Genomic DNA, 56,700 nt, shown 5'->3' on the forward strand with positions numbered 1-56,700 from the left:
GATTGCGCTAACACTCTCGCCATGACGGCATTGGCAATAGTTCCATGATACCGTTTCGTGGTCAGCACCTCGTGGAGATTGCTTCCGCCATGTTGGCAACCGCGAGTCTCGCGCGACAGCTGTTCGTGCTCGGTCAGCTCCAAGCGGGCCCAGATCCTGCTCGCTGCCAATGCCGGCCTGGGCGACGAGGCCATCGCCGCCACGGTGGTGGTCGGCGGCTCCACGGTCTACCGCACCAAGCGCTTCGTGGAGATAGGCCTGGAGGCGGCGCTCAGCGGATTGATCCGCAGGCAATCCGGCCTCGCGCGCAATATCGAACTGCTCGTCGAACCCGAAAGCCTACCCAGAGCTCAGCTAACCCATCAAATCCTCTGTGCAGAGGTACCAGGGCAATAAAACTCTCTGTCGCGAACTGGCAGCCCCGCCAACGGAAGGCGGGGCTGGTAAGTTGATTGTCCCGGCAAGCTTTTTTGCCAGGGCGATTGGCCTAGGCAGGCACAAAGCCAAAATAGGCTTTGTAGGAAGCCCCCTCGCCGGAAATCAGGGGTGTTTCCACCTTGAACCCAATCCCGCTGAAGGTGGTATTGTTCGTGCGTGCAGCGAGCAACACCATCTGCTTTGCGGAGATGGTTACTGTCGCGCTCCCGATCCTGTCATCGCCCCAATCGAAGAGATCGCTGATGGCGCCGCCGATCGATGGCATCAAGGATCCCAGGGCCGGGCCGGCTATCGCGGCAATGATAGGTCCTGCCACCGGAATGAGGCCCAAAGCGAGCGTGCCCGCCGTATGGACGCCCATGACGATCTTCTGCACCTCGTCCTTGTATTTGTTGGGGTCGCCAAAATCGTTTTCCATCAGCACCGTGCCGATATTGATGCCGTAAGGCTTGCCTCGATAGATTTCCATAAGGTCGGGTCTTGTATCTCCGGCATCGACGTCGCCATAGACCTGGCTGCGCTTGGTGTCGGCGATCTGCGGCGTTGTCACGCTGACGATGACATAGGGTTCGTCCGCACTCGATCCCTGATCCCAGTCGGTCTCGCCGAAGCAATGGAGGCCGGTATAGTGGACGACGACATCTCGAAGGTCGATCGCGTCGGTGTCGGGCCACCAGTATATGCCGCCGTTTTCAAACAGATTGGCACGGCCACCATCGGCAAATTCGGTCTCGTCGGTCGTGGGATATCCCAGATATGACTGTTCCCAGCCCAGGCTCTCCCACTTCTTGCGGATGTCACCGTACACCACGTTGGCTCCTGTGTTCGGTGTCCAGTAGATCGAGCCGGCATTGGCAAAATGGTTGTAGCGCCCGACGCCGTCGGGAGTTCCGGTTTCGTCGGTGACCGGATAGCCGAGAACCGAGCGCTCCCAGCCCATTGCTGCCCATTTGCCGCGAATTGCCCCCCAAATCGCTTGAGCACCGGTATTCGGTGTCCAGTAGATCGAAGCGGTATTGTTGTTGAAGTGATTGTATCGGCCGACGCCGTCGGGAGTTCCGGTTTCGTCGGTGCAGGGAATGCCCCACGCGAGACCGCCAAGCGCAATCCACTTCCTGTAGATTTCGCCATGGATCTCAAAGGCGTCGTGCATGGCATCGTTGTAACAAATGCATGAGCCGTTCTTGAGATACCAGGCTTTTCCAGTGTCCTTCCTGTCGATCTCGGCGAAGCCGGCGCCTCCAAGGGAGTTGTACTTTTGCTGTATGACAGCTTCGGGCGAGAGGAGCGACCAAGGCCCGATCCTGAGCTGGTCGGAAAGTCTTGTGGCTCCAGCCCGGATGGTGCCGCCACGCACTCTCGAAGTTGCTCTGGCAGTATACGGCATGACCTTTTCCTTCCTGTGAGTGTTGGTGTCGGGGGCTTCAGGCCTCCGGCGATCGGTTTTGATCGACGGGCCGAGGTTCCCAGACCGCGACTTACGGACGGCTTACGGAGTTCCGAGCTGCGCCAGAGCAATTCCAGGAAAAGTGTGGAACGGTTTTCCGTCCGGAATTGCGCAAAAATAAAGAGATAGAGCGGTTCGGCGTTTCCGTGAAACGATGAACCGGTCTAGAGAAACGGGCGCACGAGCGAACGCAGCAAAGGCGAGGGCTCGTCATCGCCGGTCGAAGCGAGCGCGCGTTCATAGCGCCGGTAATCCTCGATGGCGCCGGCATGGTCGTTTCTGGAGAGGCTCTCCTGGATGAGCGCGCCATGGAGTTTGGCCGATTCCGGGTAGAAATCGAGCGCACGCCGGCACGCCTGGCGTGCCCGATCCGCGTTGCCTTGGCTCTGCCAGTGTTTGGCGATCCGCACGGCAAGCTCCACCAACCCGTCCCGCACCCGGTCGGCCGCGGCGTTCGACCAGGCGGGCATCGGGCCATTCGAGAAAAGCGGGCCGACAAAGCCTTCCAGCAGCGCTTCCTTCTCCTCGATCGTGCTGTCTCTTTGGCCCGACAGCACGCGTTTCAGCCGGTCTTCCCAATCCTGCAGATCGACCCAGACCTTGTCGGCCGCGAGTCGCAAACGGCCTTCTCTCAGCGTTACGAGATCGCCTTGCCCGAGCAATTTGCGCAAACGATGCAGCGCCTGCTCCAAGGCCGCCTTGGCCTGGTCGCCGTCGAGGTCGGGCCAGAGCCAATCTTGCAGGGTTTCCACCGAACAGACCTGGTCCCTCGACAGGCAGATAATGCGCAATATGTCGAGCGCGCGGGTCGGTTTGGCGCCGGGCGCAACCTCGGCGCCGTCGATCTCAAGCCGGAAACCTCCCATGAGGTGGATCCTGAGCGGCCAAGGCCATTGGGCGGGTCGGCCGACGGGCGGGACCAGATATCGCGCCCGAACGACGCGGCGGCAGAGATCGACATCGATCTTTCGCTCCAGCGCATCGGCGATCAGCTCGGCTAGCAAGTCCGGCAGGTTGAGCAGGATCGCGGAGGGATTGACCTCGCGCAACGCCTCCATGAATTCAGCCAGACGAGTGCCATGGGACGCGCCGCCTTTCCACTTCTGCTCCAGGGCCTGAGCGGCCAGAATGTTGAGTTCGACGCGCTGGCGAGGGCCGCCGCTCAGCCTTTCGGCGATCTCCTGGAGTAGCGCAATCGCCTCCGCCGGACGCCGGTCGGCCAGCAGGACCTGGTATTTGGTGACGTAATGCGGCCAGCGTTCGATCATCGGCTCATTCGCCCGCTCGATCGCATCCATGAAGGCATCGCAGTCGAGATAAGCCTTGACGAAGTCGCCGTTGCGCGTGTGCATCGCCGCGTGGCAGTCGGCGACTACAGCGACCTGGGTTGTGAACCTGCTGTCCGCGATCTCGCCCAGCCGGGAGACGAGCGCATTGAATTCCGAGAACCTGTTGTGAAGCTTCATCAGCAATTGAAGCTGATAGAGGGCGCTGAACTCGACGCCCCGTAAGGCGTGCTGCTCGCCTATCGCCGTTGCGCGTCGCAACGCATCCTCGGCCGAGGCATAGACAAAACCGCGCCGCGAATAGGGGAAGTAACGGCCGCTGGCCGAGCCAAAGGACACCAGCCACATGCCGAGCACCAGCGGCGGGATATCCGGATGTTCGAGATCGGCGGCAACGCTGTCCACGGCATTGGCAAAAATGTCGCGCTGCCCCGACGAGGTCGCGTAGTCGATGAGCGCTTCGCTTGCCAGCAGGCGCAACTCGACCGAATCCTCGATCGGCAGATGTGTCAGGCGCTGCTGGATATCATTCACGAGGCGCTTCGCGTCATGGGCGTCGAATTCGCCAGGTTCGGCGAAATCGACGGCCCGCAGGATGCCGAGCCTGACCATCATGAGTTCCTCCGGATCCAACTCCGGCAATCCCTTGGCAAGAACCTGTGAGGCTCGGCGCGTCCAATCCGCCAGCCCCTCATGCGTACGCCAGCTGGCGGTCTTGACTACGACCGCCCGCGCGACCGTCAGGCATTGGCCGCGCATGTCGGTGTTCTCGAATGCTTGCCAGGCCTTGGAGAAGTGCGGTTCGGCCTTCGCATCGTCCGATGCGAAGGCGACGCCCAGCCAATAATGGACCCACCCGTCCATCTGGTCGGGGGGCAGCCTGTTGCACCATTCGACGAAGCTGGCCCTGCGCCCTTGCGAGAGAACGCCGTTAGCGCACTCCAGAATGAGCTGGCGTGCCAGCGGCCAGGCGCCCGCCTGCAACGCCAGCACGATTGCCGCATCGGTTTTGTCTGCCTCGTGCAGGACCTTTGCTGCCTGCTCGCGCAGCCTGGAACGGTCCGCTTCCGTCACGCGCCGGTCCAGTAGGCCGGCAAGGTATTCGCGCAACAAGTCATGCAGCTGGAAGGCGGCGCCGCCCGGACCGTCGCGCGTGATCAGCAGCTGGCGATGCTGCAGCCGCACCAGCAGGCGAGCAGCCTGCGGCGAGCCCAGGAACGCATCGGCAAGCTCCGTGCTGATCTCCGGCAGAACGTTGAGCCTGATAAGCAGATCCTGGTCCTCCGGCGCGATGTCGCGCAGGAAATAACGTCCGACAATCTCCCGAAGGCCGGCGCCTCCGGCAAGGCCGGTCTGCGAAAGCGGGTAGTACATTCCGGCGTTGGCCAGCAGGAGAAGCCCCACCGCCCAGCCGCGCGCCTCCGAAATGTCGCCGACCTCGGACGGCGATTGCGAGCGGGCGGCGACGAGGTTGCGAGCCTCCGCAGGCGAAAACTCCAGCAGCGTTTGGTTGAGCACCGGCAACTGTCCCGACAGCACGAGGTCGGCGACATCGCCCTCGGGCAGCATCCGCGATGTGCAGATGCAGCGGACGGTGTTGGGGCGTTCGCGCAACAGGATCGCCAGCGTCCGGCGAAAGCCTGGCGCATCGGCACGATGCAGATCGTCGAGGACCAGGATCGTGCCCGGATCAAGCCGCGAGAAATAGGTGCGGAAGAACAGCCGCGCGAAATCGTCGGAATTGTCGGCATATTCCGGACCAAAGACCGGCATGCCGGCATGCCTGCCGTCGAGCGACAGCGTCAGATAGTGGAAAAGGCGCGCAACGTCCTGGTCCTCGGTGTCGACCCGATACCAGTTGTACGCCGATTCGCCTTGCTTCAGCCCGCCTTGTTCCAGCCCGCCGTGTTCCAGAAAGTCGATCACCGCGGTGGTCTTGCCGTATCCACCAGGCGCAGCCAGCCAGCATGCACCGCTGTCGAGGGCCTGCGAAAGCAGCGCCACTACGCGCGGACGGCTGACAATTCCCACTGGCCGGGGTGCCGAGAGCTTTGCTATCTCGCGCGGCGCGTCCCGGAAGGATTTATCCATTGTGAGGACTCTCGCAGCGCAGTCGCCTCGCGAAAACAGGCAATCGGTTCGCCCGCAACAACAAATCGCCGGCCGGCGTTGTGCTCGCCTGACGTGCCGTGCTCGCCGGCAAGGTCGCGCCTATCCCTTGTGCGACATGATATGCGAAACCCCGACACTCACGTCGGCGGTGTGTCTTGCCATCACTGCGTTCATTCGCATTGCAATCGTCGCATAGCCGTTTCGTTCGTGGTCGGTAACTTCCGAGGGCTTGAAGAGCCAAGGAAGGGGTGCAACCTGCGCGTCCTCGAAATTGGCCGGCAGCTTCGATGGCAAGGCCTTTTTTCCTAAAGGCAGCTCTAGCCCAAGGTCACTAAATTCGTCCTCGAGGCTGGCGTGCAGATGAGAAAGCACCACATAGATCGCCAGCTTTGATCTAGTCCTTTCTGTGTTGTTTTGATTGTACTCTTGAAGAACCTCATCGAACGATGGCGATACGTCGGTTTCAGCAGCGGTAGCTCGTGTTGCAACAGCACTGGCCAGGGCAGTCGCCGCCACTCCTGTAAGACCTACAAAATCACGTCTTGTCGTGCTGGTCATAGTGAATTCCCCTCGGTTTTGAAGACGGGCCAAGTCTGGCAAGGACGAGGCGCAGTAGCAATAGGCCGCATACGCTACTGGTGTAGAAGGCCTTTACGTCGCCGATGTGAATCCACCCGGCGATGACAGTGCCAAGCCGGCAGAGGCTCGCGATGCATTCGGTTGCTTCAGCTGAGGATAGCCATGGACTCCAAGCGGGTCTTCGGCATGCAACCAGGCAAGGGATTCTAAAAATCCGCTGGTGGAGCTGAGGAGGATCGAACTCCTGACCTCGTCATTGCGAACGACGCGCTCTCCCAGCTGAGCTACAGCCCCGTCCAGCGGATGGGGCTTTTATCGGCCGCTGCGGTTTCCTGTCAAGGCTGCGCTTGCTGCCGAAATGCCGTTCGGCCGTTCGGCCGGCTTCGCCATGCGGCGTAAGGCGGCTCTTGCCGCTTTCACCTACAGTGGCTACATGTCGGCAACAATCGGAGACCGGCATGATCGCCCTCATTCAGACCATTGTCATGGCGCTTGACCTTTACTGGTGGATCATCATCGCCTCGGCGATATTTTCCTGGCTCTACGCCTTCAACGTCGTCAACTCGCGCAACCAGTTCGTCGACACCATCAGCAACATGCTCTATCGGCTGACCGAGCCGGCGCTGCGGCCGATCCGCCGCTTCATGCCAGATCTCGGCGGCATCGACATCTCGCCGATCATCCTGCTGCTGATCCTGTTCTTCATCCGGCAGTTCCTGCTCACCACCGTGCTTTCGCTGGTCGTCTGAGTGCAGGCGTCCCATGAGCGCGCCGTTCCGCACGCGCGCCGACGGCATCGACCTGTTCGTCCGGCTGACGCCGAAATCAGCGATGGACAGGCTCGAGGGGCCCGAAACGACCGCGGATGGGCGAAGCCATCTGAAGGCTCGCGTCCGCGCCGTGCCGGAAAACGGCGCCGCCAATCGAGCGCTGGAAAGGCTGGTCGCCAAGGCGCTTGGCGTGGCCGCTTCGGCCGTCTCGATCGTCGCCGGCGGCACCGCTCGGCTGAAGACGGTCCGTGTGCTTGGCGATCCCGCGGCGCTGGCGAAACGCATCGATACGCTGGGCACGCCTGCGCCATGATCTCGGCTCGCTCACCAACCCCGTAGAAAAAAGGCCGGGCTGCAAAGCCCGGCCAGATGTGAAGGTCGAAAACCTTCAGAGGGGAACGCGCCGGACGAATGGGAGGAAACATCCGACGCGCATTGCATATGGGTTGGTGTCGACGACGTTTCAATGAGGTCGGGGGAACCACCTTCGCGATCAGGCTTTACTATCTGATCAGCAGCTCGACGAAGTCGATTCGTCCTATCGCGACCGATGCGGGGCAGGACACGCACCGCAACCCGACCGGAAAGCTCAATATGACCGCCACTCGAGTCCTATTCTTCGATGTCCTGGGAACCGTCGTTGATTGGCGCAGCGGTATCGCAAGGGAGGCCGGAGCCTTCCTCGCGCGAGTTGGTGCAGAGCAGGTCGATCCCGGTGAATTCGCCGATGCGTGGGCGTCGCGCTATGACGCCTCGACCGAGGCGGTGCGGACGGGGCACCGGCCTTTCGTTTCACTTGACGTGATCAACAGGGAGAATCTGGACGCCACCCTCGTCCAGTTCGGGCTGGCCCCATCCGAGCTGCCGACCACCGAACTTGAGGAACTCAACCTCGCCTGGCACCGGCTGGAGCCGTGGCCCGATTCGCTGAAAGGCCTTGCGAGGCTAAAGGAACGCTTCATCATCGTGCCCTTGTCAGGGGCCAATACCCGGCTGTTGCTGGATATGGCCAAGCGCGCCGGCCTGCCTTGGGACACCGTCCTTGGCTCGGATGTGTTCGGCACCTACAAGCCTGCGCCGCAGGCTTATCTCCGCGCAGTGGAGATCCTGGTGGTGCGACCTTCGGAGGCCGTGTTAGTCGCCGCGCATAATGACGACCTGGCTGCGGCACGAAAATGCGGTATCGGAACCGCCTTTGTTGCTCGGCCAAAAGAGCATGGCCCGGCGCAGACGACCGATCTCTCGCCTCTTGAGAGCTGGGACTTTGTGGCCGACGACCTTGTCCATCTCGCCCAAGTTCTCCCGTAGGCACAGGGCAAAAAACCTAAGCGATGTCGTCGCGGATGCAGGCCTTCAGATGGCCCTCGGCTGTCGCCCTCAGCGGCGGCACAGCCCCGGCGCAAGCCTCCAGCGCGAACGGGCAACGGGTTCGGAAAACGCAGCCCGACGGCGGGTTTGCCGGGCTTGGAATATCGCCCTTGAGCACCTGCCGGCCTTGCCTGGCCAGCGGATCGAGCGATGGAATGGCTGACAGCAGCGCGCGCGTGTAGGGATGCTGCGGCCGGGCATAAAGCTCGGCCGCCGGCGCAACTTCCATGATGCGCCCGAGATAGAGCACGATGACCGTGTCGCAGATGTACTCGACGACGGCCAGATCGTGCGAAATGAACAGCATGGTCAGGCCGAGCCGGAGCTGCAGGTCGCGCAACAGATTGATGATTTGCGCCTGGATCGAGACGTCGAGTGCCGAGACCGGCTCGTCGGCAACGATGAATTCCGGCTCGAGCGTCAGCGCCCGGGCGATGCCGATGCGCTGGCGCTGGCCGCCCGAAAATTCATGGGCGTAGCGGTCATAGGCGTCGACCGGCAACTCGACCGCGGCAAGTGCCTTCTCGGCCTTCGCCCGCCGCTCGGACTTCTTGCCGATGCCTTGAATGTCCAGGCCTTCGGTGAGGATCTGCCCAATCGTCATGCGCGGCGACAGGCTGGCGAAGGGATCCTGGAAAATATACTGCATCTTGCGGCGCTGGCGGCGCAACTGGGCGGCACCCAGCCTGGTGATGTCGGTGCCGTCATATTTGATTTGGCCGGATGTCGGCTCGATCAGACGCAGCACCGAGCGGCCGATCGTCGTCTTGCCGGAGCCGGATTCGCCGACCAGGCCGACCACCTGGCCACGCCCGATATCGAAAGAAATATCCTCCAACGCCCTTACGACGGGTCCGCGCGAGAACGCTGTCGGCGCAAAATGCTTGGTCAGGTTTTTGACCGAAAGGAAAGGGGCGTCGGCCATCAGAGCTCCTCCCAGCGCAGGCAGCGGCTTTGCTGGGTCGGCGTCGCCCCAAACAATGGAGGGACCGCGGCGCGGCAGGCAGCGATAGCCATCGGGCAACGCGGCGCGAAGGAACAGCCTTTGGGCAGCAAGGCGAGCGACGGAACATTTCCGGCAATGGTCGGCAGCGGCGTTCCCGCCGCCTTCAGCGCCGTGGCCTGTCCGAGCCGCGGCACCGAGCGCATCAACCCGGCGGTGTAGGGATGACGCGGACGGGTGAACACTTCGCTCACCGGACCTGTTTCGACGATACGCCCCGCATACATCACCGCTACCCGGTCGGCGATTTCGGCGACGACGCCGAGATTGTGGGTGACGAACAGGATGCCCATGCCGCGCTGCGCCTGCAGTTCGGCCAAAAGATCGAGGATCTGGGCCTGTATGGTGACGTCCAGCGCGGTCGTCGGCTCGTCGGCGATCAGCAAGCCTGGATCGCAGGACAGCGCCATGGCGATGGTGGCGCGCTGGCGCATCCCGCCCGAAAGTTCGTGTGGATATTGCCGCGCCCGCTGCTTCGGATCGGGAATGCCGACCTGTTCCAGCAGCCGCACCGCGTCCGCTGCTGCCTCGCGGTGCGATTTGCCGAGATGGATGCGGATCGGTTCGGCGATCTGCTCGCCGATCGTGTAGACCGGGTTGAGGCTGGTCATCGGCTCCTGGAACACCATGCCGATCTCATTGCCGCGTATCTTGCGCAGCGACTCGGCATCGAGGCTGGTCAGCTCGGTGACCGTGCCGTTCTTGCGCCGCAGCGCGATCGATCCCTCGGCAATATGTCCGACCCTTTTCGGCAACAGGCCGATGATCGACAGGCTGGTGACGGATTTGCCGGATCCGGATTCGCCGACGAGCGCCACCGTCTCGCCGGAGCCGATCGTCAGGTCGACATCCGTTACCGCCGCGATGTCGCGCCCCGCGATGCGGAACACCGAGCGGAGGCCGGAAATCGAGAGGATCGGCGCGGCACTCAGCGGAGCAGCCCCACATCGCGAAGGATCATGTCGATCTTTGCGGTTTCCTCGTCGTTCAGGCTGCGCTGCGGCCGCGCCATGGTGTTCGAGGCGATGATGCCGAGGCTCTTCATCGCCGCCTTGAAGGCGCCGACGCCGGCCGAGCCGGCGCTGGTCCTGCCGAGCGAGATCCAGACGATCTCGAACAGTTTCAACAACCGCTCCTGCTCCAGGCGGGCTTCGGCATGCTGGCCCGCCTGCGTCAGCTTCCACAGCCTGACATAACCATGCGGGTCGACATTGGCGAGCCCCGGCACGACGCCATGCGCACCCATCGCCAGCACGCTATCGACCAGTATCTCGGAGCCGGTCATGCCGAAGAAGCCGGGGTCGTCGGCCATGTCCTTGAGCACGTAACGCAGATTGCCGTCATCGCCGCTGGAATCCTTGATGCCCGCGATGGCGCCTTCCCTGGCGAGGCCGACCGTGGTCTTGCGCTCCAGCTTGACGTGGACGCAGACCGGGATGTCGTAGGCGATGACCGGAATGTCGATCGCATCCTTGATATAGCGGAAGTGGTCGCCGATCTCCGGCTGGCTGGTGCGGGTATAAAACGGCGCGGTGACGACGATGGCGTCGGCGCCGGCCGATCTGGCGATCCGGGCGTGGTTGATGACGCGGTCGGTCGTCGGGTCGATGACCCCGGCGAAGATCGGAACCCGGCCGTTATTGACCTTGACCGCGTGCTCGAGGACGGCCCTGCGGCCCGCCTCGTCGTGGAAGACCACCTCGCTGGTCGAGCCGAGCACGAACAGCCCGTGAACGCCGCCGTCGAGCAGGTTCTCGATGGTGCGGGTGAACGACGGAAAGTCGATGCTGAAATCGGCATTGAGCGGGGTGACGACAGGTGGCACGACGCCGGTAAACAGGGGCATTTTGATGAACCTTTGAGGTCAGTTGAGATCGGAGCGGGGGTCGAATGCGTCGCGCAAGCCGTCGCCGATGAAGTTGATGGCGAGCACGGTGAGCACCAGTGCGGCGCCCGGGAACATCCATTGCCAGGGGTAATTTTCAAGCACGACGGTGGAGCGGGCGAGATTGAGCATGTTGCCCCAGCTGGCTTCGGGCGGTGCGATGCCGAGGCCGAGGAAGGACAGGCCGGCCTCGAGCAGGATGGCGTTGGCGATCTGCAAGGTGGCGTAGACGACCAGGATATCGATGCAATTGGGCAGGCCGTGCCGGAACAGCAGATGCGGCAGCCCTGCCCCCATGCCGCGGGCGGCAACGACGAAATCGCGCTCGCGCAGTTCGAGCAGCCGGGCGCGCACCATGCGCGACAGCACCGGCCAGGAGAGCAGCGAGATCACCAGTATGGTCGGCGCGATGCCGGTGCCGGCGATCGAAGCCAGCACCAGCAGGAAGATCACCGGCGGCAGCGTCATCGCCAGATCGACCAGGCGCATCACCGTGCCGTCGACGAGGCGCCCGCCAAAGCTGGCGACGGCGCCGACCAGGAAGCCGATGACGGTGGAGATGGCGACCGAGCTGACGGCAACCAGCAATGAGATCCGCCCGCCTTGCAGCAACCGGGCCATGACGTCGCGCCCGACGCCGTCGCTGCCCAGCCAATGAATGGCCGACGGCGCCTTGTTCATTGCTCGGAGGTCGATGGTGTTAGGACCGAACGGCCACCACAAAGGATACGTCGAAACCGCCAGCAGGATCGGGATGACGATCAAAAGCCCGGCACGCGCCGCGCGGTTTTCAAAAAAGCGGTCGAGCGCGCGGCGAAGCGGGCCTTTGGTTTGCGGCACGGCTGTCGGGTCAACTGTAGGATCTGGCGCCGTGATTGCCATCATGCCACCTGAATGCGCGGGTCGACGACGGCATAGACGACGTCGGTCAAGAGGTTGACCAGGATGACGCAAACGCCGATCACCAGGGTAGCGCCCATGATCACCGGGTAATCGCGGGTGCCGACGGCGTTGACCAGAAGCAGTCCCATGCCCGGCCAGTTGAACACGCTTTCCAGGAAGATGGCGCCGCCGATGGCGATGCCGACAGTCGAGCCGATCAAGGTAATGACCGGCAAGAGCGCATTGCGGGTCGCGTGCTTGATGATAACCCAGAACTCGCGCACGCCCTTGGCACGCGCCGTCCGCACGTAATCCTGGTTGAGCACTTCCAGCAGCGAGGCGCGCATGTAACGCATGATCAGCGCGGCATGGCCGACGGACAGCAGGCAGGCGGGCAGGACGAGGTGCGCAAGCACATCCGTCGCCGAGAACGGCGCACCCGCGGTCTGCATGCCGCCGGACGGCGCCCAGCGCAGCAGCACCGAGAAGAAATAGAGACCGAGCAGCGCTGTCAGAAAAGCCGGGCTGGAGATACCGATAAACGACAGCACCGACAGCGCGATGTCGGATGGTTCGTTACGGCGCACCGCGCTGAAAATGCCGGCGGAAATGCCGAGCACGATGGCGATCGCCAGGCCCGTACCCATCAGCAGCGCCGTCGGGCCGATGCGTTCCATGACCAGTGGCAGCACGGCAACGCCGCTGCGCTGGATCGAATAGCCGAAGTCACCGCTCAGCGCCGCGCGCAGCCAGGCGAGATATTGCACGGGAAGCGGCCGATCGAGCCCGAGCCGTTCGCGCAGGCCCTCGAGGTCGGAAGCCGACATGGGGACCGATGGGTTGATATAGGCGTCGATCGGATCGCCCGGCGCCAGCCGCAACAGGATGAAGATGAGGACGCTGAGCGCGACCAGCATCAGCAATCCTGTGGCGCTGCGGCGGGCGATGAAGCTCAACATGGGCTTTCCGTGGCGGTGGCAGGCGGCGCCAAAGTGGTCCCGCCTGCTCGCTTGGTTGCGGGTTTCTTACTGGATGTCCCAGCGCTCGGGGTGAGCTGCGTAGGGGCCGCCGCCCGGCGCCGGCGTCCAGACGAAGTCATGCAGCTTGTTGGAGGCTACGCCATAGCGGTTGGCCACCCACAACGTCGCCCAGGGTAGCTCCTTGTTCATCACCTTGCAGACCCCCTGCCAGGATTGATCGAGCTTGGCCGGATCGGTTTGGCCTAGCGCGGCGTCCAATGCGGTGCTCAGATCGTCGAACTCGATGCGCATGGTGTTGAAGCCTGCCGGCGGGATCTGCGACTTGTTGAGGCCGGGATTGAGGCCGGCCGGGTTGGGGCCGTTCTGCAGGCCGGCATAGACCATCGGAAAGGCGTTCCAGTCCGGCGTGCCTTGCTTGTAGACGATGCCGTTGTAGGTCGGCGTATCGACGACCCGCGGCACCACATTGATGCCGACCTCGGCCAGCATCGACTGGACAGCGGCCATCACATTGGCCGCTTGCGGCGAGCCGTAATAGGTCAGCAAGGTGATCGGCTTGTCGCCGTTGATCTTGTCCCAGCCGGCCTCGCTCAGCAGCGCCTTGGCCTTTGCCGGATCGTAGGCATAGGGTTCGAGGCCTGCGGGAACGAGATGCGGCGCGACATAGCCGCAATTGGCTGGCTCGGCGGCACCGCCGTAGAGGCTGTCGATGATGGCGTTGCGATCGATCGCGTACATGATCGCCTGGCGGACACGGATATCCCTAAACAGGTCGACCTTCTGGTTCAGGCCGATATAGTTGACCACGTACGAGGCACCTTCGATCACCTTGAAATTGCTGTCGCTCTTGAACGATGCCGCATCGTCGGGCTCGACATAGGTGAACTGGATTTCGCCGGCACGGAGTGCGGCAACGGCCGCCGCCGGCGACTCGAAATAGCGGTTGATGAGCACGTCTACCTTCGGCTTGCCGCCGCGATAATCGTCATCGGCTGCCAGTTCGACATATTGGTCGGTCACGTAGCGCTTGAACTTGAACGGGCCGGTGCCGACCGGTGTGGTCGACCACCAGGTGCTTGTCGCCAGCGATTCCGGCGGCAGAGCGGCCAGGGCATGCTCCGGCAGGATCATCAGCTGCGAGAGGATGGATAGAAACGAGCCGTTCGGTTTCGATAGCTTCACCACTGCGGTGTGGTCATCCGGGGCATCGACCGAGGCGATGTTGGCGAGGCGGGCGGCAAACAGGCTGCCGGAGGCCTTGTTCTTGGCAAGCTCGAGGGTGAACTTGACGTCCTTCGAGGTGAACGGTTTGCCGTCATGCCAGGTCTCGTTGACCAGGTTGAACGTATAGCTCAGCTGGTCGTCGCTGATCTTGTAGTCCTTGGCGAGGTCGCCTTCGATATCGGCCAGCCCGGCATTGTAGATGACCAGCGGTTCAAAATAGGTGCTGAGCCAGGTGTAGCCGCCGGTCGCCACCAGCGGGTTGAAGTTCTTGGGAAAACCGCCGGGGCCGACGTCGAAGCCGCCCGCAATGGTCTTGGCGCTTTGTGCCTGGACACTGGTCAATGGGGCAATGCTGGCGAGCAGCAGCCCGGCGACTGAGAATGCGATGGTCCTGATACGCATGGTTTCCTCCCTTGGCATAGTCAGGTTGTTCTTCAGCTTGTTCGGTTTTTTGCGATAACCTGCTGGATCCCCCGGTAATGGTCGTCGAGTCGCCGACGCGCCTGGCCGACGTCCTTGGCGGCGACAGCCTCGACGATCTCGTGATGGTCGCGCCATGTCGCCAGCGGCGTCGGATTATCGAGATTGGTGAAATTCGAGGCCTTGTTGAACGCCGTCCAGAAGATGTCGATCAGCGCGCTCAGCATGTGATTGTTCTGGCAGCGGAACAGCAGCTGATGGAATTGCTGGTCCTCTTCGGCGAAGCTCTCATGGCGCTCGGCACGTTGCCGCATGCGCTCGGTCAACTGGCGCAGCGCCTCGATGTCCTCGGCACTGATCATCTCGATCGTCTTGGCGATGAGGCCGGTTTCCAGCACCCGACGGATTTCGCGCAGCTCTTCGACATCGCGCAGCGAATCCTGCAAACCGTAGGCCAGGTTATCCAGCAGCGGCTTGAACGAGAACTCCTTGACGAACACGCCGATGCCGCGTCGTGTCTCCAGGATGCCGATCGATTCCAGCGCCTTGATGGCTTCCCGCACGGAGTTGCGGCCGACGCCGAGCCGCTGCGCCAGGAACGTCTCCGGCGGCAGGGGATCGCCTGCCTTGAGCTGGTTGCTTTCGATATAGGCCCTGAGGCTTTCCTGCACGGTGACGTGAAGCAGCGGCGGTCTGCTCAACGGTTCGATCGACTTCAGTTCCGCCATCCCACTGCCTTCATCATCCGCTGAAGCTTGCCCGCCGCTTGTCGTATAGCCACTTGTAGGATATCCTGCAAGCCCATAACAAAGCTGCTGCCTCCGAATGAAGATTACCCTCGCCGGCTCGAGCCACTGGCACGCCGAAATACACCTCGACGCCGCACGCTTTTACGGCACGGAGATCACCGGTATCTGGGACGAGGATCCTGGCCAAGCGCAAGCGTTCGCCGCGCATCACGACCTGCCGTTTATCGAAGATTTCAAGGAGATACTCTCCAGCCCGCCGGATGTGATCCTGTTGATGGGGCACCCTTCGATGGTGCCGGCGCGGGCACGTGCGATCATCGCGGCAAGGATACCGCTGATCCTGGAGAAGCCGGCGGCCAGCCATACGAGGGAACTGATGGCGCTGCGCGACCTTGCCAGGCAGCACCAGGCTTTTGTCGCTGTTCCCCTGCCCAACCGTTTCGGGCCGGCCGTTGCCGGCCTTGAACGGCTGCGCCGGCAAGGTCGCGCCGGCCCCGTGGCGCATTGCCAGTTCCGGCTGGTCAACGGCCCGCCGCAACGCTACATCGCCGACGGTGTCGCCTGGGTGCTCGACCCGGCGGTTGGTGGCGGGGGTGCGTTGAGGAATCTCGGCATACACGGCGTCGACGCGGCACTCAGCCTCGCAACCGGCAAGCTCGGCCTGAAAAGCGTTTCGATCGCGAACCGCATCCATCCCGGCCCGGTCGAGGATCACGCACTTCTGGTGCTGGAAGACGAGGCCGGCGCGCTGTTCATCGTCGAGGCCGGTTACACCTTTGCTTCGATGCGCCCCGGCGGTGACTTCGAGTGGCGCATCGTCAGTGCCAATGCCACCCTCATCGATCATGGCGACCATGTTATCTGCGCAACGCTCGACGACGCGGCAATCGTCGACTTGCCGGTCGAACTGCCGGCGACGCGCTATCGTCTGTTCATGCGCGATACGCTTGACCGGCTGGCCAGAAAGGCGCCTCCGCCGGTGTCCATCGAAGATTATGTTGCGGCGATGTCGCTGATCGACGCCGCCTATCAAAAGGCAGGACCATGATTGGAATAGGAATTATCGGCGCCGGCGATTTCGGCGCAGGCCATGCGCGGGCAATCCCTGAGGCTGGCGGCATTCGCCTCGTCGCCGCCTCTCGAGGAAATGCCGACGCACTGCAGCAATTCACCGCTGAACATGGCGGCCGCGGCTACGCGGACTGGCGAAGGCTGCTGGACGACAAGGAGGTCGATGCGGTCCTCATTGCCAGCCCGCACCATCTCCATGCCGAAATGGCCATCGGCGCGGCAAAGGCCGGCAAGCATATCCTGCTCGAAAAACCGATGGCGCCGACGGTGGCTGCCTGCGATGCGATCAACGCCGCCGTGGCCAAGGGTGGCGTCAAGCTGATGGTCGCCCACCTCATGCATTTCGCCCTGCCCTGCATAGCGGCCAGGCAAATTCTGGAGGAAGGCGAGCTCGGCCGGCCGCTCGCCGGATCGAGCTGGATCATCAAGCTGTGGATGGAGCACAATCGCCGCGACTGGCATCTGCGCAAGGCGACCGGCGGCGGCATGCTGTTGACGGCCGGCATCCACGCGGTCGATCGCCTGGTCTGGCTGATGGATGACGATGTCGTGTCGGTGAGCGGCATGCTCGGCGCCAAGTTCCATGACCAGGAAGCAGACGACAGCGCTCTGCTCGGATTGCGCTTCGCCGGCGGCGGCATCGGCCAGGTGCAGAGCGTCGGCTATCGCACCGGCGCCACCACCTACGCCATGGATCTGGTCTGCGAGCGGGGAACGCTGCGCATCGACATGGACCGCGGCACCATGCTTGGCCGCGAGACGGTCTGGACCGAGCTGCCCGGTTCCTTTGAGCCGAACTGGATGCATAACGCTCTGGTGCGCGAATGGAGCGCAATGCGCGATGCCATTGCCGATGACACGCCGGTGCCGGTCGACGGCATCTATGCGCGCAAGATCATCGCCATTATCGAGGCTGCCTTCGCGTCGAACGAAACCCGCCGCGAACACGAGATCGCCGGTGGACGCTGACCTCGACGACCATCTGGCCCGCTTGCCCGCACACGCACCGCGCGGCATCTGGGGCGCGGTGATGCTGGCCATCGACGATCGCGGAGCGATCGACTGGCAGGCGACGGAAGAGACGATCGCCCGGCTCTGCGCCTCAGGCGTCGACGGCGTCTATTCCAATGGCACGGCCTGCGAATTCCATTGCCAGACCGAGCCCGAATTCGACCGGCTTTGTGAGTTGGTCGCAACCATAGCCGGCCGCGCGCGCCTTCCTTTCCAGATCGGCATCAGCCAGTCCAATCCGCGCGTCGCGCTGGAGCGACTGGCGCGGGTCGCCGGACTTCGCCCGGCGGCGGTGCAGTTCACGCTGCCCGACTGGTGGCCGCCCAGCGACGACGAGGTCATGCGCTTTGCCGGCGGCATGTGCGACGCCGCGCCCGAAACGCCGCTGGTGCTCTACAATCCGCCGCACGCCAAGCGCCACCTGACGCTCGACGGCATCGCCAGTCTGCGTGCGGCCGTGCCATCGCTGGTCGGCGCCAAGCTGCCGGGCGGCGACGCCGGCTGGTATGCCGACATGCGCCGCAAACTGGACGGATTTTCCGTCTTCGTCCCCGGCCACACGCTGGCAACAGGCTATGCTGGAGGGGCCCATGGCAGCTATTCCAACGTTGCCTGCCTCAACCCGAAGGGCGCGATGATGTGGTGGCAGATAATCCGCACCGACATGGCCGCCGCTGCCGAGGTCGAGGCCCGCATACAGGCCTTCCTCGCCGCACATGTCCTACCGTTTCGCACCCGTTACAATGTCGGTGATGCAGCACTCGATAAGGCGATGGCGGCGGCCGGCGGCTGGGCGCCGCTCGGCCCGCGACTGCTCTGGCCCTACAGCTCCGTTCCCGATCAGGAAATACCGACGCTGGCCAGGGCGGCTCACGCGGCTTTCCCGGAATGGTGGTAGACCCGTCACCAAGGCGCGGACGACGGAGGCGCTTCAGCAGCCGGCGCGTGCTCCCTGTATCGAGCGTGACGCAAACGCCCCCGGCTGAGGGACATCGGCCTCGCGCCGTGCCAGCGAATTGCGCAAGAGCGCGATCGCCTCGCGGCCGGCGGTCGCAATCTCGCGTGGCCTGTCGACGCCGACGATCATGAACTCCTTGATCCCCAAAGCGGCGTAAGAAAGCAGCGAAAGCGCGACCTGCGCCGGCGGCCCGGCAAGTTCGAGCGCCTTCTGGCAGGAAGCGGCCGGTTTGTCTTCCGTACGGATTTGGACCGGAAGCGCGAAACGCAGCTTGCCGGCCCGGCCGTGTTCGGCAGCAGCGCCGCGTACGCGCTCCATTGACTGGCGGATTTCTGCAAGCGAGCCCGGCGCCAGCTCGAACACATCCGCATGCCTGCCCGCGACCCTGAGCGCCGTGCCCGACTGTCCGCCCATGCGGATGGTCACATCGGCACCATGCGGCCCCTTGCGCGGCACATAGCCGCCTTTGATGCTGTAAAAGGTGCCTTCATGGTCGAACGGCCTGTCGTTCGACCACAACCGCTTCAGCAGCACCAGATATTCATCGATGCGTTGCCAGACCACTGTGTGGCCGGCCGGACGTGCCTCGGCATCGTCGTCGCTCAGCGGCTCGCTGAGCATCCTGAGCGACAGCCGGCCACCGCTTCTCGCGTCGAGGGCAGCGAGCTGCCGCGCCGCCACGGTTGGTTCGATCACGCCTGCCCAATGCGTGAGCACGACCTCGAGGGAGGAGGTCCGGTCCAGCGTCTGGGCGGCAAGGTCCATATTGGTCAGCAGCCCGGCCTGGTCGTCGATGACGATCTTCCGGAATCCGGCATCCTCGATCAGTGACAGCTTCGTCGCGGTCTCGACAAAGTCGTAGAAAAAGCTGGCGTTGGTGGCGTGGATCTTACCGGGAACATGCGTGAACTCGATTGGCATTGCCATCTCCTCCATCACGTTGGAATCAGGGCGCGCAAAAGCGCACCGGCATTCGGTTCATCAACTCCGGAATTTCTGCAAACGGCAGGCCGCTATCCCGAGGAAGCCTCGATGATCAGAGCCTTGACAATCAGGGGATCAGCCCCAGTACCACTGCCCCGGTGAATACAAACGCAAGGGCAAAGACGAGATAGGCGAAAGCGCCGGCATAGGCCGGCCGCCACACCTGGTCGGAACCCAGCCTTTGGCCTTTGCGGGCAGTCTGAGCGTTCTGGCTATAGGACATATCGACCTCCGTCTCGGCGCTTAATCTATAAAATCAGTAGACTTTGTCGAGTGCTATTTTCGCGCGATCCTTAGAACAATTTTCTCCAAATAATAGACACATTAGTGCTTTTATTGCTTAGCGCTGCCTTTTGCGGCATGCCGGGGTGACGGCAGGAAACGTCAGGTCCATGTGTCTGTGGCTTCTTGGCCATCCAATGGATGAGGGATAGCATCGCTTCAGCGGAAAGCCGCGACGTCACGGCAAGGCTGCAGGGAGCAAACCATGGGGACAAGACTGGCCGGCAAGGTCGCCATCATTTCGGGCGGCGCGACGGGAATGGGCGGTGCGGCCTCGGAGCTTTTCGCGGCCGAGGGCGCCAAGGTGGCGATCGTCGACCGCAACGGCGAAGCAGCCGCCGCCACCGCAGCGGCAATCAGGCAACGCGGCCATGTCGCCGAGCACTGGGTCGCCGACGTATCGGATGAGGCGCAGGTCGAAGCGGCGGTGAAGGGCGCGACGGAAAAATTCGGCCCGGTCACGGTTCTGTTCAACCACGCCGGCACCCTCGTCATCAAACCCTTCCTGGAGACCACGCTGCAGGAATGGGACTGGCTGCATGCCGTCAATGTGCGTTCGATGTTCCTGATGACGCGTGCCGTGGTGCCCGGCATGATCGCCGCCGGCGGCGGTTCCATCGTCTGCACCTCGTCGATCTCGGCGGTGGCGGCGACGCCGATGGAGGTGCTTTACGACACCACCAAGGGCGCCTGCCATATGTTCGCGCGTGCCATCGCCGTCGAGTTCCGCGACCGCAACATCCGCTGCAATGCGGTCTGTCCAGGCTTCATCAGGACACCGCATGGCCTGCGTGAGGTCGCCGATCTCGACAAACTCGGCGTCGATGTCTCCGACGCGGCAATGGCGGCGCAACAAGGGCGGATTGGCGAGCCGGAAGAGGTCGCGAAGGCAGCCCTGTTCCTGGCCAGCGACGAGGCCAGCTTCGTCAACGGCGCCCATCTGTTCGTCGATAACGGCTTTACCGCGATGTGAAGGGCGAAGCGCCGCTACCGCTCTTCGCGCCGGAACGGCTTGAGCAGCGCCGACGGGGCTACCGCATTGCGCGACATCACCGCCATAGCGACGATGGTGAAGATGAACGGCAGCATCAGGAAGGCCTCGTAGGGGATATGGCCAAGCCCGCTCGCCTGCATGCGCAACTGCAGGGCATCGACGAAGGCAAACAGCAGTGCCGCGCCTGCCGATCGCCACGGATCCCAGCGGCCGAAAACGACGAGCGCGATTGCCACCCAGCCACGCCCCGAAACCACGCCGAAGGTGAAGGCGTTGAATTGCGCCATCGACAGGAAGGCACCGGCCAACCCCATCAAGGCACCGCCGAGGATCACCGCCTGGAAGCGTGTTGCAATGACGCTGACGCCGGCAGAATCGGCGGCACGCGGGTTTTCGCCGACCATGCGCACCGACAGGCCCCAAGGCGTGCGGTAGAGCACGAAGGCGGCCAGCGGTATGGCCAGCATCGCCATGTAGACCAGCGAGAACTGGTTGAACACCGCCGGCCCAAGCACCGGAATGCCGGACAGGATCGGGATCGGCAGCGTCTCGAATCCCTTGATGTTCGGCGGTACCGATTGCTGGCCGAAGATCAGCCGGTAGAGGAAATAGGCAAGGCCGGAGCTAAACAGCGTCACGCCGATGCCGCAGACATGCTGGCTGAGGCCGAGCGCTACAGTGAACAGCGCGTGCACGGCGCCCATCAGCGCCCCGGTCAGCACCGCCGCTAGCACGCCAAGCCAGAGGCTGCCGCTGAGGCTCGCCGCGGTGAAGCCGGTCATCGCCGACAAAAGCATGATGCCTTCGATGCCGAGATTGAGCACCCCGGCGCGCTCGGAGAACATCTCGCCCAGCGTCGCGAAGGCTAGCGGCGTGGCGATGCGGATGATCGCGGCAAGGAAGCCGACCTGGAAGATCTGTTCCAGCACCACGCTCATTTGGCTATTCCCACGCGACGGATGCGATAGGCGGTGAACAGCAGCGCCACCAGCATGGCGAGCAGCGCAGTTCCCTGGATGACATCGCTGAGGAAGGCCGGAACGCCGGTCGCCCGCGACATCGCCTCGGCGCCGGTCATGACGGCGGCAAGGAAGATCGCCGCCGGCACCACGCCGAGCGGATTGAGCCTCGCCAGCATGGCGACGACGATGCCGGAATAGCCATAGCCCGGCGAGATGTCGCTCATCACCTGGAAATGCACGCCGCCGACCTCGCCGACGCCCGCAAGGCCGGCCAATGCGCCAGACAGCAGCGCCGTCGAAATCAGCACCCGCTCGACATTGATGCCGCCATAGCGCGCCGCCTCGGGGTTTTCGCCGGTGACCCTGATGCGGAAGCCGAGCGTGGTGCGCGCGACCACGAACCAGATGACCGGTGCGGCGACCAGCGCCGCGACGACCCCGAGATGCAGCCGCGTGCCTTCGAGCAGCACTGGAAAATTGGCCGTATCCTCGATCGGCGGCGAGATCGGGTAGCCGCTGAAACTGTCCTTCCATGGCCCTTCGATCAGCGCCATCAGTGCGTAGAAAATGACCGAGTTGAGCAGCAGCGAGCTGACCACGTCATCGACCCTGAATTTTACCCGCAGCGTGGCGGGGATCAGGGCGACGGCCGCGCCGGCGGCGGCACCCGCCAGCGCCATCAGCAGCATGGCGAGCGGCCCCGGCATCTGGATTGCACCGACGGCACAGCTCGCCACCGCACCAGCCAGCAATTGCCCTTCGGCGCCGATATTCCAGAATTTGGCGCGGAAGGCGACTGCCACGGCAAGTCCCGTGAAGATCATCGGGGTGGCACGCACCAGCGTTTCGGTGACGGCGTAGCTGTCGCCCAGCGACGCCGAAAACATAACGCCATAAGCCTCGACGACGCCGGCGCCAGCCAGTGCAATGAGGCCGCTGCACAGGATCAGCGTCGCGCCGATGGCGAGCAGCGGCAGCGCCAGATTGAACCAGGCGGGCGTTGAGGTGCGGGCCTCGAGACGGAACATCAGGCATGGCCCTCCGCTCCGGTCATCATCAACCCGAGTCTGGCGATGCTGGCGTCGGCGCTGTTCAGCGTGCCGACGATGCGGCCCTCATACATCACCGCGATACGATCCGAGAGCATCAGCAACTCTTCCAGATCCTCGCTGATGACGACGATGCCGCAGCCCTTGGCGCGCATGTCGAGGAATTTTTCGTGGATGAAGCGCGCGGCGCCGATGTCGAGGCCGCGAGTCGGCTGCGAAACGATCAGCACCTTCGGATCGAAGGCGAGTTCGCGCGCCAAAAGCGCCTTCTGCAGATTGCCGCCGGAAAGCGCCCCGGCGCGCGTCATCGGCCCCGGGCAACGTATATCGTAGGCTTTGATCTGTGCCTCGGCGAAGGCGCGGATCGCATCCGGCTTGAGCAGGCCGTTGCGGCTGAACGCCGCCGTGCCGATGCGCGGCAGCACCATCGAATCGGCGAGCGGCAGATTGGTGACCAGCCCTGTCGTCATACGGTCTTCCGGGATGCGGCCGAGGCCGAGCGCCTGCACTGTGCTCGGCGAGAACCGCGAAACCGTTTTGCCGGCTATGGTCATCTTCCCGGCATCGGGCGCACGCACGCCGGAGATGACCTCGGCAAGCGCGCGCTGGCCATTGCCGGAGACGCCGGCGATGCCAAGGATCTCGCCGCCACGAACCGACAGCGAAACATCGCGCAGCGCCATGCCGGAATGATGAGATGTCGAGATACCGTCGAGGGTCAGCACGGCCGCACCGGGCATCGACGGTCCTCTGGCCGGAGGCACGATCTCGTGGCCGCACATCAGTCGCGCCATCTCCGAGGACGTGGTGCTGGCCGGCGCATCGACGCGGCCGGCAACGCGCCCATGCCGGAGCACGACGCAGCGATGCGTCAGCGCTCGCACCTCGTTGAGCTTATGCGAGATGAAGATGATGCCGAGCCCTTGTGCCGCCATCGAGCGCAGCGCCGAAAACAGCCCGTCGACCTCGGTTGGTGCCAACACCGCCGTCGGCTCGTCGAGGATCAGCAGCCTTGCGCCGCGAAACAGCGCCTTGACGATTTCGAGCCGCTGTTGCTCGCCGACCGACAGCGCCGAGACGGGGAGGTCCGGGTCGAGCGTCAGCCCGTGCTGGCGGCCGATCTCGGCGAGCCGCGCCAGCCCGCCGGCGCGGTCGATCCGGCCCGATCTGCCGGGAATGCCGATCAAGAGGTTCTCCAGCACCGAAAGCCGCGGTGCGAGATGAAAATGCTGGTGCACCATGCCGATGCCGGCGGCCAGCGCATCGGCCGAACTGTTGATCGCCACCGACCGGCCCTGCACCAGGATCTCGCCGGCATCGGGCGCATAGGCGCCGAACAGCACGTTCATCAGCGTCGTCTTGCCGGCGCCGTTTTCGCCGAGCAGCCCGAGGATTTCACCCGGCGCGACGCTGAGATCGACGGCCTCGTTCGCCTTGACGGCGCCAAAGCTCTTGGAGATGCCGCGCATTTCGATGAGAGGGGCAGGCGTTGACAAGGGTGCTCCCGATCGGAATTGGCTTTACGATTTGGCTTTGGCCGGGATGCGCTGCACCCCCCTCTGGCCTGCCGGCCATCTCCCCCTCAAGGGGGAGATCGGATGTCACTTCTGCTTTCGCAAATCGTCAACGCTGAAGAGGAGGGCGCTGTCGGCGAAGCTGCTAATCTCCCCCCTTGAGGGGGAGATGGCCGGCCATAGGGGGGTGCGACAAGCACCAACCCCAAAAGACAGAGCGCTAGTCCGAAACCGGCGTATTCTCATCGACGTCGACGCGGAAATTGCCGTCGAGGATCTCTGCCTTCTTCTTCTCGACCAGTTCCTTGACCTCGGCCGGCAGCGTCTTGTCGAACTTGTGGTAGGGCGCGAGGTAGGAGCCGCCCTTGGCCATGCGCGAGAAATCGCCGTAATCCTGCGCGGTGAACACGCCGGCCTTGACCAGCTTGATCGCCTGCTCGACGGTCGGATACATGTCCCAGACCGGCCCGGTGATCACGGTGTCGGGGCCGAGGCTCGACTGGTCCGACATGTTGGAGATGGCGAGGATCTTCTTCTCCGCCGCCGCTTCGATGACGCCGAAGCGCTCGGCATAGATGACGTCGACGCCGGCATCGATCTGGGCGACGGCCGCTTCCTTTGCTTTTGGCGGATCGAAGAACGAGCCGATGAAGGCGACCTTCTTCTTGATGTTGGGATTGACCTCCCTGGCGCCGGCAAAGAAAGCGTTGACCAGCCGGTTCACTTCCGGAATGCCCATCGCCGCGACGGCGCCGACCGTGCCTGACTTCGACATCTTTCCGGCGATCATCCCGGACAGATAGGCCGGCTCGTGGATCCAGTTGTCGAAGACGCCGAAATTCGGCTCGGCCGGCCCGGCGCCGGAGCCGAACAGGAAGGCGGTCTTCGGGAACTGCTTGGCGGTCCTGCGCGATTCGCGCTCGGCGGCGAAGGCATCGCCCAGCACCAGCTCATAGCCGCCCTGCGCATATTCGCGCATGACGCGGCTGAAATCGGCCGTCTGCACCTTCTCCGACCATTTGTATTCGATGCCGAGTTCCTTCTCGGCCTTCTGCAGGGCAACGTGGATCTGGTTGTCCCACGGCTCCTCGATCGGCGTGGCGAAGATCGCCGCCACTTTCAGCTTCTTGGTCTTGGCAAAGGCGCTGCCCGGCAGCATCGCCGCCAGGCCGAGCGCGCCCAGCTCCAGCACGTTGCGGCGCGAAAGCCCTTCGCGTTTCGATTGGATTCTGCTCTTCCCGTTGTCCATTGCATGCCCCTCTGATTGGCGCCGTGTCGAGCCGGCTCTCTTCTCCGGAATATCGGCGAAGGAACTATGGAGCGGTCCCCGGCTTTTGTCCACATGGTCAAATTTGAGTGGGCGGAACGCGCCATTAAATGGCCCGGCAAATCGACGCTTGCTCACAATCTCTCCAGCGCCACCGCAATGCCCTGGCCGACGCCGATGCACATGGTGGCGAGGCCGTAGCGGCCGCCGCGTTCGCGCAGCTCCAATGCCGCCGTGCCGGTGATGCGCGCCCCGGACATGCCGAGCGGATGACCGAGCGCGATGGCGCCGCCATTCGGGTTGACGTGCTCCGCATCCTCGGCAATGCCGAGTTGGCGTAGCACGGCGATGCCTTGCGAGGCAAAGGCCTCATTGAGCTCGATAACGTCGAACTGTTGCGGCGTCAGGCCGAGCCGGGCGCATAGCTTTTGCGTGGCCGGCACCGGGCCGATGCCCATGATGCGCGGCGCCACGCCGGCGCTGGCACCGCCGAGAATACGGGCGATCGGCGTTAACCCGTATTTTTTCACGGTTGCTTCCGAGGCGACGATCAGCGCCGCCGCGCCGTCATTGACGCCCGACGCATTGCCGGCCGTGACCGTACCGCCTTGCCTGAACGGCGTCGGCAATTTGGCCAGCCCTTCGACGGTCGTACCCGCGCGCGGATGCTCATCTCTGTCGACAACGACCGGCTCGCCCTTGCGCTGCGGAATCGTCACCGGCGTGATCTCCTTTGCCAGCCGGCCATTGGCCTGCGCCGCCACCGCCTTGTCCTGGCTGCGTGCGGCAAACGCATCCTGGTCCGCGCGGGAGACGGCAAACTCTTCCGCCACGTTCTCGCCGGTCTCCGGCATCGAATCGACGCCGTATTGCTTCTTCATCAGCGGATTGATGAAGCGCCAGCCGATCGTGGTGTCGTAAATCTCGGCATTGCGCGAAAAGGCGGTCTCTGCCTTGGGCAGCACGAACGGAGCGCGGCTCATCGATTCGACGCCGCCTGATATCATCAGCTCCGCCTCGCCGGCCTTGATGGCGCGGGCAGCAATTATCACCGCATCCATGCCCGAACCGCAGAGACGGTTGACGGTCGAGCCCGAAACCTCCTTGGGCAGGCCGGCCAGCAGCAGCGCCATGCGCGCCACATTACGATTGTCCTCGCCGGCCTGGTTGGCGCAGCCATAGACGACATCGTCGATGGCGGCCCAGTCGATGCCCGAATTACGCTCGACCAGCGCCCTCAGAGGTATCGCGCCGAGATCGTCGGCACGGACCGCCGACAACGAACCGCCGAAGCGTCCGATCGGCGTGCGGATGTAGTCGCAGATATAGGCCTCGGCCATTATGCAGCCTTCCCGTTTGCGCTGATGATTTCTGCTCCCGACCCAGCCATGTTGGCCGCATTCTCCTTGAGACGAAAGCACATCTCGCCGCCGGCCGTTAGGCCAAAGAGAATTTCAGCTGCCGCCCGCCGGGAGCGGCGGATCAGCCGATGCTTTCTCCACCGTCGATAACCAGCGCCTGACCGGTCATGAAGGACGAGCGGTCGGAGACGAGGAAAAGGATCGCTTCGGCGATTTCCTCCGCGCTGGCCCAGCGCTGCATGGGAATCTTGGTGCGGACATAGTTCTCGATCGCCGCCCGCCCGCCCATCTGCGCGATGAACGGCTCGTTGAAGGGCGTATTGACCCAGCCGGGGCACAGCGCGTTGATGCGGACATTGTGTTTGGCATAGTCGAGCGACATCTGCCGGGTCATCGCTACCACTGCATGTTTTGACGTTGCGTAGGCGATCATTTCGCGGTCGTAGAACACACCCGAATTCGAGGCGGTATTCAGGATCACCCCGCCGCCTTGCGCGATCATCGACGGCATGACCAGCCTGGCCGCGAGGAACTGCGCCCGCACATTGATCTGCCAGGAGGCATCCATGCCGTCGGCGCCGACTTCGGTCAGCGTGCCGCCGACCTGGATCCCGGCATGATTGTGCAGGATGTCGATCCGCCGATGCCGGCCCAGCGTTCCCGCAATGAGCTGCTCGACCGCCGCATCCTCGCCGACGTCGGTGGCGACGGCCTCGGCCCGACCGCCGGCCGCACGAATGTCGGAAGCGGTTGCTTCCCCCGCCGCCTGGTCCCTGTCGGCGATCACCACGAGCGCGCCTTCCCTGGCCATCATCATGGCGCCGGCACGCCCGATCCCCGACCCGGCACCCGTCACCACGGCGATGCGATCTCTCAGAATCATGTTTTTGTCTTTCAGTGTGATGGTTTTCGTTGGCGCAGTTGCCATTGGGCAAGCACCACGAGCAGAACGGAGGCGACGAGCACGATCGTCGCGATGGCATTGATCTCCGGCGTGACCCCGCGCCGGATCGAGGCGAAGACATAGATCGGCAATGTCGTCTGTGCGCCGGCGACGAAGAAAGCGACAATGAAATCGTCGAAGGAGAATGTGAAGGCGAGCAGGAAGCCGGCGATCACCGCCGGCATGATCTGCGGCAACACGATGCTGCGGAACGTCGTCAGCGGGGTGGCGTAAAGATCGCTCGAGGCCTCGACCAGATTGCGGTCGAGGCTGCCGAGGCGCGTGCTGACAATCATCGCCACCAGCGCCATCGAAAACAGCCCGTGCGCGGCGATGATCGAGCCATAGCCGAGCGCCAGGCGCGGTGGCTGGTCGTTCGGCCACAGCGAAGCGACAAACGGGTTGACCACCCCGAATAGCTGGACCAGCGCGACCAGCGTCGAGATGCCGATGACGACGCCAGGAACGACGATCGCAGCACCCAGGAGGGCATCGAAGACGGCCCGCGTCCGGGCCCCGACACGCGCCAGGCCAAGCGCGGCGGCCGTGCCGCACAGCGCCGCCAGCAAGGCGCTGGTCGTGGCGATGAACAGGCTGTTCTTCAGCGCTTCGACCAGGAACGGGTTTGCCAGGGCCTTGCCGTACCATTGCATCGAGAAGCCAGTGAACTCGCTGGCGTGGTGGCCGGCGTTGAACGAAAACAGCACCACCAGCGTGATCGGCAGGTAGAGAAAGGCAAAGACCGCAACGACGAAGGCACGCATCAGATCAGATCCACCCGGCGGGCACCCGAAAGCCGGGTCGAAATGCGGTTCGCGGCAAGCAGCACGACCACTGAAACCGCCACAAGTGTGATGGCGATTGCCGATCCAAATGGCCAGTTGCGCGATTGCAGGAACAGATCGACCAGCGCGTTGCCGATGAAGAAGACCTTGCCGCCGCCGAGTAGCGTCGGGATCAGATATTCGCCGAGCAGCAGGATCATGACCAGCGAGAAGCCGGTCATCACACCTGGCAGCGACAGCCGCAGCGTCACGCCGAGGAATGTCGAAATCGGCGTCGCGCCGAGATCGGCGGAGGCCTCCAGCAGCCGGCGGTCGAGCCGCTCGAGGCTGACATAGATCGGCAGGATCATCAGCGGCAGATAACCATAGACGATGCCGAGCAGAACCGCTCCCGGCGTGTTGATCAGCCGCACGTCCTCCATCCCGACATACGCCAGCAGAGCTGGGATGCCGCGCCCGCCAAGCACATACATCCAGGCATAGGTTCGCATCAGCAGGCTGGTCCAGAACGGGATGACGACAAGCGCCAGCAGGATCAGCCGCCACCGTTCCGGCGCGCGCAAAGCGAGGTAATAGGCGACCGGATAGGCAACGAGAAGACAGGCCAGTGCGCCCGCCGGCGCCAGCACCATGGTGTTCCAGAAGGCGGTCGCCCGCGCCGGAAGATTGGCATACTGCGCCAAGGTGACAGCGGCCTGATAGCCGCCTTCCGGCGCCCGCTCGCCGACGCTGAAAACGGCGATCGCCACGAACGGCAAAACTAAAAACACCACCAGCCACGCCGTTGCTGGACCGAGCAGCAGGGCGGTCAGGAGATTGTGACGGAGGACATTGCTGCGCATTGAAAAAACCGCCCCGGTGCCGGCGGACATCTGTCCGCCGGGGAGTTGCCTGCATCGAGCCTGTGGCCTGCCCGGTTCAAGCCGACTTGAAGCGTGCCATCAATTCGGCCCGACCCGGATCGGTTAGCGTTGCAGCCGCACCGAATTCGAGCGGCTTCAGCAGATCCGCCGCCGGATAGAGGATCGGATTGTCCAGCACCTCCTTGGGCAGCAGCGCATTGACCCGCGCATCGGTGGAAGGCGCACCGTTGGCCAGGTGCTCCTTGACCGCGACTTTCGGGTTCATCAAATAGTTGAGCAAGGCATAGCCGGCAGGCTTGTTCGGCGCATCCTTGGGTATTGCGTAGAAGTCGGTCCAGATCTCGCCGCCTTCCTTGCCAAGCACGTAGGCGATTTCGGGGATGTCGCGGTGGAGCTGCGCCCCGTCATTGGTCCAGCACATCGTCATCCAGGCGTCGCCGGCACGCATCGACGGCTGGTAGTCGCTAGAGACCGCGAACAGATGCGGCTTGACCTTCAGCAGCAATTCCTCCGCCTTGGCGAGTTCGTCCGGCTTCAGCGAGTTGAACGAGAAGCCGAAATATTTCAGCGCGTTGCCGATCGTGGTCAGCTGGTAATCATGAACCATGGTCCGGCCGTCGCCCTCCGCCATGGCCGTGTCCCAGAATTCCTTCCAGCTCGTCATCGGCTTGGTCAGTTTCTTGGTGTTGACGGCAAAGCCGGTGGTGCCCCAATTCTTCGGCACCGCGTAGGTCACGCCATCGATCGTGCCTTCCCCAGTGAAGCGCGGGTCTTCTTGCGAGCCGTCATAATTGGCAAGCTTGGCCAAATCCAGCGCCTCGATGATGCCAAGCTTCTTGTAAGTCGAGATCGTGTAGTTGGTCGGAACGAAAAGGCTCCAGCCCGAGGCGCCGGCCTGCAGCTTGGCCAGCATCTCCTCGTTTGACCCGAACACGTTCACCTCGACGGCAACGCCGGTTTCGGCCTTGAAATTCTCGAACGTCGCCGGGTCGTGATAATTGGGCCAGGTGGCAATCGACATGCGGGCGCCAAGCCCCTCCTGGGCGAAGGCTGGCGACGGCATGATGCCGAGTTCGCGGGCCATTACTGCCGTTGCGATGCCTAGGCCGGTGAGGCCAAGGAACTCGCGGCGGCCGATGGAACCGCGCTTGAGGCGCATCAACTGGTCGACGAATTTTTCAGGGCTTATCGGCAGTCCGTCACGATACGATTTCGACATTTTTGTTTTCCCTCTGGTTGGTCCCGTTATTCTCCGGAAACGCCAGCGGCGTTCCGGCTGTAAAGCCGACGGCGACGGGTTCACCCGGCTTGAAGAGATTTCCACCGCCAACCAGATGATCGGCCTTGGCGAGCAGTGTCCCGATGCCTTGGACCTCGATTGCATATTCCGCGGTGGAACCGAGAAAGATCCGGTTGCGGACAAGCCCGTCCAGCCGGCCGCTTCCGGGCGCGCCGAGACTTAAGGATTCAGGACGAAGGCTGACCGAGACGGCTTCGCCCTGGGCTAGCGAAGTGCGCTTGCGCGCGGCGATGACGGTGCCGTCGGCAAGCGCTACCTCGACGAGCTTGCCCGAGAGCCCGACGACCTTGCCGCTCAAGAGATTGGTCTTGCCGACGAAATCGGCGACGAAGAGGTCGGCGGGTTCGTCGTAGATTTCGCTCGGCTGCCCAAGCTGGACGATGCGCCCGCCATTCATGACGCAGACGAAATCGCTCATCGACAGTGCCTCTTCCTGATCGTGGGTGACCAGGACGAAGGTGATGCCGATCTCGCGCTGCAGGTTCTGCAGCTCTATCTGCATGTCGGTGCGCAGCTTCTTGTCGAGCGCCGCCAGGGGCTCGTCGAGCAGCAGCACCGCCGGCTTGTTGACCAGCGCCCGCGCCAGGGCGACACGCTGCTGCTGGCCGCCGGAAAGCTCATGGATCTTGCGGCGTCCATAGCCGGCAAGCCGAACCATGGCGAGCGCCTCGCCTGCCTTCAGGCTGATCTCCCGCGACGACAGGCGCGGCCGCGCCTGGCGTAGGCCATAGGCGACGTTGTCCGCCACATCCAGATGCGGAAACAACGCATATTGCTGGAACACCATGTTGACCGGCCGCCGATAGGGCGGCGTGCCGGCCATGTCGCGGCCACGGATGAATACCACACCTTCGCTTGGCTGTTCGAAACCGCCGATCATGCGCAAACAGGTTGTCTTGCCGCAGCCGGACGGCCCGAGCAACGCGACAAAGGCAGACGGCGGGATGGCAAGATCGATGCCGCTGACCGCGATCACGCTGCCGTAGCGTTTGGTGACCCCGCGAAACTCGATGTCGGGCACTGCGGTCAAAGCTGCGGGCTCCAGCGGCTAGTTGGTCTCGAAACGCTATCAGAGCCAATGGCGGCTAGTATATACCTCCCAGGTGGTATATTTCGTCTATTTTCTCGTCTGGAGGGGTATGAATTGGGCGTTTCACGCAGCGATGAATACAGCCGGCTCGCTGCGCTCATCGCAGCGACGCGGGAGACGAGCGGCGAGCTTTTCGGCAAGGCGATGGTCGCCTGGCTCCGCCAGCATGTCAGCTTCGATCATTGCGTGATCTTCGGCTATCGCGGCGCCTCACGCCCGCCGCTGCTGTTCGAGACATTCTCGCCGGCCGAAAGCCACGTCTTCGTCGCGCTCTATCAGGAAGGGCCTTATCTGCTCGATCCGTTCCACCATGCGGCAGTCGAGCGCAAGGAAGGCTTTTGGCGCATGCGCGAATTGGCGCCGGATCGCTTCTATGCCAGCGAATATTACCGCTCCTATTACAGCCAGACCAGGCTTGCGGAGGAGGTCGGCTTTTTCGTGCCGCTGCCGGGAAAGGACGCGCTGGTGGTCTCGCTAATGCGATTGCGCGCTTCGGGGCCGTTCGGAACCGCCGATGCCAGGTTGCTGCGCGACATGGCGCCTGCGGTGATCAGCCTCGTCAGGCTGCGCTGGCCTACCCTTCCGGCTGACGGACCGGTTGGGACGAAGCAAGACGAGGCGATTGCTCCGGTCAGTGAGTTCGAACGTGCTCACATCTGGAAGAGCCTTTCGCTCACGCCGCGCGAACAGCATGTCGTCGATCTGGTGCTTCAGGGCCATTCCACGGAATCGATTGCCAGGGCGATGCGCATCGTGCCGGGAACCGTAAAAGTTCATCGCCGCAACATTTACCGCAAGCTCAAGATAAAGTCGCAGGCGGGTCTGTTTGCGCGTTTTGTCGAGATCATGGACGCACGGATTCGGTAGTCCCAAGTTCAGCCGGCAGCGCCGTCCCAGGAACCGGTTTCGGCCATCTGCCTGAGCCGGGGTGCCACTCGAAAGACATCCTTGCCGGTCTGCTGGTGCCAGTGATCCAGCCGCCGGATGATCTTGTCCACGCCTTCGAGGCTCGCCCAGAACATCGGCCCGCCCTTGCCGATCGGGAAGCCGTAGCCGTTGACCCAGACGACGTCGATATCGGAGGCGCGGGCGGCAATCTTTTCCTTGAGGATTTTGGCGCCCTCGTTGATCATCGGATAGAGCGTCCGCTCGATGATCTCCTCGGCGCCGGTCGCGCGCGGTGCAATACCGCGCTCGGCAGCCTTGTTGCGGATCAGCGCCTCGACATCGGGATCGGGCAGCGGCGTGCGCGAACCGCCGTCATAGCGATAGAAGCCGCTGCCGGTCTTCTGGCCGAAATGTCCCTGTTCGCACAACGCATCGGCGATCACGGCCGTCTGGCCACGCGCCTTGCGGTTGCGCCAGCCTATGTCGAGGCCGGCGAGATCGCTCATCTCGAACGGCCCCATCGGCCAGCCGAAATCGGTGAACACCTGGTCGACCTGGCGCGGCATTGCGCCTTCCAGCAGAAGCGTCTCCAGTTCCGCACCGCGCGCCGCCAGCATGCGGTTGCCGACGAAGCCGTGGCAGACGCCGACAACGACCGGCACCTTGCCGATCCGCCGTGCCAGATCGACGATGGTCGCCAGCACGTCGGGCGAAGTCTTGTCGGCGCGGACGATTTCCAAAAGCTTCATGACGTTAGCCGGCGAAAAGAAATGCATGCCGAGGAGATCCTGCGGCCGCGACGTCGAAGCGGCGATTTCGTTGACGTCGAGATAGGAGGTATTGGTGGCGAGGATCGCGCCCGGTTTGGCCACGGCATCCAGCCTGCCGAATACCTCCTTCTTGACCGCCATTTCCTCGAACACGGCCTCGACGATCAGGTCGCAATCGGCGAGGTCGGCATAGTCGGTGCTGCCCCTGAACAAATCCAGCCGCTCGCGCTTGGCGTCTTCGCTCAGCGAGCCGCGGATAACGGAAACGGCATAATTCTTGTCGATCGTCGTCAGTCCGCGTTGCAATGCCTCCTGCGTTGTTTCCAGCAAGGTCACGGGAAGACCGCCGTTGGCGAACGCCATGGCGATGCCGCCGCCCATCGTGCCGGCACCGATGACGCCGACCCGGGCGATCTTGCGCCTGACGACGTCCTTGCCGGCAATCTTTGCCGCCTCACGTTCAGCGAAGAACAAATGCCGCTGCGCGCGTGATTGGTCCCCGGCGACAAGCTTGACGAACAGGTCGCGCTCCGCCGCCAGCGCTTCGTCGAAGGGCAGCGTCAGGGCGTTGCGGACCGACTGCGCACAGGCGATCGGCGCCTCGAGGCCGCGTGCTTTGCCGGCAAGCACTGCCGCTTCCTTGTCGAACGCCGGCAAGTCGGCCTGGTCGAGGCGATCATTGCGGTCGCGCACCGGCGTGAACGGACCGCCTTTCGCGGCCGTTTCGTTGGCGAAACTCACCGCTTGCGCGGTCAGGTCGCCATCGAAGACGGCATCCACCAGGCCGGCGGCGAGCGCCTCGGCCGCACCGATCGGCGTTCCCGAAACGATCATGTTGAGTGCCTTCAGCGGACCAACCAAGCGCGGCAGGCGAACCGTGCCGCCGCCGCCGGGCAGCAGGCCGAGCTTGACTTCCGGCAGGCCGAGCCTTGCCGTTCGGTCGGCAACACGGAAATGGCAGCCGAGCGCCAGTTCCAGGCCGCCGCCGAGCGCAGTGCCGTGAATGGCCGCGACCGTCGGCTTGGCGATGGTTTCCAGCATGGCGACTAGGGCGCCCAGGTCCGGTTGCCGCGCCGGCCTGCCGAATTCGGTGATGTCGGCGCCGGCGACGAAGGTCCGCCCGGCGCATGCTATCACGATTGCTCCGACCGACGGCTCGTCGCGCAGGGAAACGAGCGCCTGCATCAGCGGCTCGCGCACATGGAAGCTCAGCGCGTTGACCGGCGGATTGTCGATGCTCACCACCGCGACGTTGCCGTGCCTTGTAGTGCTGACGAAATCGAACACGCAAACCTCACGCAATGATGTTGGCCAATAGCGCGACGGGATTTACAGCGCTGGCATGCGGATGGGAACCACGTGTTTTGCGGGCCGGATCGATATCCCCTCGCCGCCGGGTGGCCTTGCCTTAGCGCAGCGCCTTCTGCCCACCGGCGGCGGTGATGACGCCGACGATGATCAGCCCTGTCAGCACCAGGCGGACGCCGACGCTGACGCCGAATGTGTTGAGCATGGTCAACAGCAGCACCAGGAACAGCGCCGCGCCCCAGACCCCCGGCACATTGGCCTTGCCGCCCGCCACCGACGTGCCGCCGATGACGACGACAGCGATCGAGGCCAGCAGATACTCATTGCCGATATCGACATTGGCGCCGCGGAAATAGCCGGCGAGCAGTGCGCCGTCGAGGCCGCCGAGCGCGCCCGACAGCGTGTAGGTGAGGAAGCGGGTGCGGCCGACATTGACGCCGGCCAGCCAGGCAGCGCGGATGTTTTGGCCGATCGCCAGCACCGAGCGTCCGTAGATCATGCGCTGCAAAACGATGCCGGCGCCGATGGTGAACAGCACGGTGAGGATCGCCAGCACCGGGATGCCGAAGATCTGCCAGTTGGTGAAATCGGCAAAGCCCGGCGGCGGCTTGATCTGCAGGCCCCGCCCATAGCTGATATCGACCGACTGGATGACGAAGCTGGCCGACAGCGTCGCGATGATCGGCGGAATGCGCAGCGCCCAGATCAGCAGATAGTTGACGGCGCCGATCGCCATGCCGCAGGCAAGCGCTGCCAGCAGGCCGACCGCGATCATCGCATCATTGCCGTCCATGACCTTCATGGCGACGGCGCTGGCAAGGCCGATATTGGCCGGCAGCGACAGGTCGACATTGCCCGGCCCGAGCGTGATGACGAACATCTGCCCGACGCCGACGATGACCGTGAAGACGGCGAGCGACAGCGCCGCCGTGATCATGCCGCCGCCGCCGTAGCCGCCGGTGAAGGCGATGGTCGCCAGCCACACCAGCAGCGCCCCGAAGAACGACCAGATCCAGGGTCTGGCGAGCAGTGTCCGCAGCGATGCCATGCTCACCTCTCCCTGCGGCTGATCAGCACCCGCGCCGCCAGCACGATGATCAGGATGGCGCCATTGGCGGCGACCTGCCAGTCGGGCGGAATGTGCATGAACGTCAAGAGGGGCGATGCCGCCAGCGCCAGCGTCAGCGCGCCGATGACGGCGCCGATCGGCGACACCCGGCCGCCGACGAACTCGCCGCCGCCGAGGATGACGCCGGCGATCGAAAGCAGCGTGTAGCCATTGCCGATATTGGCATCGGCCGAGGTGGTGATGCCGATCAGCGCCATGCCGGACAAAACGCCGAACAGGCCGGTCAGCGCAAACAGGGCGATCTTGGTGCGCAGCAGCGACCAGCCGGCGCGTTTGAGTGCGGCTGAATTGCCGCCCGATCCACGCAGGATGACGCCGTAGGAGGTGCGCATCAGGCCAAAGTGGACGACGGCTGCGATCAGCAATGCCGCGATGATCGGGAACGGAATGAAGGGTGGCTTGAAGGCCATCAGCGCCAGCAGCCAGTCCGGCGCCTTGCCGCCGGGCTTGGGCAGGATGAGGATGGCCATGCCCTGCCAGACAAAACTCATGCCGAGCGTCACCACGATAGAGGGCAGGTTGCGCAGATGGATCAGCGCGCCGAGCAGCGCGTAGACGCCGATCGACCCGAGCAGGATCACGACGCCGAGCAGCGGCGCGTCCTTCAGCCATGTCGCCGTCACGCAGCCGACGAAGCCGACAAAGGTGCCAATCGACAGATCGAGCTCGTTGCCGGCGATGACGAACATCTGCGCGATCGTCGCCAGAGCGATCGGGATCGCCAGATTGAGCATCAGGCTGAAACCGAAATAGCTGATGGCGCGCGGGTTGAGCCAGGCGATGGCGATGAGCACCAGCGCCAGCGACAGTGCCGGCAGCAGGCTGCGCAGCATGCGCGCCCGCCTCGTGGCGCGAGCCGAAGATTTTAGCCCATTCTCGACGGATACTGCTGTCATCTCAGGCCGCATCGCCGAACGACGACTGGATGATCTTTTCCTCCGTCAGTTCGTCGCGACGAAGGTTGGCGACGATCCGGCCGTTCTTGAACACATAGATGTGGTCGCAATTGTCGAGCTCTTCGGTTTCGGTGGTGTACCAGAGGAAGGTGCGGCCATGGCGAGCCTCTTCGCGCACCAGGTCGTAGACTTCGAGCTTGGTGCCGATGTCGACGCCGCGCATCGGATCGTCCATCAGCACGATCTTGGCGTCGGAGCCGAGCGCCCGCGCGAACAGCGCCTTCTGCTGGTTGCCGCCGGACAGCGAGAAGATGTTGTTGTTCATGTCGGGCGTACGGATGCCGATTTTCCGCTGCCACAACTCCGCGAGCTCGGCTTCGCGCTGCGGCGAGATCAAGAGGCCGTTGCGCAATCGCGCCAGCGAACGGATGCCAATGTTCTCGGCAATCGACCATTGCGGAAAAATCCCGTCCGACTGGCGGTCGCCGGCAACCAGCGCCACCGGCGCGGTGACCTCGATGCCGGTCTTGGCACGGGAAGCCGCAGCAAAGATAGCCAGCAAAAGATCGGTCTGCCCATGCCCGGCAAGTCCGGCAAGGCCGATGATCTCACCGGCACGGGCGACGAGCTCGTTGCCGTCCTGCTGTCGCGCCGGGCGCGCCCGGACCCGCAGCGGGCCGGGCTCCGGCTTGCCGCTCGCAATTTCTGCGGCGGTCTTCTCGCGCGCCTCCGCTCCGCCCATCGCCGTCACCAGGCTGTCGCGGTCGAAGGCGTCGGCCTGCCCGGCGGCGACCACCTTGCCGTCGCGCATCACCACGATGCGGTCGGCATTTCCGAGCACTTCGCCCAACACATGCGAGATCAGGATGCAGCTCTTGCCGGCGGCGATGAAGCGGCGCACGAACGCCAGCAGCTGGCCGGCGGTATGCGCGTCGAGCGAGGATGTCGGCTCGTCGAGGATAACCAGCTCGAGCGGCTCCTGCGTGACCGTGAAGGCGCGCGCCACCTCCACCATCTGCCGGCTGGTGATGGAAAGATCACCGACGATGTCGGATGCCGAGATGCTGTGGCCGGGGAAGATCTCGTCGAGCTTGGCGGCGATCAGATCGGCCGCCTTGCGCCGCCAGCCGAAGCCATGCAGCGACGCGTGGTTGATCCGCGTGTTCTCGGCGACGCTGAGGTTCGGGCAGAGCGACAGCTCCTGGAACACACAGCGTATGCCGAGCTGCTGCGCGCGCGGCACCGAATAACTTGCCTCGACACCGCCGCGGACCGCGATCTGCCCGCTGTCGGGGGCAAGCGTGCCCGCCACCATATGCATGAGCGTCGATTTTCCGGCGCCGTTATGGCCGACGAGACCGACGCATTCTCCGGCACGAACGCTGAAATCGACACCGGCGAGCGCCCTGACGGCGCCGAAATGTTTTTCGGCTCCGTCCAGTCTTATGATGTCCAAACTGACGGCGCCGAAAAGCTTTTCGGCGCCGTCCGGCATGATGATGTCTGCATTGGCCTCGGGCATCCCTCAACGATACCCGGTTATCCGTGGCGGCAACAATAGTGCCATGCTCACTTGATGTTGGCCTTGATCGCCGCGACGGCGTCTTCCTGCGTGTATTCGTGGCTGGCGACGCCGCCCTTCGGAATCTTCGGCAGCGCGGCCTCGAAATCGTCCTGGGTGAAGGCAAGATAGGGCACCAGCAGGTCGTGCGGCACGTCGGTGCGGCCGTCGAGCACCTGCTGCGCCACCCAGAAGGCAAGCGTCGATACGCCCGGTGCGATCGATGCCGACCAGGTCTGGTAACCGTCCTTTTCCTTCTGCTCCTTCCACCACTGCAACTCGTCCTGGCGATTGCCCATGATGATGGTCGGGCGTGGCTTGCCGGCGGCGGCGAAAGCCTGCGCCGCGCCGTAGCCGTCACCGCCCTGGTCGACGACCCCGACAACATCCGGCAGCGAAGGCAGGATCGTCGCTACGGCTTTCTGTGCCGTGGTCTGGTCCCAGTCGCCGGTCACCGAGCCGACGATCTTGAACTCGGGATGGGCAGCGACGCCTTCGAGGATGCCGGCATGGATGGCATCGTCGATCGAGGTGCCGGCGAGGCCGCGGATTTCCAGCAGGTTGCCGCCCTTGGGCTGGAACTTGGCCATCTGCTCGACCTCCTGCTTGCCCATGTCCTTGAAGTCGACAACGACGCGGTAGGCGCAGGGTTCGGTGACGATGCCGTCGAAGGAGACGACGACGATGCCGGCGTCGCAGGCCTGCTTGATGGCGCCGTTGAGCGCATCCGGAGACGCCGCGTTGATGACGATCGCGTCATAGCCCTGCAGGATCAGGTTCTGCACCTGGGCTGCTTGCGTCGGCACTTCCTTGTCGGCCGTCGTGAAGACGTCCGCGGCGCCGACCACCTTGTCGGCAACCGCCTTCTTGGTAACGATGGCGTAGCTGTCCAGCATCGCCTGCCGCCAGGAATTGCCGGCGTAATTGTTGGAGAAGGCGATTTTCTTGCCGCTGGTGTCGGCAAGCGCTGTACCTGCGGCGAGCATCGCCGCAAGAGCCCCCAAAACGAATATTTTCCTCATGTCATACTCCTCCCGTGAGTTGCTGTCTTACTGGTGGTTAATGGCTGGCTGGTGGGTATTGGCTGATACGCTCACAATCTTGTTTTTTATCTATTATCAGACAAATGCAGATAGGCGGCAAGCTGTCAACAGCAATCCATGGCCGGCGATCAACTTGCGGTGCAATCATTGAAACCGGTTCGACTCCTGGTCTAGGGATGGCACTGGAGACCGATTGAATGGCGACGAACCTTGCTCCGGGTGCACCCGGCATTCCGGCGCGCTGGACCTCGAGCGCCAAGAGCGGCGTCGGCACCGCGCTCTCGCCGGCCTGCCCGATCTGGTTCACCATCAGCCACGGTATCCTCAACGAGATCTACTACCCGCGCCTCGACAGCGCCTGCACCCGCGATCTGGGGCTGATCGTCACCGGACCCGACGGCTATTTCTCGGAAGAAAAACGCGACGCCGAACACAGTATCGAACCCCTGGCGGACGGGGTGCCTGCCTACCGGCTGGTCAACACCGCAAGCGATGGAACCTACAGGATCGAAAAGCGCATCCTGACGGATCCGGAACGTCCCGTCTTGCTGCAGGAGATTATGTTCACGCCGCTCAAAGGCGCGGCCGCCGACTACCGCGTCTACGCGCTGCTGGCACCGCACCTCGTCAACGCCGGCATGGGCAACACCGCCTGGATCGACGACCATGAAGGACAGCCTGTCCTGTTTGCATCGGGACGCGGCACCTGCCTGGCGCTCGCCTCGTCGCTGCCGTGGAAGGCGTGCTCGGCCGGTTATGTCGGCGTCTCCGACGGCTGGCAGCAGCTTCGTCAAGGCGGCCGGCTCGATCCGGCCTGCCGCAGGGCCGAGGACGGCAATGTCGCGCTGACCGGCGAGATCGCCTTTTCGGCTGCGAACCCAAAAATATTGCTGGCACTGGGCTTCGGCGCGACGCCGCAACAGGCGGCGGAAACTGCTTTCGCCAGCCTGAGGCAAGGTTTTGAGCCCGCGGCCAGATCCTACATCGAAAAATGGCGCAAATGGCAGGCCGGCCTGCTGCCGCTGGACCGACACGCGGCGTCCGGCCTCAATCCCTACCGCCTCAGCACGGCGGTGCTGGCGACACATCGGTCGTCTGCCGGAGCAGCCGTCGCCAGCCTGTCGATCCCGTGGGGCTTCAACAAGGGCGACGACGACCTCGGCGGCTATCACCTGGTCTGGCCGCGCGATCTGGTCGAAACCGCCGGCGGCTTCCTCGCCGCCGGCGACCCGGCGGAAGCCTTGCGCATCCTTGGCTATCTGCGCGCGATCCAGGAGCCGGACGGCCGTTGGCCGCAGAACGCCTGGCTCGACGGATCGGCCTATTGGCCGGGCATCCAGATGGACGAATGCGCCTTCCCGCTGCTGCTTGCCGACGCACTGCGCCGCGCCGGCCATTTGCCGCCCGCCGCACTCCCCTCCTTCATGCCGATGATCGAGCGCGCTGCCGCCTATGTCGTGCGCAACGGTCCGGTCACCGGCGAGGACCGCTGGGAAGAGGACGCCGGCTACAGCCCGTTCACGCTTGCCGTCGAGATCGCCGCATTGCTAGCGGCTGCGGACATCTTCGATGCCGCCGGCAAAACAGAGCCGGCAAACTATCTGCGCGAAACCGCCGATGTCTGGAACGATCAGATCGAACGCTGGACCTACGTCGCCGGCACCGCCGCATGCGAGCAATCCAGCGTCGAAGGCTACTATGTCCGCATTGCGCCGCCCGACAAAGCCGGCGCGGCATCGCCGAAAGACGGCTACGTCCCGATCAAGAACCGCCCGCCGGCGGATACGGACCGGCCGGCCAAGGCGATCGTCAGCCCCGATGCGCTGGCGCTGGTCCGCTTCGGCCTCAGGGCAGCCGACGATCCGCGCATCCTCGACACGGTCAAGGTCATCGACGCGCAATTGCGCTGCGAACTGCCGCAGGGCCCGCTCTGGTACCGCTACAATGGCGATGGCTATGGCGAGCATGCCGACGGCGCGCCCTTCGATGGAACCGGCCGGGGCCGGCCCTGGCCGCTGCTGGTCGGCGAGCGCGCTCATTACGAGCTGGCGGCAGGCCGTAGGGATAGTGCGGCAAGCCTGCTCAGGACGTTCGAGAACTCTGCCGGATCGGGCGGCCTGCTACCGGAGCAGGTCTGGGACGGTCCCGACATGCCGGAGCGCGAATTGCGGCATGGCGGGCCCTCCGGCAGCGCCAAGCCGCTGGTCTGGGCGCATTCCGAGCACATCAAGCTGCTGCGGTCGCTGCGCGACGGCACGGTGTTCGACATGCCGCCGCAAGGCGTCAAGCGCTATATCGAGGGCAGGACGGTGTCGCGCTTCAGGGCATGGCGCTTCAACCACAAGATCCGTACCATCCCGGCAGGCAAGGCGCTGCGCATCGAACTTCTGGCCCGGGCGGTGGTTCATTGGAGCAGCGACAATTGGGCAACCGTCCATGACACCGAGACCACCGCGAATGCTTTCGGCATCCATCTTGCGGAATTGCAGGTTGCCGAGATTGCTCCGGGCAATAGCATTGTCTTCACTTTCTTCTGGCCCGATAGCGACCATTGGGAGAATGCTGACTTTTCTGTCGGCATCGGCGATACCGGATAGAGCATGATCCCGCAAAGTGGAGACCGGTTTTCGGAAAAGATCATGCTTCAATCACAGCGCCACTAGATCATCGATCCCTCAAGTAAGGCAGGACGAGACCATGCAGATAGGAATGATGGGACTGGGCCGGATGGGCGCCAACATGGTTCGGCGCCTGCTGCGTGATGGCCACGAATGCGTCGTCTACGATATCAACCCGGCGAGCGTCGCCGCGCTTGTGAGCGCCGGCGCGGTCGGAGCCGCCTCGATGGAGGAGTTCGTCGGCAAGCTGGCGAAGCCGCGCAGCGCCTGGCTGATGCTGCCGGCGGCGATCACCGGCAAGATCGTCGACCAGGTGGCTGCCCTGATGGAGCCGGGCGACATCATCATAGACGGCGGCAATTCCTATTATCACGAGGCCGTCGACCACGCCGCGCGCCTCGCCTTGAAAGGCTTGAGCTATGTCGATGTCGGCACCAGCGGCGGCGTCTGGGGCCTCGAGCGCGGCTACTGCCTGATGATCGGCGGCCCCGACAGCGCGGTCCAGCATCTCGATCCGGTCTTCGCAACGCTGGCGCCGGGCGCCGACGCCGCTTCGCCCGCCCCTGCCAAGGATGCCGGAACCGCTCCCTTCGGCTATCTCCACTGCGGACCAAGCGGCGCCGGCCATTTCGTCAAGATGGTCCATAACGGCATCGAATATGGCGTCATGGCCGCCTATGCCGAAGGCATGAACATCCTGAAGTCGGCGAATGCCGGCAAACGGCAGCGCACCGCCGACGCCGAAACCAGCCCGCTGGAAAACCCGCAATATTACCAGTTCGACATCGACATCGCTGAAGTGGCCGAGGTCTGGCGGCACGGCAGCGTCATCGGCTCGTGGCTGCTCGACCTGACGGCCGGCGTACTGAAGGCCGATTCGTCGTTGACGCAGTTCGGCGGGCGGGTCTCGGATTCCGGCGAAGGCCGCTGGACGCTGAAGGCGGCGATCGACACCGGCGTGCCGGCGCCGGTGCTGTCCTCGGCGCTGTTCGACAGGTTCTCCTCGCAAGGCGAATCCGAATTCGCCGACAAGCTTCTGTCCGCCATGCGCTATGCCTTTGGCGGCCATGTCGAAAAACCCAAAGCCGCCTCGTGACGGGCGACAGGGAGGCACGCCCATGAGCCAGGAACGATCGGACACGCTGGTGCTTTTCGGCGCCACCGGCGATCTCGCCCACAAGAAGATCTTCCCCGCCCTTTACGCCATGGTGGCCAAAGGGACGCTGAACGAGCCGGTGATCGGCGTCGCCTTCGATCCCTGGGACCTCGCCAAGCTGCAGGCGCGCGCCCGCGACGGCATCGTCAACGCCTTGGGCAGCATCGACGACAAGATCTTTGCCAGGCTTGCATCGCTGCTGCGCTATGTCAGCGGCGACTATCGGGCGCCTGCGACCTTCGAGAAGCTGAAGACCGCGGTCGGCAGCGCTGAGCGGCCGCTGCACTATCTGGCGGTGCCGCCGGCGATGTTCGAGGTGGTCGTCCAGGGGCTGGAGCAGTCGGGCGCCGCCCAGGGCGCGCGCCTGATGGTGGAAAAGCCGTTCGGCCACGATCTGCAATCGGCGCGCTGGCTGAACCGGGTGCTGCATCTGGTCTTCGACGAGAAGTCGATCTTCCGCATCGACCATTATCTCGGCAAGGAGGCGATCCAGAACCTGCTCTATTTCCGCTTCGCCAATTCCTTCCTCGAGCCGATCTGGAACCGCAATTACGTCGAGAGCGTGCAGATCACCATGGCCGAGGATTTCGGCGTCGAGGGCCGCGGCCGCTTCTATGACGAGGTCGGCTGCATTCGCGACGTCATCGAAAACCATCTGCTCAACATCCTCTTGCTGCTCGCCATGGAACCGCCGGTCGGCCGCTCGGCCGACGATCTCATCGACGAGAAGGTGCAGGTCCTGCGGGCGATCCGGACGCTGACCAGGGACGATGTGGTGCGCGGCCAGTTCGACGGCTATCTCAAGGAGCCGGGCGTGGCGCCGAACTCGCCGGTCGAGACCTTCGCGGCGGTGCGCTTTTTCGTCGATACCTGGCGCTGGCAGGATGTGCCGTTCTTCATTCGCGCCGGCAAATCCCTGCCGGTGCACGCCACCGAGGTCATCGTGCGGCTGAAGCGGCCGCCGCTCGACGTCTTCGATCCGATCAAGCCCGGCGACTGCAATCACGTGCGCTTCCGCATCGATCCTCAGGTGGCGATCTCGATCGGAGCCCGGCGCAAGGCGCCCGGCGACGACATGGTCGGTGAGCAGGTCGAGCTCACCGCGCTGGACGATTCGAAGGGCGACATGCCGCCTTACGAGCGGTTGATCGGCGACGCCATGAACGGCAACGGCCAGCTGTTCACCCGCCAGGACGCCAGCGAGCTCGCCTGGCGCATCGTCGGCCCGGTGCTCGGCGACACCACGCCGCCCCTTGTCTACGCGCCAAAGACCTGGGGGCCGGCCGAAGCCATGGCTGGATTCGGGCCGCAGAACGGCTGGATCAATCCAGCGAAATGATTTCTGGGAGGCGAAAGCGATGGCCAAGGCGATGAAGCAACCGGCATCGGAGGAAGAAAAGATCGTGCTTGCGATCGATATCGGCGGCTCGCATGTCAAGATCCGCACCAGCGCCGGCGGCGACGAGCGCAAGACCGCTTCCGGACCGGAGCTTACGCCGCAGCAGATGGTCGCGGCGGTGAAGACGCTCGCCGAAGGGCTGCACTACGATGTCGTCTCGATGGGCTATCCGGGCCCGGTGCATCACAACCGGCCGCTGACCGAACCCGCCAATCTCGGCAAGGGCTGGGTCGGCTGCGATTTCGCCGCCGAGTTCGGCAAACCGGTCAAGGTCGTTAACGATGCGCTCATGCAGGCCATCGGCAGTTATGAGGGCGGCCGCATGCTGTTCCTTGGCCTCGGCACCGGCCTGGGGGCCGCGATGATCGTTGATAACGTTGCCCAGCCGATGGAGCTTGCCCATCTTCCCTACAAGAAGCGCGGCAGTTTCGAAGACTATGTCGGCGAACGCGGCCTGCAAAAGCGCGGCAAGAAGAAATGGCGCAAACACGTCTTCGACGTGGTCGACCGGCTTCGCGCCGCCATGCAGCCGGATTACGTGGTCATCGGCGGCGGCAATGTCGACGAACTCACCGACTTGCCCGCCGATTGCAGACGCGGCGACAACACACGCGCCTTCGAGGGCGGATTTCGACTATGGCGCGACAAATCCCTGATTATCTGATATTGCTGATTGTCTGATATTATCGAGCACCGGCTCAGGGTTGTTAATCCCGCGCTGCCGTTAGTATTATTATTCAAAATAATGTGTGACGTGGTGCGGCGTCATTGCATTGCGCAGATTTGCCGACTAGGAATTTCTGCGACCCCCACGGACGGAGAAATAGATTGACCGACGACAGCAACAACGCTCGCAAAAATATCGACCTGCTCGAGCTGACCGCCCATATCGTGTCCGCCTATGTCGAGAAGAACCGCTTGCCGGCTTCCGGCCTCGGCGACCTCATCGCCAGCGTCAGCGCTGCCATAGGCGGGCTCGGGCAACCGGCAGTGCCGGTCGCCGCGCCGCTGACGCCCGCCGTCAATCCCAAGAAATCGGTGACGCCGGACTACATCATCTGTCTCGAGGACGGCAAGAAGTTCAAATCCTTGAAGCGCCATATCGGCGTTCATTTCGGGCTGACGCCCGACGCCTATCGCGCCAAATGGGGCCTGCCGTCGGACTACCCGATGGTCGCCCCCAACTACGCGGCCTCGCGTTCGCAACTGGCCAAGGCGATCGGCCTCGGCCGCAAAGCCGCCCCGCCCGCGCCCGTCAAGGGCCGGGGCAGGAAGGCCAAGGCGACGGCTTGATACCATTGGATCGAGCGGGATGCACATTGAACGCGTTCTGCTGATCGGTCTGTTGGTGTTCAGCGGAAGCTGCGACGCTCGAAGCTAACGGCATAGCATCCTAGGGTCTGCGCCGCGTCGCTTCGCTCCTTGCTCCGCCCTAGGACGAAGGTAAGGATGGCTGAAGGCTAATCGCTGATGTCGGAGAGTGGCAGCTCGTCCGGTGTATCGGACGACGATTGATGGCGAATTACAAGCTTTCGAGATTGGCCGAACACCCCTCCACTTCGTCATCCCAGGGCGGAGCAAGGAGCGAAGCGACGCGGCGCAGACCCTGGGATCCATGCCGTTACCTCGCGGCAGTGCGCCTGCGGACCAGAACCGTACGCTACCACCCCGTCCCGCGAAAAAGCTCGAACCACTCAGGGTTGGTCTTCTCGATCAGCTCGATCTTCCACTGGCGTGGCCAGCGCTTCAGCGACTTCTCGCGCTGGATGGCGTCGCGAATGTCGAAATGTTCCTCGTACCAGACCAGACGCTGCACGCCGTAACGGCTGGTGAAGCGCGAGCCTTGGCCGGTCTTGTGCTCCGGCATGCGGCGGCCGAGATCGTTGGTGACGCCGATGTAGATCGTGCCGCGCTTCTGGCTCGCGGTCATGTAGACATAGCCGGTCATGGTTGAAGGGTAGCTGACGCCAATGCCGACACAAGTGCCGTTCTGAACCGCTGCATTCTTCGACTGAGGTAACGGCATGGATCCCAGGGTCTGCGCCGCGTCGCTTCGCTCCTTGCTCCGCCCTGGGATGACGAAGCGAGAGGTGTTTCGGCTAGTCTCGAAGGTTTGCAATTTGCCATGCGCTTGTTATCTGCCAGGACGAAATTGTTGATCCAGGCCGGATTTTTGCGCGCGCCTCCGGCCGAACTGCGCTAAAGGCTCTTTTGGCCGGACCAGCGCCCATCGTGGAAGTGCCCCGCCGGCCGACATCGCCGCCACGGGGCCTTATTCCATGACCACAGAATCCCAAGTACCATCCGACCAGCGCTATGCCGCCTTTCGCCACCGGCCGTTCCTGAGCTACTGGGCGGCGCGCTTCCTCTCGACATTCTCCACCCAGATCGTGTCGGTCGCCGTCGGCTGGCAGATCTACGATCTCACCCGCGACCCGTTCGACCTCGGCCTTGTCGGCATCGTCCAGTTCCTGCCTTCGCTGCTGCTGGTGCTGGTCACCGGCGACGTTGCCGATCGTTTCGGGCGCCGGCTGATCATGGCGCTGGCGGTGCTGGTCGAGGCGGGCTGCGCCTTGGCCCTGCTGCTGCTGACGCTACGCGGCCTCTCCGGGCCGATGCCGGTCTTCATCGTGCTCGCCATGTTCGGCATCGCGCGCGCCTTCTTCGGGCCGGCCTCCTCATCGCTGTTCGCCAATCTGGTGCCGCCCGAGGATTTCGCCAACGCCATCGCCTGGAACTCGTCCGCCTGGCAGACGGCAACCATCGTCGGGCCGGTCGCCGGCGGCCTGCTCTACGGGCTTTCAGCCGAAGCCGCGTACACCACCGCCGCCGTGCTGATGCTGGTTGCCGCCGTGCTGATCTTCACCATCCCTAAGCCTGCCCAGCGCAGCCGGACCGACAGGCCGACGGTACAGACCCTGTTCGCCGGCTTCGGCTATATCTGGAGCGAAAAGATCGTGCTCGGCGCGATTTCGCTCGATCTGTTTGCGGTGCTCCTGTCCGGCGCCTCGGCGCTGCTGCCGGTCTACGCGCGCGATATCCTCGAACTCGGCCCATGGGGGCTCGGCCTGTTGCGCTCGGCGCCCGGCGTCGGCGCCATCTGCGTCGCCATCTGGCTGGCCGGACACCCGATCCGCAACCATGCCGGCCTTGTCATGCTCGGCTTCGTCGCGCTGTTCGGCGCGTTCACGGTTCTGTTCGGCCTCTCGACCATCACCTGGCTGTCGATTGCGGCCCTTGCGCTGCTCGGCGCCACCGACATGTTCAGCGTCTATATCCGCGAGACGCTGATCCAGCTGTGGACGCCGGACGACGTTCGCGGCCGCGTCAACGCTGTCAACCAGGTGTTTGTCGGCGCTTCCAATGAGCTCGGCGAATTCCGCGCCGGTACCATGGCGGCGTTGATCGGCACGGTTCCGGCCGTGGTGGTCGGGGGTGTCGGGGCGATCGCTGTTGCCGGCCTATGGGCGGTGCTGTTCCCGCAGCTGCGCAAGGTGCGTCATCTCAGGGGGCGAAACTGATTACCGCAGCGCCGGCTTGCCGAAAATCATCGGCAGGAACTCGCCGAGCCAGCGCTTGAGGTGGATGTCCCAGATCAGCCGGCCGCCGAGATGGTCGCGGCCGGGCTGCGCGCCGGGCAGTTCGAAGCGGTGCGCGCCGCGCACCACCCAGCGCTGCATCATCGCCCGGGTCAATTCGCCATGGAACTGAATGCCCCAGGCATTGTCGCCATAGCGGAAGGCCTGGTTGGGATAGGTTTCGGCCGTCGCCAAAAGCGTCGCGTCCTTCGGCAGCGAAAACCCTTCGCGATGGAACTGATAGACCATCTCCGGCCAATGCATCAGCCTGCTGCCCGCTTCGGTCGCCTTCAGCGGATACCAGCCGATTTCGACGAGGCCCTCGCCATGGCCCTCGACCCTGCCGCCAAGATGCTTGACCAGCATTTGCGCGCCGAGGCAGATGCCAAGCAGCGGCCGGTTCTCGTTGAGCGGAATTTTGAGCCAGTCGGTCTCGCGGCGGACGAACTCGTCGCCGTCATTGGCGCTCATCGGCCCGCCGAACACCACGGCGCCGGCATGGCCATCCAGCGTCTGCGGCAAGGCCTCGCCGAGCGGCGGTCGGCGGATGTCGAGGTCGAAGCCTTCCTCGATAAGCATATGGCCGACCCGTCCGGGGCTCGAATGCTCCTGATGCAGCACGATCAGGATCTTTGGTCTCGGACTTGGCTTGGGCGGCATTGGAAGGCGGGATCCTGTCTATTCGTCGCTTGAGGTTCCGGCGGCACCAGGAGCCGCGGCGGCCGCCTTGAGGCGCGCCTCGACACGGTCGCGACGTTCGACGCCGATCAGCTCGGCGACCCGCCACACGGTATTGTCCTCGAGCTCGTGCAGCTCGCCATCGGCATAGACGATCTCCCACATCAGGCCGATGAAGGCCTTTCGCGCCTCGGCGTCGAGATGGCGCTTGAGCACGCTGGTGAAAGCGTAGAGGTCGATCGCCTCATTGTCGGCCCGCTCGCCGGCAGCCGCCAATGCGTCGAGTTCGTCGCCGCTGATCGAGTAGCTTTCAGCCAGCACCTTCTTGAACCGTTCCCATTCGGTATCCTGGCGCACCCCGTCGGCGTTCATCACGTGGAAAAGCAGGGCGGACGCGGCAATGCGCGGATCGTCGGCGCTGGGGCTGGCGCCACCACCGGACGGCAGATCCCTTAGAAACGACAAAACGCGTTCGAACATCAAATCATTCCCAATAAGCCCGGGTCCACTCGACCCTGATCAGAACAAACGAAACCGGCGCGTCGATTTATCCGCCGCGTCGTCTGGATCGACGCCGGGGTCGTCGGGCAGCCGCGTCAGCTCCTGCGCCGGCTCGACGGCCTCGGCATCTTCCGGCACTTGGGCAAACGCCGCCGCGGTGATTGGTGTCACATGATCCTCGCCGGCACGGTCGTCCGTCTTCTCCTCGGTCGCTGTGCCCGGTGTCTCCGCCGTGTGCTCGATCGTCCCGGCTCTTTCCTGTACCGGCCTGGCTGGAGCCGCGATGGCCGGCACCGGCGCCTCCGGCGTATCCTCATGACCGTCGATCAACTGTCCGAGCCGCTCCATCGGCGCCCGCCATTCGAATGCGTCGAGCCTGCCGGTGATCGGCGATATCGGAGCCCAGCGCTCGGAGACGACGCCGTCGGCGACCCAAGCCGGGTCGCGCGGCGCTCTCACCGCTTTCGACAGCAACTGCCGCACCTTGCCCTGGTCGGCGGTTTCGGCCTCCTCGATATCGGCCAGCAGCAGATAAGCGCCTTCGCGGCGATCGATGCGGATGGCGGCTTCAGCCTCCCGGCGGGCGGTTGAAAACTCCTGCGCATCTAGCGCGGCGCGCGCCACGGCAAGCGAGGACTCGGCATGGTTCTTCTTCAGCTCCTGCAGCTTCTTTGCCCGGTTCAGCCGGTCGAGCACGGCATCGCCCGGCCTGGCATGGCTGTAGAGCTCGGCGATCTCCGGATGGGGCTCGGCCTTCCACGCCGCCTCGAGGATTTTCGAGCCTTTGCGCACGTCGTTCTGCCTAAACAGCAATTTCGCCGCGACGACCGCCGCCGGTGCAAAATCCGGCCGCAGCCGGTTGGCTTCGAGCGCCGCCGCCCTTGCGGCATTGGCATCGCTGTCGATCAGCGCCTGCGCCTTGGCGGTCAGCAGCACGGCGCGGCGCCGGTTGGCGGCGTCACGCTCGATCTGCCGGGTCGACTTCTGGGCGTCGACCAGTTTCAGCGCGCCATCCCAGTCGCCGCGTCCGGTCAGGTCTTCCAGCGTCGATTCGGCCGCCCAGGCCAGTTGCGGCGCCACCGCCGCGGCACGGCCGGCATAGTGGCGGGCTGCGTTGCGGTCGCCGAGCCGCTCGGCCTCGAGATAAAGTCCGCGCAGGCCGAGCAGCCGCATTTCGGGATCATCGAGCATGGTCTCGAACTTTTCGCGGGCGCCTTCATGGTCGCCTTCGAGCAGCGAGGCCTGCGCGTCGAGCAGCTGGATCAGTGGCTCCTGATCGGAGCGGATCAGCTTTGCCGCTTCCTTGGTCTTCTTGCGGGCGAGCGCGCCGTCACCGGCGCCGGCGGCGATCATCCCGGTCGACAGCGCCTGGTAGCCGCGGTCGCGGCGACGCACGCGGAAATAGCGCGAGATCGTATAGGGGCTGTTCCACAGCGCCTTGACCAGCCACCAGACGATCATCACCGCGGCAACCACGGCAACGACCGCCACCGCCGCGACCATCAGGCTGACCTGGTATTGATAGCCGTTGAAGGTGACGAGCATTTCGCCCGGCCGGTCGGCCAGCCAGGCGAAGCCGAGCCCGAGCGCAAAGACGACGGCAAGGAAGGCGAGGATGCGGATCATTGGGTTCCTCACGCCTTCATCGCGCCGGCGATGAGCGAATCGATCTGCGTCTCGACCTCCATCCGCGCTTTCAGCTTGCCGGCAAAGTCGGCGCCGGCGGCCTTGGCCGCCTCAGGCAGGGTTTCGTATTCGCTGAGCGCCTTGGCGTAGTCGCCCTGGTTGACCGCGACCTCCATGCGCGCGACGGTTTCCGGAACGCCGGTGCCTTCGACGGCGCCGATCGGCCTGACCTTGACCAGCGATTCGGCGCTGGACAGCAGCTTCTGCAGGATGCCGGCATTCTGGTCGATGGGCGTCGCGGCAGCGACCATCGCGTTGGCGGCGCCGTCCGCTTCGGCGGCGATCTCGGAGCGCATCGGGACGCCCTTTTCGGCATAGGTGCGCAACGTCGCGATCTCGGGCGCATCGGGTGAGATCGCGGCAAAGGTTTCGAGCTCGGCGCCGAACGGTGCACCACGGTCGAGCGCTGCCTTGAGCGCCGAAGCGGCAATGGCCAGTGCGATCTTCGGCTGCGAAGCCTGTGCATCGACCTTGCCCGAGATCTGTGAAACCGACTGTTCCAGGGCCGCAAGCCGGCTGTCCTGCGCCTTTGTCGTCTCGCCGGCCGATTTCACCAGCGCATCGAGCGCGGCCAGCCTTTCGTTGAGCGGGCCGAGATCGACCGGCGCCGTACCGCCGGCCTTGCCGAGGGCCGCAACCGCCGTCTCGATCTGCCTTACCTTGTCGCCAAGTGCTGCCAGGCCGGCATTGCCGCCGGCACCGCCTTGCTCGACGGCCGACTTCAACGTCGCAACGTCCGCCCTTACCTGATCCAGCGCCGACGACAGCCCGTCCACCTTGGCCGATGCGTCATTGTTGGCGCCGGCCTGTCTGAGGTCCGCGACCTCGCGTTTCAGCGAAACGATCTCACCATTGACCGCGTCGAGCGACACGCCGCCCGACCCCGGCGCACCGAGCAGGCCGGCAAATTGCAGCCCGCCGGCCGCGGCGAGGGCGATGACGCCGCCGATAATACCGGCGGCGATGCCGTTGATGCCGCTTCGCTTCGGCTGCGCTGCCATATGGTCGTCCCTCGTCTCAGCTGTCTTCTCGCCGGAACCTGGGATCCCCGGTTCGTTGGCCCCGGTTCCGCTGGATGCATCTTCGAAACTGTAGTCGGAAACCGTGGAGCGCCCGGCCGGCGCATCCGAACCGGCGGGATAAGGGGTTTCCGCTTCCCTGGCAGAATCGACGCCGGCATCCGCCGGCTCTTGCGTGCCGGCCGGCGCGGCTGCGTCGGCATGTTCCCATGGCTCGAGATCGGTCTGGTCCGCATGCACCGGCTCTTCAGGTGGCTCCGGCTGCGAGGCGTTCGCCGCTTCCTCGGCCCGCGCCTCGTCGGTCTGCGAGGTCACGGCATCCTGTTCGTCGGCGACTCGCGAGACGGCGCCAGGCTCAAGCTCGATGGTCACCGGCTCACGGCGGCTCTTGGAATGCCGCATCTTCGGCGTCTTGACCATGCTCGGGCTCCGCAAAATTCGCTTCGGGATGGTTTGAAGGGTCTAGCACATCACCAAGCGGTGAAAAGGGGCGGCGTGATGACGCCACGGCCTGGAGTTCAGTTTTGGCAAAACGCCGCAGGGCCGAATCCACGTTTCAAGCCAAGGCCCATGCTCGGCACACAAAAAACCCGCCTCGGCGGGCGGGTCGTTGGAGCCAATTAGCACCATAACTAGATTAGTAGCATAGCTGCCGGCACAAAGCAAGAACAAAATGTGCCCGAGCGCAGTCATCCACGTTGGCACTGCCCCTCATCACCCTGCCGGGCACTTCTCCCCGTATAGTGACGGGGAGAAGGGCTCTCACGAGTCCAGACGCTTCTTCTGCAACGCTGGAGGTTGGCGAAATCCTCGGCGAAGGCACCCTCTCCCCGTCACTATACGGGGAGACGATGCCGGCAGGCAGGTGAGGGGCGGCGCCAACCTTTGGAACAAGCTGGCACAGAGCAGCGGCGGATGCCGGTCAGCGCGACGCCTGCAAAAGTCCCAGCAGCGCGTCCTCGCTGGGCTCAGGCGCAATCCGGATCTCGGCGACATCGCCCAAGGCCGCGGCGATGCGCCCCGATAATCCGAAAAAGCGCGTTTTTTCAAAAACACCGCGCAGCACCGGCCGGCTAGCCAGGGCCTGCATAGCGGTGGCCGCCTTGGCCGAATAGAGCAGCACCGCCTCGACCGGCCGGGCGGACAGGCGCGCAAGAACGGCCTCATCGGAGTAATCCAGGACAACGGTGTCGTAGGTCTCGACGGCGCGGACCTGAACGCCCGACGCCAACAGCCCTTCCTCGAAGCCGGGAAATCGCACCCGCCCGCAGAGATAGACGATCGTCTGCCCCGCGTAACCGCCAGCAAGCGCATCGGCCAGCGCCTCGGCATTGCCCGGGCCTTCGCTGACCGACAGAAACCCGGCAGCGCGGGCGGCTTCCGCCGTCATCCTGCCGACGGCGTGGCACGGCAAGCCGGCGAACGCCGCGATGACCTCTTTCGGCGCATGGCGAACGGCATTGGCGCTGGTGACCGCGACCGCCGCGGCGTCAGCGAGCGCGCCGGCATCGACCGGCAGCGCCACGGTTCCGGTCAATGGCAGCAGGATCGGCTGAAAGCCGGCATCCGCAAGCCGGCGCCCCGTGCGCGACGCGCCCGGTTCGGGCCTCGTCACAAGGACGCGGAGCATGTCAGGTCCAGCCATCGAAGAATGTTTCGCCGGCCTTGGCCCGAACGGTCGCCGCGGCTTCCGCGCCAATGCGCGCCGCCTCCTGCGCCGGCCCTTGCAGCCTGACTTCATGCGACTGCGTGCCATCGGGCGAGATGATCAGCCCGGCAAAGGAAACCGTTCCGCCCGATATCGTCGCATGTCCGGCGATCGGCGTGCGGCAGGACCCGTCGAGCGCCGCCAGGAAGGCGCGCTCGCAGGCCAGCGCCTCGCCGGTCGGCCCGTCGTGGATCGCTGCCAGCATCTGTTCCACGTCGCGGTCTCCGATGCGGCTTTCGATGCAGATCGCGCCTTGCCCCGGCGCCGGCGGAAAGACCTCGAGCGGCATCAGGTCGGTGACGACGTCTTCGAGCCCGAGCCGCTTCAGCCCGGCATAGGCGAGGATGGTGCCGTCGGCGATGCCGTCGTCGAGCTTGCGCAGCCGCGTCTGCACATTGCCGCGAAACATCACCACTTCGACGTCCGGCCGCATCCGCCGGATCAGCGCCTGGCGCCGCAGCGACGACGAACCGATCCTGGCGCCTTGCGGCAGGCCGGCAATCGTTCGCGCCGCCTTGCCGATGAAGGCATCGCGCGCGTCCTCGCGCGGCAGGAACGCGGACAGTTCCAGCCCCTCGGGCAACAGCGTCGGCATGTCCTTCGACGAATGCACGGCGATGTCGATGCGGCGCGCCAGCAGCGCCTCCTCGATCTCCTTGGTGAACAGGCCCTTGCCGCCGGCTTCCGACAGCGGTCGGTCCTGGATGCGGTCGCCGCTGGTCGAGATGACGACCACCTCGAAAGCTTCCGCCGGCATGCCATGCGCCGCCATCAGTCGCGCCTGCGTTTCATGCGCCTGCGCCAGCGCCAGCGGGCTGCCGCGTGTTCCGATTTTCAAGGTTGTTTGCATGACGCGCCGTCCGTGATAACCCCCGGCAGGTTTTCGGGTTTTCTCCTATCGGGGAAAGGCCGACAGTACAATCTGTACGATTTTTGGACAGCGACGAATTGATCCGCGTTCTGGGCATCGAGACGAGTTGCGACGAGACCGCCGCCAGCGTGGTGACGCTGGACGGTCGCAGCACGCCGCAAATCCTGTCGAACATCGTGCTCAGCCAGATCGAGGAGCATGCTGCTTTCGGCGGCGTCGTGCCGGAGATCGCCGCGCGCGCCCATGTCGAGGCGCTCGACGGCATCATCGAGGCAGCGCTCGCCGATTCCGGCGTCGACCTCGCCGACATCGATGCGATTGCCGCCACCGCCGGTCCCGGTCTTGTCGGCGGGCTGATCGTCGGCCTGATGACGGCAAAAGCAATCGCCGCGGCAGCCAAAAAACCGCTGATCGCCATCAACCATCTCGAAGGCCACGCGCTGACGGCCAGATTGACCGATGGGCTCGACTTTCCCTACCTCTTGCTGCTGGTCTCCGGCGGCCATACCCAGATCGTCGCCGTACGCGGCGTCGGCGACTACCAGCGCTGGGCGACGACGATCGATGACGCGCTTGGCGAGGCCTTCGACAAGACGGCCAAGATGCTCGGCCTGCCCTATCCGGGCGGACCGAATGTCGAGAAGGCGGCGGCAAATGGCGATGCGGCCCGTTTTGCCTTTCCGCGCCCGATGAAGGGCTCGGTGCAGCCCGATTTTTCCTTCTCCGGCCTCAAGACCGCGGTCCGCCAGGCAGCCACCGCGATCGCCCCGCTGAGCGACCAGGATGTTGCCGATATCTGCGCCTCGTTCCAGGCGGCGGTGGCGGATGCGCTGGGCGACCGTGTTGCGCGGGCGCTGACCCGGTTCCGTCAGCAATTCCCGGACAAGGCCGAGCCTGCATTGGTTGTCGCCGGCGGCGTGGCCGCCAATCGGACCATCAAGGCGACATTGCAGGGCCTGTGCGAGCAGGCCGGGTTCAGCTTCGTCGCGCCGCCGCTCAACCTCTGCACCGACAATGCGGCGATGATCGCCTGGGCCGGCATCGAGCGCTTGCGCGCCGGCATATCAGGTGAAAACGCCGCCGATTTCGTGCCGCGCTCGCGCTGGCCGCTGGACAGCGTCTCGACCCCGATGGTCGGCTCGGGCCGGCGTGGGGCCAAGGCATGACCGGCAGCGGGCACAAGGCGCCAAGCGGCTGGCGCGTCGCCGTGCTCGGCGGCGGCGCCTGGGGCACGGCGCTGGCGCTGGCCACGCTGCGCGCCGGTCATTTCGTCCGCCTCTATGCGCGCGACCCGGAGACCGTCGCGGCGGTCGACCGTGGCGAAAATCCGCGCTATCTGCCGGGCATCGCGCTCGATCCCGGCATCGTGGCGTCGAGCGACATCGAGGCGGCGCTCGACGGTGCCGACTGCGTTCTGGCGGTAGCGCCGGCGCAATCGTTGCGGATTATGCTGACGGCCGCGTCCAGCCATATGCCGAAAGGCGTCCCGCTGGTCCTCTGCGCCAAGGGCATCGAGCGCGACACCGGCGCGCTGCTATCGTCCATCACCGAGGAAATACTGCCGGCAAATCCGGTCGCCGCTTTGTCCGGCCCAAGCTTTGCCACCGACGTCGCCAGGGGCCTGCCGACGGCCGTCGTGGTCGCCGCCCGCGACGAGGCTCTGGCCACCGACCTTGCCGCCCGCTTTTCGGCGGAAAATCTGCGCTGTTATTCGAGCGACGATCTAATCGGCGTCGAGATCGGCGGCGCGCTGAAGAACGTCTTTGCCATTGCCGCGGGTGCCGTCACCGGCGCCGGGCTCGGTGCCAGCGCCCAGGCGGCGATGGTGACGCGCGGCTTCGTCGAATTGCGCCGCATCGGCGCCGCCTTTGGCGCCAGGCCGGAGACGCTGATGGGGCTTTCCGGCCTCGGCGACCTGCTGCTCACCTGCTCGTCCGCGCAGTCGCGCAATTTCGCCTATGGGCTGGCGCTGGGGCAAGGCAAGCCGCTTGCCGGCCTGCCTTTGGCCGAAGGCGTGCCGACGGCGGCAATCGCCGCCCGCATCGCCGGCGAGCGCCGGATCGACGCGCCGATCATCGCCGCCGTCGCCGCCATACTGGACGGCACCATAACCATAGACCAGGCTGTGTCGGCGTTGATGACAAGGCCACTCAAGACCGAAACCGACATGTAATCGCGAACGATTGCGGAGATGGAAAGATGCTGTTTGCGTTGATTTGCAAGGACAAGCCAGGAAGGCTGCAGGTGCGGCTCGATACGCGGCCCAAGCACCTTGCCTTCCTGGAAGGGCTGAACGGCGACAAGAAATTGGCCT

The 56,700-nt window shown here is 64.3% G+C and carries 51 protein-coding genes, 1 tRNA gene and 1 pseudogene (1 of these 53 only partly in view); 18 read left to right on the top strand and 35 right to left on the bottom strand.

What is annotated here, in order from left to right; translation table 11 throughout:
* Positions 1-141: 141 nt before the first annotated feature.
* A pseudogene (locus NKI17_RS15600) lies at positions 142-276 on the top strand (IS630 family transposase); the annotation flags it as partial.
* 211 nt (positions 277-487) lie between these two features.
* On the opposite strand, the gene NKI17_RS15605 reads toward NKI17_RS15600, so the two are convergent.
* From NKI17_RS15605 to NKI17_RS15620, 4 genes are all read right to left on the bottom strand, one after another.
* Positions 488-1,825 carry an LGFP repeat-containing protein gene (locus NKI17_RS15605; RefSeq protein ID WP_352594112.1) on the bottom strand — a complete coding sequence of 446 codons (1,338 nt, stop codon included), beginning with the start codon at positions 1,823-1,825 and terminating at the stop codon, positions 488-490.
* Between the two features lie 224 nt (positions 1,826-2,049).
* Complete coding sequence (locus NKI17_RS15610; RefSeq protein WP_352906286.1) at positions 2,050-5,262, bottom strand: AfsR/SARP family transcriptional regulator; 3,213 nt, start codon at positions 5,260-5,262, stop codon at positions 2,050-2,052.
* Positions 5,263-5,382: 120 nt separating this feature from the next.
* Positions 5,383-5,841 carry a hypothetical protein gene (locus NKI17_RS15615; protein ID WP_352906288.1) on the bottom strand — a complete coding sequence of 153 codons (459 nt, stop codon included), beginning with the start codon at positions 5,839-5,841 and terminating at the stop codon, positions 5,383-5,385.
* A gap of 239 nt (positions 5,842-6,080) precedes the next feature.
* Positions 6,081-6,156, bottom strand: a tRNA-Ala gene (locus NKI17_RS15620).
* Positions 6,157-6,320: 164 nt separating this feature from the next.
* On the opposite strand from NKI17_RS15620, the gene NKI17_RS15625 reads away from it, so the two are divergent.
* The 3 genes from NKI17_RS15625 to NKI17_RS15635 all read left to right on the top strand — a co-directional run bounded on the left by NKI17_RS15625 (position 6,321) and on the right by NKI17_RS15635 (position 7,940).
* Complete coding sequence (locus NKI17_RS15625; protein ID WP_023678162.1) at positions 6,321-6,611, top strand: YggT family protein; 291 nt, start codon at positions 6,321-6,323, stop codon at positions 6,609-6,611.
* A gap of 13 nt (positions 6,612-6,624) precedes the next feature.
* Entirely contained in the window at positions 6,625-6,945 is a 321-nt protein-coding gene (locus NKI17_RS15630) for a DUF167 family protein (RefSeq protein ID WP_352906290.1), read from the top strand.
* Positions 6,946-7,043: 98 nt separating this feature from the next.
* Positions 7,044-7,940, top strand: coding sequence for a haloacid dehalogenase type II (locus tag NKI17_RS15635; RefSeq protein ID WP_352906291.1), 897 nt, complete (start codon positions 7,044-7,046; stop codon positions 7,938-7,940).
* Positions 7,941-7,956: 16 nt separating this feature from the next.
* Here the strand turns inward: NKI17_RS15635 and NKI17_RS15640 are convergent, their stop codons facing one another.
* The 7 genes from NKI17_RS15640 to NKI17_RS15670 form a co-directional block, all read right to left on the bottom strand.
* Positions 7,957-8,925: an ABC transporter ATP-binding protein gene (locus NKI17_RS15640; RefSeq protein WP_352906292.1), complete on the bottom strand. Its 969-nt coding sequence runs from the start codon at positions 8,923-8,925 to the stop codon at positions 7,957-7,959.
* On the bottom strand, positions 8,925-9,935 hold the full coding sequence (locus tag NKI17_RS15645) for an ABC transporter ATP-binding protein (RefSeq protein ID WP_352782354.1): 1,011 nt from the start codon (positions 9,933-9,935) through the stop codon (positions 8,925-8,927). Before NKI17_RS15645 ends, NKI17_RS15640 begins: the two co-directional genes overlap by 1 nt.
* A complete protein-coding gene (locus NKI17_RS15650; RefSeq protein ID WP_352451273.1) occupies positions 9,932-10,849 on the bottom strand; it encodes a dihydrodipicolinate synthase family protein in 918 nt (305 codons plus the stop codon). Before NKI17_RS15650 ends, NKI17_RS15645 begins: the two co-directional genes overlap by 4 nt.
* Before the next feature lie 18 nt (positions 10,850-10,867).
* The gene (locus NKI17_RS15655; protein WP_023678168.1) at positions 10,868-11,773 is read right to left on the bottom strand and encodes an ABC transporter permease; all 906 of its coding nucleotides are present in this window, start codon (positions 11,771-11,773) and stop codon (positions 10,868-10,870) included.
* Positions 11,770-12,729, bottom strand: coding sequence for an ABC transporter permease (locus tag NKI17_RS15660; RefSeq protein ID WP_023678169.1), 960 nt, complete (start codon positions 12,727-12,729; stop codon positions 11,770-11,772). Before NKI17_RS15660 ends, NKI17_RS15655 begins: the two co-directional genes overlap by 4 nt.
* 66 nt (positions 12,730-12,795) lie before the next feature.
* Positions 12,796-14,376, bottom strand: coding sequence for an ABC transporter substrate-binding protein (locus NKI17_RS15665; RefSeq protein ID WP_023678170.1), 1,581 nt, complete (start codon positions 14,374-14,376; stop codon positions 12,796-12,798).
* Positions 14,377-14,408: 32 nt separating this feature from the next.
* Entirely contained in the window at positions 14,409-15,122 is a 714-nt protein-coding gene (locus NKI17_RS15670) for a FadR/GntR family transcriptional regulator (RefSeq protein ID WP_352696935.1), read from the bottom strand.
* Between the two features lie 97 nt (positions 15,123-15,219).
* On the opposite strand from NKI17_RS15670, the gene NKI17_RS15675 reads away from it, so the two are divergent.
* The 3 genes from NKI17_RS15675 to NKI17_RS15685 are packed head-to-tail and all read left to right on the top strand — an operon-like array spanning position 15,220 to position 18,123.
* A complete protein-coding gene (locus NKI17_RS15675) occupies positions 15,220-16,191 on the top strand; it encodes a Gfo/Idh/MocA family protein (RefSeq protein WP_031212079.1) in 972 nt (323 codons plus the stop codon).
* Positions 16,188-17,183 (top strand): Gfo/Idh/MocA family protein, encoded by a 996-nt coding sequence (locus tag NKI17_RS15680; RefSeq protein WP_352906293.1) that lies wholly within the window; start codon positions 16,188-16,190, stop codon positions 17,181-17,183. Before NKI17_RS15675 ends, NKI17_RS15680 begins: the two co-directional genes overlap by 4 nt.
* The gene (locus tag NKI17_RS15685) at positions 17,173-18,123 is read left to right on the top strand and encodes a dihydrodipicolinate synthase family protein (protein WP_352906294.1); all 951 of its coding nucleotides are present in this window, start codon (positions 17,173-17,175) and stop codon (positions 18,121-18,123) included. Before NKI17_RS15680 ends, NKI17_RS15685 begins: the two co-directional genes overlap by 11 nt.
* Before the next feature lie 33 nt (positions 18,124-18,156).
* Here the strand turns inward: NKI17_RS15685 and NKI17_RS15690 are convergent, their stop codons facing one another.
* Both NKI17_RS15690 and NKI17_RS15695 read right to left on the bottom strand, forming a co-directional pair.
* The gene (locus NKI17_RS15690) at positions 18,157-19,104 is read right to left on the bottom strand and encodes an LLM class flavin-dependent oxidoreductase (RefSeq protein WP_352648131.1); all 948 of its coding nucleotides are present in this window, start codon (positions 19,102-19,104) and stop codon (positions 18,157-18,159) included.
* Between the two features lie 130 nt (positions 19,105-19,234).
* Entirely contained in the window at positions 19,235-19,390 is a 156-nt protein-coding gene (locus NKI17_RS15695) for a hypothetical protein (protein ID WP_023678176.1), read from the bottom strand.
* 264 nt (positions 19,391-19,654) lie between these two features.
* Here NKI17_RS15695 and NKI17_RS15700 point away from each other — a divergent pair, with 264 nt between their 5' ends.
* Complete coding sequence (locus NKI17_RS15700; protein WP_352906295.1) at positions 19,655-20,422, top strand: SDR family NAD(P)-dependent oxidoreductase; 768 nt, start codon at positions 19,655-19,657, stop codon at positions 20,420-20,422.
* 14 nt (positions 20,423-20,436) lie between these two features.
* On the opposite strand, the gene NKI17_RS15705 is transcribed toward NKI17_RS15700, so the two are convergent.
* From NKI17_RS15705 to NKI17_RS15750, 10 genes are all read right to left on the bottom strand, one after another.
* The gene (locus NKI17_RS15705; protein ID WP_352574549.1) at positions 20,437-21,381 is read right to left on the bottom strand and encodes an ABC transporter permease; all 945 of its coding nucleotides are present in this window, start codon (positions 21,379-21,381) and stop codon (positions 20,437-20,439) included.
* Positions 21,378-22,433 (bottom strand): ABC transporter permease, encoded by a 1,056-nt coding sequence (locus tag NKI17_RS15710; protein ID WP_352636941.1) that lies wholly within the window; start codon positions 22,431-22,433, stop codon positions 21,378-21,380. The genes NKI17_RS15705 and NKI17_RS15710 overlap by 4 nt, the downstream gene beginning before the upstream one ends.
* Positions 22,433-23,923 carry an ABC transporter ATP-binding protein gene (locus NKI17_RS15715; protein WP_502894526.1) on the bottom strand — a complete coding sequence of 497 codons (1,491 nt, stop codon included), beginning with the start codon at positions 23,921-23,923 and terminating at the stop codon, positions 22,433-22,435. Before NKI17_RS15715 ends, NKI17_RS15710 begins: the two co-directional genes overlap by 1 nt.
* Before the next feature lie 265 nt (positions 23,924-24,188).
* Positions 24,189-25,217, bottom strand: a complete 1,029-nt coding sequence (locus NKI17_RS15720) for a BMP family protein (RefSeq protein ID WP_352636942.1) — start codon at positions 25,215-25,217, stop codon at positions 24,189-24,191.
* A gap of 152 nt (positions 25,218-25,369) precedes the next feature.
* Entirely contained in the window at positions 25,370-26,575 is a 1,206-nt protein-coding gene (gene pcaF, locus NKI17_RS15725; protein ID WP_352636943.1) for a 3-oxoadipyl-CoA thiolase, read from the bottom strand.
* A gap of 142 nt (positions 26,576-26,717) precedes the next feature.
* Positions 26,718-27,479 (bottom strand): SDR family NAD(P)-dependent oxidoreductase, encoded by a 762-nt coding sequence (locus NKI17_RS15730; RefSeq protein ID WP_352636944.1) that lies wholly within the window; start codon positions 27,477-27,479, stop codon positions 26,718-26,720.
* 11 nt (positions 27,480-27,490) lie between these two features.
* Positions 27,491-28,303: an ABC transporter permease gene (locus tag NKI17_RS15735; RefSeq protein WP_352906296.1), complete on the bottom strand. Its 813-nt coding sequence runs from the start codon at positions 28,301-28,303 to the stop codon at positions 27,491-27,493.
* Positions 28,303-29,166, bottom strand: a complete 864-nt coding sequence (locus NKI17_RS15740; RefSeq protein ID WP_352636946.1) for an ABC transporter permease — start codon at positions 29,164-29,166, stop codon at positions 28,303-28,305. The genes NKI17_RS15735 and NKI17_RS15740 overlap by 1 nt, the downstream gene beginning before the upstream one ends.
* Positions 29,167-29,242: 76 nt before the next feature.
* On the bottom strand, positions 29,243-30,406 hold the full coding sequence (locus tag NKI17_RS15745) for an ABC transporter substrate-binding protein (RefSeq protein ID WP_352636947.1): 1,164 nt from the start codon (positions 30,404-30,406) through the stop codon (positions 29,243-29,245).
* Entirely contained in the window at positions 30,387-31,517 is a 1,131-nt protein-coding gene (locus NKI17_RS15750; protein WP_352636948.1) for an ABC transporter ATP-binding protein, read from the bottom strand. Before NKI17_RS15750 ends, NKI17_RS15745 begins: the two co-directional genes overlap by 20 nt.
* A 114-nt stretch (positions 31,518-31,631) precedes the next feature.
* Between NKI17_RS15750 and NKI17_RS15755 the strand changes: the two genes are divergently transcribed.
* Complete coding sequence (locus NKI17_RS15755) at positions 31,632-32,444, top strand: helix-turn-helix domain-containing protein (protein WP_292657193.1); 813 nt, start codon at positions 31,632-31,634, stop codon at positions 32,442-32,444.
* A gap of 8 nt (positions 32,445-32,452) precedes the next feature.
* On the opposite strand, the gene NKI17_RS15760 is transcribed toward NKI17_RS15755, so the two are convergent.
* The 5 genes from NKI17_RS15760 to NKI17_RS15780 all read right to left on the bottom strand — a co-directional run bounded on the left by NKI17_RS15760 (position 32,453) and on the right by NKI17_RS15780 (position 39,151).
* The gene (locus NKI17_RS15760; protein ID WP_352636949.1) at positions 32,453-34,522 is read right to left on the bottom strand and encodes a 3-hydroxyacyl-CoA dehydrogenase NAD-binding domain-containing protein; all 2,070 of its coding nucleotides are present in this window, start codon (positions 34,520-34,522) and stop codon (positions 32,453-32,455) included.
* 121 nt (positions 34,523-34,643) lie between these two features.
* On the bottom strand, positions 34,644-35,591 hold the full coding sequence (locus tag NKI17_RS15765) for an ABC transporter permease (RefSeq protein WP_352456288.1): 948 nt from the start codon (positions 35,589-35,591) through the stop codon (positions 34,644-34,646).
* Positions 35,592-35,593: 2 nt separating this feature from the next.
* Positions 35,594-36,568 (bottom strand): ABC transporter permease, encoded by a 975-nt coding sequence (locus tag NKI17_RS15770; protein WP_023678190.1) that lies wholly within the window; start codon positions 36,566-36,568, stop codon positions 35,594-35,596.
* Between the two features lies 1 nt (position 36,569).
* Positions 36,570-38,063: a sugar ABC transporter ATP-binding protein gene (locus NKI17_RS15775; RefSeq protein WP_352456362.1), complete on the bottom strand. Its 1,494-nt coding sequence runs from the start codon at positions 38,061-38,063 to the stop codon at positions 36,570-36,572.
* Positions 38,064-38,137: 74 nt separating this feature from the next.
* Complete coding sequence (locus NKI17_RS15780) at positions 38,138-39,151, bottom strand: ABC transporter substrate-binding protein (RefSeq protein ID WP_352620610.1); 1,014 nt, start codon at positions 39,149-39,151, stop codon at positions 38,138-38,140.
* Positions 39,152-39,369: 218 nt separating this feature from the next.
* Between NKI17_RS15780 and NKI17_RS15785 the strand changes: the two genes are divergently transcribed.
* The 5 genes from NKI17_RS15785 (at position 39,370) to NKI17_RS15805 (ending at position 45,638) form a co-directional block, all read left to right on the top strand.
* Positions 39,370-41,769 carry a glucan 1,4-alpha-glucosidase gene (locus NKI17_RS15785; protein WP_352906297.1) on the top strand — a complete coding sequence of 800 codons (2,400 nt, stop codon included), beginning with the start codon at positions 39,370-39,372 and terminating at the stop codon, positions 41,767-41,769.
* A 100-nt stretch (positions 41,770-41,869) separates the two neighbouring features.
* Complete coding sequence (gene gnd / locus NKI17_RS15790) at positions 41,870-42,886, top strand: phosphogluconate dehydrogenase (NAD(+)-dependent, decarboxylating) (protein WP_352906298.1); 1,017 nt, start codon at positions 41,870-41,872, stop codon at positions 42,884-42,886.
* A gap of 22 nt (positions 42,887-42,908) precedes the next feature.
* Complete coding sequence (gene zwf, locus NKI17_RS15795) at positions 42,909-44,285, top strand: glucose-6-phosphate dehydrogenase (RefSeq protein ID WP_352906300.1); 1,377 nt, start codon at positions 42,909-42,911, stop codon at positions 44,283-44,285.
* Positions 44,286-44,304: 19 nt separating this feature from the next.
* Positions 44,305-45,009 carry an ROK family protein gene (locus NKI17_RS15800; RefSeq protein ID WP_352569458.1) on the top strand — a complete coding sequence of 235 codons (705 nt, stop codon included), beginning with the start codon at positions 44,305-44,307 and terminating at the stop codon, positions 45,007-45,009.
* Positions 45,010-45,173: 164 nt separating this feature from the next.
* Positions 45,174-45,638 (top strand): Ros/MucR family transcriptional regulator, encoded by a 465-nt coding sequence (locus NKI17_RS15805; RefSeq protein ID WP_352574527.1) that lies wholly within the window; start codon positions 45,174-45,176, stop codon positions 45,636-45,638.
* Positions 45,639-46,005: 367 nt separating this feature from the next.
* Here the strand turns inward: NKI17_RS15805 and NKI17_RS15810 are convergent, their stop codons facing one another.
* Positions 46,006-46,293 carry a GIY-YIG nuclease family protein gene (locus NKI17_RS15810; RefSeq protein WP_352456363.1) on the bottom strand — a complete coding sequence of 96 codons (288 nt, stop codon included), beginning with the start codon at positions 46,291-46,293 and terminating at the stop codon, positions 46,006-46,008.
* A 331-nt stretch (positions 46,294-46,624) separates the two neighbouring features.
* On the opposite strand from NKI17_RS15810, the gene NKI17_RS15815 reads away from it, so the two are divergent.
* The gene (locus tag NKI17_RS15815) at positions 46,625-47,866 is read left to right on the top strand and encodes an MFS transporter (RefSeq protein WP_023678198.1); all 1,242 of its coding nucleotides are present in this window, start codon (positions 46,625-46,627) and stop codon (positions 47,864-47,866) included.
* Here NKI17_RS15815 and NKI17_RS15820 read toward each other — a convergent pair whose 3' ends face one another.
* The 6 genes from NKI17_RS15820 to hemC form a co-directional block, all read right to left on the bottom strand.
* A complete protein-coding gene (locus NKI17_RS15820; RefSeq protein WP_023678199.1) occupies positions 47,867-48,583 on the bottom strand; it encodes a glutamine amidotransferase in 717 nt (238 codons plus the stop codon).
* An 18-nt stretch (positions 48,584-48,601) separates the two neighbouring features.
* Positions 48,602-49,081, bottom strand: a complete 480-nt coding sequence (locus NKI17_RS15825; protein WP_023678200.1) for a tellurite resistance TerB family protein — start codon at positions 49,079-49,081, stop codon at positions 48,602-48,604.
* 39 nt (positions 49,082-49,120) lie between these two features.
* The gene (locus NKI17_RS15830) at positions 49,121-50,728 is read right to left on the bottom strand and encodes a heme biosynthesis protein HemY (RefSeq protein WP_023678201.1); all 1,608 of its coding nucleotides are present in this window, start codon (positions 50,726-50,728) and stop codon (positions 49,121-49,123) included.
* 8 nt (positions 50,729-50,736) lie between these two features.
* On the bottom strand, positions 50,737-52,227 hold the full coding sequence (locus tag NKI17_RS15835; protein ID WP_023678202.1) for a COG4223 family protein: 1,491 nt from the start codon (positions 52,225-52,227) through the stop codon (positions 50,737-50,739).
* A gap of 502 nt (positions 52,228-52,729) precedes the next feature.
* Positions 52,730-53,437: a uroporphyrinogen-III synthase gene (locus NKI17_RS15840; RefSeq protein ID WP_023678203.1), complete on the bottom strand. Its 708-nt coding sequence runs from the start codon at positions 53,435-53,437 to the stop codon at positions 52,730-52,732.
* A 1-nt stretch (position 53,438) separates the two neighbouring features.
* Complete coding sequence (hemC, locus tag NKI17_RS15845; protein ID WP_023678204.1) at positions 53,439-54,365, bottom strand: hydroxymethylbilane synthase; 927 nt, start codon at positions 54,363-54,365, stop codon at positions 53,439-53,441.
* 101 nt (positions 54,366-54,466) lie between these two features.
* Here hemC and tsaD point away from each other — a divergent pair, with 101 nt between their 5' ends.
* The 3 genes in view from tsaD to NKI17_RS15860 are tightly spaced (at most 26 nt apart) and all read left to right on the top strand, a layout consistent with a single transcriptional unit that may run on beyond the window.
* Entirely contained in the window at positions 54,467-55,552 is a 1,086-nt protein-coding gene (gene tsaD / locus NKI17_RS15850) for a tRNA (adenosine(37)-N6)-threonylcarbamoyltransferase complex transferase subunit TsaD (protein WP_352906396.1), read from the top strand.
* Positions 55,549-56,559, top strand: coding sequence for an NAD(P)H-dependent glycerol-3-phosphate dehydrogenase (locus tag NKI17_RS15855; RefSeq protein ID WP_352906301.1), 1,011 nt, complete (start codon positions 55,549-55,551; stop codon positions 56,557-56,559). The genes tsaD and NKI17_RS15855 overlap by 4 nt, the downstream gene beginning before the upstream one ends.
* Positions 56,560-56,585: 26 nt before the next feature.
* On the top strand, positions 56,586-56,700 hold the beginning of the coding sequence (locus NKI17_RS15860) for a YciI-like protein (RefSeq protein ID WP_352782892.1). It continues 182 nt past the right edge of the window; only the first 115 of its 297 coding nucleotides appear in the window; its start codon is at positions 56,586-56,588; its stop codon lies off the right edge, out of view.

The sequence above is a fragment of the Mesorhizobium sp. M0816 genome, assembly GCF_040320005.1.
Taxonomy (GTDB): domain Bacteria; phylum Pseudomonadota; class Alphaproteobacteria; order Rhizobiales; family Rhizobiaceae; genus Mesorhizobium.

Excerpts from the sequence above, each read along its gene's own strand:
- hemC (WP_023678204.1), bottom strand. The coding sequence starts at position 54,365 with ATGCAAACAACCTTGAAAATCGGAACACGCGGCAGCCCGCTGGCGCTG.
- NKI17_RS15650 (WP_352451273.1), bottom strand. The coding sequence starts at position 10,849 with ATGCCCCTGTTTACCGGCGTCGTGCCACCTGTCGTCACCCCGCTCAAT.
- NKI17_RS15705 (WP_352574549.1), bottom strand. The coding sequence starts at position 21,381 with ATGAGCGTGGTGCTGGAACAGATCTTCCAGGTCGGCTTCCTTGCCGCG.
- NKI17_RS15665 (WP_023678170.1), bottom strand. The coding sequence starts at position 14,376 with ATGCGTATCAGGACCATCGCATTCTCAGTCGCCGGGCTGCTGCTCGCC.
- NKI17_RS15735 (WP_352906296.1), bottom strand. The coding sequence starts at position 28,303 with ATGCGTGCCTTCGTCGTTGCGGTCTTTGCCTTTCTCTACCTGCCGATC.
- NKI17_RS15660 (WP_023678169.1), bottom strand. The coding sequence starts at position 12,729 with ATGTTGAGCTTCATCGCCCGCCGCAGCGCCACAGGATTGCTGATGCTG.
- NKI17_RS15605 (WP_352594112.1), bottom strand. The coding sequence starts at position 1,825 with ATGCCGTATACTGCCAGAGCAACTTCGAGAGTGCGTGGCGGCACCATC.
- NKI17_RS15730 (WP_352636944.1), bottom strand. The coding sequence starts at position 27,479 with ATGATTCTGAGAGATCGCATCGCCGTGGTGACGGGTGCCGGGTCGGGG.
- gnd (WP_352906298.1), top strand. The coding sequence starts at position 41,870 with ATGCAGATAGGAATGATGGGACTGGGCCGGATGGGCGCCAACATGGTT.
- NKI17_RS15810 (WP_352456363.1), bottom strand. The coding sequence starts at position 46,293 with ATGACCGGCTATGTCTACATGACCGCGAGCCAGAAGCGCGGCACGATC.
- NKI17_RS15720 (WP_352636942.1), bottom strand. The coding sequence starts at position 25,217 with ATGGACAACGGGAAGAGCAGAATCCAATCGAAACGCGAAGGGCTTTCG.
- NKI17_RS15770 (WP_023678190.1), bottom strand. The coding sequence starts at position 36,568 with ATGACAGCAGTATCCGTCGAGAATGGGCTAAAATCTTCGGCTCGCGCC.
- NKI17_RS15855 (WP_352906301.1), top strand. The coding sequence starts at position 55,549 with ATGACCGGCAGCGGGCACAAGGCGCCAAGCGGCTGGCGCGTCGCCGTG.
- NKI17_RS15745 (WP_352636947.1), bottom strand. The coding sequence starts at position 30,406 with ATGTCGAAATCGTATCGTGACGGACTGCCGATAAGCCCTGAAAAATTC.
- NKI17_RS15700 (WP_352906295.1), top strand. The coding sequence starts at position 19,655 with ATGGGGACAAGACTGGCCGGCAAGGTCGCCATCATTTCGGGCGGCGCG.
- zwf (WP_352906300.1), top strand. The coding sequence starts at position 42,909 with ATGAGCCAGGAACGATCGGACACGCTGGTGCTTTTCGGCGCCACCGGC.
- NKI17_RS15615 (WP_352906288.1), bottom strand. The coding sequence starts at position 5,841 with ATGACCAGCACGACAAGACGTGATTTTGTAGGTCTTACAGGAGTGGCG.
- NKI17_RS15610 (WP_352906286.1), bottom strand. The coding sequence starts at position 5,262 with ATGGATAAATCCTTCCGGGACGCGCCGCGCGAGATAGCAAAGCTCTCG.
- NKI17_RS15830 (WP_023678201.1), bottom strand. The coding sequence starts at position 50,728 with ATGATCCGCATCCTCGCCTTCCTTGCCGTCGTCTTTGCGCTCGGGCTC.
- NKI17_RS15740 (WP_352636946.1), bottom strand. The coding sequence starts at position 29,166 with ATGCGCAGCAATGTCCTCCGTCACAATCTCCTGACCGCCCTGCTGCTC.
- NKI17_RS15695 (WP_023678176.1), bottom strand. The coding sequence starts at position 19,390 with ATGTCCTATAGCCAGAACGCTCAGACTGCCCGCAAAGGCCAAAGGCTG.
- NKI17_RS15640 (WP_352906292.1), bottom strand. The coding sequence starts at position 8,925 with ATGGCCGACGCCCCTTTCCTTTCGGTCAAAAACCTGACCAAGCATTTT.
- NKI17_RS15625 (WP_023678162.1), top strand. The coding sequence starts at position 6,321 with ATGATCGCCCTCATTCAGACCATTGTCATGGCGCTTGACCTTTACTGG.
- NKI17_RS15780 (WP_352620610.1), bottom strand. The coding sequence starts at position 39,151 with ATGAGGAAAATATTCGTTTTGGGGGCTCTTGCGGCGATGCTCGCCGCA.
- pcaF (WP_352636943.1), bottom strand. The coding sequence starts at position 26,575 with ATGGCCGAGGCCTATATCTGCGACTACATCCGCACGCCGATCGGACGC.
- NKI17_RS15820 (WP_023678199.1), bottom strand. The coding sequence starts at position 48,583 with ATGCCGCCCAAGCCAAGTCCGAGACCAAAGATCCTGATCGTGCTGCAT.
- NKI17_RS15680 (WP_352906293.1), top strand. The coding sequence starts at position 16,188 with ATGATTGGAATAGGAATTATCGGCGCCGGCGATTTCGGCGCAGGCCAT.
- NKI17_RS15655 (WP_023678168.1), bottom strand. The coding sequence starts at position 11,773 with ATGATGGCAATCACGGCGCCAGATCCTACAGTTGACCCGACAGCCGTG.
- NKI17_RS15835 (WP_023678202.1), bottom strand. The coding sequence starts at position 52,227 with ATGGTCAAGACGCCGAAGATGCGGCATTCCAAGAGCCGCCGTGAGCCG.
- NKI17_RS15840 (WP_023678203.1), bottom strand. The coding sequence starts at position 53,437 with ATGCTCCGCGTCCTTGTGACGAGGCCCGAACCGGGCGCGTCGCGCACG.
- NKI17_RS15800 (WP_352569458.1), top strand. The coding sequence starts at position 44,305 with ATGGCCAAGGCGATGAAGCAACCGGCATCGGAGGAAGAAAAGATCGTG.
- NKI17_RS15815 (WP_023678198.1), top strand. The coding sequence starts at position 46,625 with ATGACCACAGAATCCCAAGTACCATCCGACCAGCGCTATGCCGCCTTT.
- NKI17_RS15675 (WP_031212079.1), top strand. The coding sequence starts at position 15,220 with ATGAAGATTACCCTCGCCGGCTCGAGCCACTGGCACGCCGAAATACAC.
- NKI17_RS15630 (WP_352906290.1), top strand. The coding sequence starts at position 6,625 with ATGAGCGCGCCGTTCCGCACGCGCGCCGACGGCATCGACCTGTTCGTC.
- NKI17_RS15785 (WP_352906297.1), top strand. The coding sequence starts at position 39,370 with ATGGCGACGAACCTTGCTCCGGGTGCACCCGGCATTCCGGCGCGCTGG.
- NKI17_RS15670 (WP_352696935.1), bottom strand. The coding sequence starts at position 15,122 with ATGGCGGAACTGAAGTCGATCGAACCGTTGAGCAGACCGCCGCTGCTT.
- NKI17_RS15690 (WP_352648131.1), bottom strand. The coding sequence starts at position 19,104 with ATGCCAATCGAGTTCACGCATGTTCCCGGTAAGATCCACGCCACCAAC.
- NKI17_RS15710 (WP_352636941.1), bottom strand. The coding sequence starts at position 22,433 with ATGTTCCGTCTCGAGGCCCGCACCTCAACGCCCGCCTGGTTCAATCTG.
- NKI17_RS15825 (WP_023678200.1), bottom strand. The coding sequence starts at position 49,081 with ATGTTCGAACGCGTTTTGTCGTTTCTAAGGGATCTGCCGTCCGGTGGT.
- NKI17_RS15635 (WP_352906291.1), top strand. The coding sequence starts at position 7,044 with ATGGGAGGAAACATCCGACGCGCATTGCATATGGGTTGGTGTCGACGA.
- NKI17_RS15715 (WP_502894526.1), bottom strand. The coding sequence starts at position 23,923 with ATGCGCGGCATCTCCAAGAGCTTTGGCGCCGTCAAGGCGAACGAGGCC.
- NKI17_RS15765 (WP_352456288.1), bottom strand. The coding sequence starts at position 35,591 with ATGGCATCGCTGCGGACACTGCTCGCCAGACCCTGGATCTGGTCGTTC.
- NKI17_RS15775 (WP_352456362.1), bottom strand. The coding sequence starts at position 38,063 with ATGCCGGACGGCGCCGAAAAGCTTTTCGGCGCCGTCAGTTTGGACATC.